25 protein-coding genes and 1 pseudogene (2 of these 26 running past the window's edge) are annotated in these 57,671 nt (G+C 44.1%); 23 read left to right on the top strand and 3 right to left on the bottom strand.

Annotated features, from left to right (window positions below; translation table 11 throughout):
- The 9 genes from HP567_RS28790 to HP567_RS28750 form a co-directional block, all read left to right on the top strand.
- A protein-coding gene (locus HP567_RS28790; RefSeq protein WP_370648058.1) for an alcohol dehydrogenase catalytic domain-containing protein crosses the window boundary here: on the top strand, window positions 1-260 show its 3' portion. The gene continues 214 nt to the left of window position 1, outside the view; only the last 260 of its 474 coding nucleotides appear in the window; the start codon falls outside the window, past its left edge; the stop codon is at window positions 258-260.
- A 246-nt stretch (window positions 261-506) separates the two neighbouring features.
- A complete protein-coding gene (locus HP567_RS28785) occupies window positions 507-1,424 on the top strand; it encodes a COX15/CtaA family protein (RefSeq protein WP_173611078.1) in 918 nt (305 codons plus the stop codon).
- Window positions 1,425-1,768: 344 nt separating this feature from the next.
- The gene (locus tag HP567_RS28780; protein WP_173611079.1) at window positions 1,769-2,965 is read left to right on the top strand and encodes an MFS transporter; all 1,197 of its coding nucleotides are present in this window, start codon (window positions 1,769-1,771) and stop codon (window positions 2,963-2,965) included.
- Between the two features lie 39 nt (window positions 2,966-3,004).
- Window positions 3,005-3,358: a hypothetical protein gene (locus tag HP567_RS28775; RefSeq protein ID WP_173611080.1), complete on the top strand. Its 354-nt coding sequence runs from the start codon at window positions 3,005-3,007 to the stop codon at window positions 3,356-3,358.
- Between the two features lie 66 nt (window positions 3,359-3,424).
- Window positions 3,425-4,480 carry a cytochrome-c peroxidase gene (locus tag HP567_RS28770; protein ID WP_173611081.1) on the top strand — a complete coding sequence of 352 codons (1,056 nt, stop codon included), beginning with the start codon at window positions 3,425-3,427 and terminating at the stop codon, window positions 4,478-4,480.
- Between the two features lie 306 nt (window positions 4,481-4,786).
- Window positions 4,787-5,449 carry a helix-turn-helix transcriptional regulator gene (locus tag HP567_RS28765; protein ID WP_229088178.1) on the top strand — a complete coding sequence of 221 codons (663 nt, stop codon included), beginning with the start codon at window positions 4,787-4,789 and terminating at the stop codon, window positions 5,447-5,449.
- 909 nt (window positions 5,450-6,358) lie between these two features.
- Window positions 6,359-6,928 (top strand): hypothetical protein, encoded by a 570-nt coding sequence (locus HP567_RS28760; protein WP_173611082.1) that lies wholly within the window; start codon window positions 6,359-6,361, stop codon window positions 6,926-6,928.
- Between the two features lie 776 nt (window positions 6,929-7,704).
- Window positions 7,705-10,497: a TrlF family AAA-like ATPase gene (locus tag HP567_RS28755; protein WP_173611083.1), complete on the top strand. Its 2,793-nt coding sequence runs from the start codon at window positions 7,705-7,707 to the stop codon at window positions 10,495-10,497.
- Window positions 10,498-10,843: 346 nt separating this feature from the next.
- Window positions 10,844-11,488 carry a hypothetical protein gene (locus tag HP567_RS28750; protein WP_173611084.1) on the top strand — a complete coding sequence of 215 codons (645 nt, stop codon included), beginning with the start codon at window positions 10,844-10,846 and terminating at the stop codon, window positions 11,486-11,488.
- Window positions 11,489-11,637: 149 nt separating this feature from the next.
- Here the strand turns inward: HP567_RS28750 and HP567_RS28745 are convergent, their stop codons facing one another.
- Window positions 11,638-12,261: a DUF2306 domain-containing protein gene (locus tag HP567_RS28745; protein WP_173611085.1), complete on the bottom strand. Its 624-nt coding sequence runs from the start codon at window positions 12,259-12,261 to the stop codon at window positions 11,638-11,640.
- A 433-nt stretch (window positions 12,262-12,694) separates the two neighbouring features.
- Window positions 12,695-14,173, bottom strand: a complete 1,479-nt coding sequence (locus HP567_RS28740; RefSeq protein ID WP_173611086.1) for a hypothetical protein — start codon at window positions 14,171-14,173, stop codon at window positions 12,695-12,697.
- A gap of 725 nt (window positions 14,174-14,898) precedes the next feature.
- Here HP567_RS28740 and brnQ point away from each other — a divergent pair.
- From brnQ to HP567_RS28720, 4 genes and pseudogenes are all read left to right on the top strand, one after another.
- Window positions 14,899-16,245, top strand: a complete 1,347-nt coding sequence (gene brnQ / locus HP567_RS28735; protein WP_173611087.1) for a branched-chain amino acid transport system II carrier protein — start codon at window positions 14,899-14,901, stop codon at window positions 16,243-16,245.
- Window positions 16,246-16,448: 203 nt separating this feature from the next.
- A pseudogene (locus HP567_RS28730) lies at window positions 16,449-16,676 on the top strand (2OG-Fe(II) oxygenase); the annotation flags it as partial.
- A 277-nt stretch (window positions 16,677-16,953) separates the two neighbouring features.
- Window positions 16,954-18,546: a sensor domain-containing diguanylate cyclase gene (locus HP567_RS28725; RefSeq protein ID WP_173611088.1), complete on the top strand. Its 1,593-nt coding sequence runs from the start codon at window positions 16,954-16,956 to the stop codon at window positions 18,544-18,546.
- Between the two features lie 202 nt (window positions 18,547-18,748).
- Entirely contained in the window at window positions 18,749-21,055 is a 2,307-nt protein-coding gene (locus tag HP567_RS28720) for a S9 family peptidase (RefSeq protein ID WP_173611089.1), read from the top strand.
- A 67-nt stretch (window positions 21,056-21,122) separates the two neighbouring features.
- Here HP567_RS28720 and HP567_RS28715 read toward each other — a convergent pair whose 3' ends face one another.
- Window positions 21,123-22,196: an RDD family protein gene (locus HP567_RS28715; RefSeq protein WP_173611090.1), complete on the bottom strand. Its 1,074-nt coding sequence runs from the start codon at window positions 22,194-22,196 to the stop codon at window positions 21,123-21,125.
- 137 nt (window positions 22,197-22,333) lie between these two features.
- On the opposite strand from HP567_RS28715, the gene HP567_RS28710 reads away from it, so the two are divergent.
- From HP567_RS28710 to HP567_RS28660, 10 genes are all read left to right on the top strand, one after another.
- Window positions 22,334-23,452: a hypothetical protein gene (locus HP567_RS28710; RefSeq protein ID WP_173611091.1), complete on the top strand. Its 1,119-nt coding sequence runs from the start codon at window positions 22,334-22,336 to the stop codon at window positions 23,450-23,452.
- A gap of 242 nt (window positions 23,453-23,694) precedes the next feature.
- Complete coding sequence (locus tag HP567_RS29915; RefSeq protein ID WP_173611092.1) at window positions 23,695-26,265, top strand: LuxR C-terminal-related transcriptional regulator; 2,571 nt, start codon at window positions 23,695-23,697, stop codon at window positions 26,263-26,265.
- Window positions 26,266-26,575: 310 nt separating this feature from the next.
- Window positions 26,576-27,256, top strand: a complete 681-nt coding sequence (locus tag HP567_RS28695; RefSeq protein WP_172142293.1) for a response regulator transcription factor — start codon at window positions 26,576-26,578, stop codon at window positions 27,254-27,256.
- On the top strand, window positions 27,253-29,037 hold the full coding sequence (locus HP567_RS28690; protein WP_173611093.1) for a sensor histidine kinase: 1,785 nt from the start codon (window positions 27,253-27,255) through the stop codon (window positions 29,035-29,037). The genes HP567_RS28695 and HP567_RS28690 overlap by 4 nt, the downstream gene beginning before the upstream one ends.
- The gene (locus HP567_RS28685) at window positions 29,018-29,545 is read left to right on the top strand and encodes a hypothetical protein (protein ID WP_173611094.1); all 528 of its coding nucleotides are present in this window, start codon (window positions 29,018-29,020) and stop codon (window positions 29,543-29,545) included. The genes HP567_RS28690 and HP567_RS28685 overlap by 20 nt, the downstream gene beginning before the upstream one ends.
- Window positions 29,546-29,770: 225 nt before the next feature.
- Window positions 29,771-34,735 (top strand): Ig-like domain-containing protein, encoded by a 4,965-nt coding sequence (locus HP567_RS28680; RefSeq protein ID WP_173611095.1) that lies wholly within the window; start codon window positions 29,771-29,773, stop codon window positions 34,733-34,735.
- A 904-nt stretch (window positions 34,736-35,639) separates the two neighbouring features.
- Complete coding sequence (locus HP567_RS28675; RefSeq protein WP_173611096.1) at window positions 35,640-42,755, top strand: amino acid adenylation domain-containing protein; 7,116 nt, start codon at window positions 35,640-35,642, stop codon at window positions 42,753-42,755.
- Window positions 42,756-42,765: 10 nt separating this feature from the next.
- Entirely contained in the window at window positions 42,766-52,308 is a 9,543-nt protein-coding gene (locus HP567_RS28670; protein WP_173611097.1) for a non-ribosomal peptide synthetase, read from the top strand.
- 79 nt (window positions 52,309-52,387) lie between these two features.
- Complete coding sequence (locus HP567_RS28665; RefSeq protein ID WP_173611098.1) at window positions 52,388-54,379, top strand: condensation domain-containing protein; 1,992 nt, start codon at window positions 52,388-52,390, stop codon at window positions 54,377-54,379.
- Window positions 54,380-54,397: 18 nt separating this feature from the next.
- Window positions 54,398-57,671: the 5' end (the start) of a non-ribosomal peptide synthetase gene (locus HP567_RS28660; protein WP_173611099.1), read on the top strand. Its footprint extends 5,489 nt past the window's final position; 3,274 of the gene's 8,763 nt are visible here — the first part of the coding sequence; its start codon is at window positions 54,398-54,400; its stop codon lies beyond the right edge, outside the window.

Raw genomic sequence — 57,671 nt, 5'->3', positions numbered from 1 at the left:
CAATATGTATGGATTATAATCTACTGAATATTGATGGGGGGAATTGGGGCCAAGGGAAAAAGATGCATGAGGTAATCGAAGGTGATGGAGTGCAGCGGCGGTTCATACCTCAATTTGTGGAGTATTTCAAAAAAGACCTGTTTCCGTTTGATAAACTAGCAGAGCTTTATGATTTTCAAGAAATCAATCAGACTTCCGGAGATTCCAATACTGTACCCACGATGAAACTAGTACTTATGAACAGAGAAACAACGAAATAATGAATCTGTTTACAAGGCGAGTGGGTCAATAATTGCCCATTGTGATGCTGACCTTGCAAACAACGTATTCTATTGCAGTAAGCACCAGCCAGTCACCCAAACAATAGCTTTTGATTCGGAGCGGGGAGTTGTGGGCTATTGGTGTATTTCTGCATGGTCTTTTACGCCAGTTTAATAACGAAGATAAGACTGAGTTATTAAGTTCTAAGCAACAAGTTGAGACTAAAAAAGTAGGTGTTTCCTAATATGAAAACGCGTAGATGGTTGAGAAGATTTACCTTCTTGAGCATGTATGGAATGCTTCTGATATTAATTATGGGGGCTCTGGTCACCAAAACTGAGTCGGGGCGAGGCTGTGGAGATGATTGGCCTTTATGTAATGGAAAATTCGTTCCGGCTTACACGATCGAATCTTTCATTGAATACAGTCATCGTTTCGTATCAGGTGTTGTAGGTATAATCTTACTCACTACGCTGATCCTAGTCTTCCGGTATAGTGGGCGAAAAGACGCAAAATGGTTTGTAAGTTTGGCGATGTTCTGTACTATTCTTCAGGCCATTTTGGGAGCAATGGCGGTTATTTGGCCGCAGTCCTCGGCTGTTCTGGCCCTTCATTTTGGAATATCCTTGGTTACTTTTGCCTTAACGTTACTGCTTTCCATGATATATATGCGATTCGGGCTGAAACTATCGGAAACAAGACCATATTTATCAAGGCGAGTCAAATGGGCTATTTGGCTCATCACAGTTTATAGCTATGGAGTTGTCTATTTAGGTGCTTTCGTTCGACATTCAAATTCGGGTGGCGGATGTACAGACTGGCCATTGTGTAATGGACAAGTCATTCCTGAGCTATCCGGAGCTACACTCATCGTGTTCATCCATCGATTTGGTGCGATTTTGATGATGTTATTTGTACTTTGGCTCTTTTTCACCATTAGAAAGAAAGTGGGGAAAAGGGACAATTTATATCAAGCGGGTAAATGGATGTTGATCTATGCTTTACTGCAAATAGTTAGTGGCGGTTTTATGACCTTGATGATGGGACAGGACTGGTATTTGCTTGCAAGCATGTTGCACACCATACTCATCTCTTGTTTATTTGGAATCTTATGCTACTTGTGTGTTCTTACTCTGCCGGGAAGGAAAAAAGCCACTAAGTAATGGCATTCTTGAACTTTCTAATAAGTGTGGGTGCTTAGGAGAACTGGAGCATTAGAGGACGGTCATATTTAGTAGTGAAACGTATTCGATCATAGAAGAACGATTCTACAACTTTAGACGAGATAAAGACCAACGTCTGTTGGTCTTATCGTGTTGGTCAAGTTCATTTGATATACCAATGAGTAACTCCGCTCTGATGATAGGAAAAGACACAGTGAAAATAGCAAGATGAATAACTAAAGGTATATCAACTAGTGAAGTCAACTACACATTTGAAAGTAAGGAACCATGTAGTAAAGCAAATATAAGAAATATAAGAAATAAAAGTGAAGGAAGAGTACAGCATGGACAACGATAGATTATTATGGAGTCGGAATTTCGTAACGATTAGTTTAAGTAATTTTTTTCTATTTATGACCTTCTATATTTTAGCTGTAACTCTGCCGCAATTCGTATTGGAAGAGCTGCAAGGAAGTACAGAAGGCATCGGACTTGTCACCACTTTTTTTATTATCGCATCGGTTATTGCTAGGCCATTAACCGGGAAGTGGCTGAACGAAATAAACAAACGAACTTTAGTGATAATTTCTTTACTCGTCTTTGCGGTTTGTAGTTTGTTGTATGTGTTCATCGAGAATTACACAGTCCTATTAATTGTGCGATTTGTTCATGGTTTTGCTTATGGAATTGCGGCAACGTCTACTTCCGCCATTTGTTTGGACATAATCCCTAAACATCGGAAAGGAGAGGGGGTAGGGTATTTTAGCTTGTTTATGAGCCTTGCGATGGTAATAGGACCGTTTGTAGGTTTATGGATCACAACGCACGTTAGCTATCGTGTTATGTTCATTACGGTCACTGTATTTTCTCTATTGGCTTTTTTGTGTGGGATGGTCACGAGGTCCCCAAAACACGATGAACGATCAACACCTAATGAACTTGAAAAAGGGATCAGACGTTACTTTGAGACAGCAGCACTTCCTATAGCGATGGCAGGATTTATACTTGCTTTCTCTTATGGTGCGTTATCTACATTTATCTCCGTATACGCTAAATCACTTGAGTTGGAAGGGGTTGCAAGTTACTTTTTTATCGTTTTCGCTGCGATGATCCTTGTATCTCGCCCTTTTACTGGGAGATTATACGATCAAAAAGGAGCAAATGTCCTTGTTTATCCAGGTATGATCCTTTTTATTATCGGAATGATTGGTTTAAGCCAAGCTTTCTCTGCACCAGTTTTTCTTATTGCAGGAGGGATTATTGGTCTTGGTTTCGGAGTACTATTTCCTAGCTTTCAAACGATTGCGATACAAGCTTCAGCTACCCATCGCAGTGGACTTGCAACCAGTACGTATTTCGTGTTTTTTGACCTTGGCTATGGAATCGGCTCCTATTTACTCGGAATTCTTGGGGCAATGACTAGTTATCATACCATGTACCTGATTGGTGGAATTATAGAGATTTTAGCCCTTGTGATCTATTATCTCTTCCATCATCGGAAACAAAAGAAAATGATTAAAATGGATCACTATATAAATTAACAGGGTGTATTTTTAGAGTTATTTGAGGGAGTGTTAAGAATGGCACCTATTAAATCTCAGATTGCAAAAGGTCTGATCACTCTAGCTATCACAGCAGTAATTCCCTTTACATTCGCAAACAGCAGTTTTGCGTGTGGCGAATTATCATTTAAAGATGGACAGTACTCGCAAGTTACCAGTATTAGTTCCGTCAAATACCAAGAAGGAACAGGAAGGTTCTTCTTTATTACAAAAGGGGAAAACAATTTCTGGGTTCTCGATATCAAGGAAGAAGCATTTACCAAGAAGAGGATGGATTATTACAACAAAATGTATACTGGCCAAAAATTACGTATTAATTTCAAAGTCTCTAAAAATGACATTGGTGAAATCACTTATCAACTTTTAAAGTAATGAACCATTCTTGTCTTAGTTTTACTAGTAAATTTATTGATTTAAATTGGGTTAGGGGAAAGTACGATGAAAAAAGTGTTTGTCTCATTACTTGCAGTACTTTCTATTACAGGAGCATGTAGTAACCATGAGGATGCAGCTGCCCCAAAGGATCGGAAAAACGGTGAAGCTGTTAAAGTAGAAGTAATTGATAAGGAGCTTAAAGTTCAATTTGGAGCCCTTGGCGAGGTGCCAGTGCCAGAGGATAATCCGATGACAGAAGGAAAAATAGAATTAGGGAAAATGCTTTATTTTGACCCGCGTTTATCAGGTAATAATGTCCAAAGTTGTATTTCCTGTCATGCTCCTGGAGCCGGTTTTGGAGATGGGATGGAGAAATTTATCGGCTTTGAAGGCGTTCATGGTTCTAGAAATAGTCAAACAATTATTAACGCGGGGTATTATGAGGAGTATTTCTGGGATGGTCGAGCAAAAAGCTTAGAGGAGCAGGCTTTGGGTCCAATTCAGTCTAAAGTTGAAATGAATCAAAACATAGATGAATTGGTGATGGAGTTAAATAATGTTCCGACCTACGTTGAGGAATTTAATAAAGTGTTTAATGATAAAATATCCGCGGACAATATAGCAAAAGCAATAGCGACATTTGAAAGGACAATCGTAATAACTGATACAGCGTTTGACCGTTATCTTCAAGGGGAAGAGAATGCTATCAGTTTAGAGGCTAGGGATGGAATGCGGCTTTTCGCTGGAAAAGCAGGCTGTATTTCCTGCCATGCAGGACCGCTTTTATCTGATAGTAGATTTCATAACTTAGGCATAAATGGTGATGAGGGACGTTTTACAGTGTCAGGCAATGAAGCGGACAAAGGAAGGTTCAGAACGCCGGCGTTAAGAGGTGTTGCCCATACAGCCCCATTTATGCACGATGGCAGCATGGAGACATTAAAGGATGTTGTCCAGTTTTATAATGTTGGCGGAGGGAGTCATTCAAATAAAAGTAAGTTAATGAAACGACTACATTTAACAGATCGTGAAGTGGATGCACTCGTAGCCTTTTTAGAAAGCTTAGGTGGGGAGCCACCACAAGTAGAGGCACCTAAAGACCTTAAGTACTTGAATTAAAAGATAGACGGTTACCACCGATGGTAACCGTTTTTCAATATTGAAAGAACTCTTCGTACATAAAACAGATATCTTTCTAAGTCTTAAGTTGTAGATATAGCACAGCAAGTTGGTCTTTTGTTGTAGCGCATGATCATTCAAAGTGCCGATGGAGTAAGTTTGTTCTAGTGATAAGTTTATGGTTATAGATAAGCGAATTTAATTTCAAAGATGGTGTTCGCTTTTCCGTTGTGGAAAATGAAATGCCTGTGGGATTACATAAAAACTTCGACGGGGAGGGAGGGCTACCACAAGTAGGAGGTATTGGTGGTAGTCGAGTTTTTTATGAGTATGAATAAGCGAGTATCGACACGCGATCATATCCTTTTGTTACTAAAAACTAATGGTCAAATGAGCACAAAACAGCTGCAACAGAAGCTTGGGTTGTCGAAAATGGCTGTTCACAGACAGATGATTAATTTAGAAAGGGATGGGTTCGTTCAATACATACTCGGACGTCATCAACTAGGCAGACCCATGCACTATTATTCGTTGACACAGGTTGGACAGAAGCAGTTTCCTAGTGATGATGGAAAATTAGCAGTGGAGTTACTAATTCATTTCATGATCGATGAAGGTGAAGAGAGGCTCAAAGCCTATTTTACAAGACAACAAGCTCGCTTTATTGATAAAAACATAACAAATATGCAGGGAAAAGAACTGCCCAAAAGAATAGCTGAGCTTGCTCGTATTCAGGAAAACAATGGCTTCATGGCGGAATGGGAACAGCAGGATAAAGAAATATATATTATTAAACAGCATAATTGTCCGTACTTACAAATTGCTAATCGCTTCGATATCTTGTGTGAAACTGAACTCAATGGCTATCGGGCTTTACTGAAAGCTGATGTGGAACGAACAGAATGCGTGGCAAGAGGTTCTGGACATTGCATTTATGTTGTTCGTCCTGCTCAGGAGTTGACCGAATGAGGGCAGTGAGAATAAGTCATAATATTGGGACCACGAACCAGTGGAATTATCAGTCGCTACAAGTATGAGAAAATCAAGCCGGTACTGCTGAAGGTGATATCTGGAGGCCTTATTTATTTTCTGGAAAAACGATGTCGATGGTAAAGTCGTTTTGTCAGTTTAAAAAAGCTTGTTGGACTTTCTAATAACCATACTCTGGTCAAGAGGGTAGACAAGTCACTTTATATTTGAATTGGTGTCACCATCTTGTAAGTTTATTGATTGAACCAAAAACTTGCCGAAAGTTCTTTTTTGAACCAAAAGCTTGCCTAAAGAACATATAATTAAGATCTTTTCATCAATGGAAAGCTAAAGGTTGTAAAGAATGACGTATTTATCTAATGAATTATTCTAGCAAAACACTATAAGATAGCGCTTTGGCAAGCTTTTGGTTCAAACACTGGCAAACTTATGATTCAAGTCACAGATGAGGGTGGTTTTTTTGTTTACAGGGATTCATTAAGTGTAAGAAAAAATGAAATTCGATTAGGTCGTTTATTACAAAATATTAGAGTGATAATTATTTATTTAACAAAGATTCAGCGTAACTTCCTTTTGTTTTCCTGTATAATTTTAGGTGGGTGTATAATGCTGATTATCCTAGAGTATCAACACAGTTACAGCAATTCAAATATGAGACATTAAGGGATTTTAGTAGAAGATTACAATAAGTATAAAAGATTTAATTACGGACTTTTTAGAAAAAAATTTTATAAGCTTGCAACGGATAAATTGTTCGATCGATATGCGGGATCGCCATGGAGAAAGGTAATCATTAATACTGCTAATAATTCAAATTTGATCCTAATGTTTAACTCTATTGAGGAGATGGAGTTTCATTCAATAAATGAGTAGAAAGAGATGGTTTCAATGCAACAACAATTAATAACTTGGATTCAAGCAATTTTTAGTGGGATAGGCGTGTTCCTGTTAAGTGGGTTATTTAAACAGGGGATCGGCCCTTTAGCTTTTTTCATGGCATCAAGAGAAGAAAACCTATTTATCGGAAAAACTTTACGTTTTATTCAAAGAATAGTGAGGGAAATAATACTAGTTGGAATTTCACTTGTATACTTTACTGGAATGTTTAATGTAGATATAAAAAAACAACCAATTTTAAAGGAGTTTCCTTATGTATCAGACATATTTTACCGAGTAATCTTTTCAATACCAACGTATGTAGTGTTGGTGGTATGTTTAAGTTTGTTTTTGTTTTTTATTTTCAATACAAAATTTAGAAATACAATATTCAAAAAGTCTAAGCCAGAAAAGAGACAAGGTAAGAAGAAAGAGAGCGCTTATTTTAAAGGAACTTTTCTAGTTATAAGTGTATATATTGGATTGGTTTCTATTCTGTGTGGCCAGTTGTTAAATTTATTGTTAATAGCGTATATTGGGGGGAATCATATAGATCTTAACATTCTTCACATTATTCGCTAATGTGAATGCATACCCGCTCTTTTTACTAGTTGGTGTAGTGTATAGAATATTACTTATTCCTATATTCAAAGTCTATTCATTAATTGTCCAAATTAAAACACTAGCAACTATTACATTAGTAAATAACGAAAAGCTAGAAAATAAATTAATTCTTAGACCGAGTATTGATGGGTGTATCCTAATAGCAGAACATGAGTATAGTGATGAGAGAATAATGTTGCCGAAGCGTAACATTTTATATACTGAATTTAGAAATATCAGGATTGTATTTGGTGAAGAAATAGTGAGTAAAAAGAATAAAAATTCCAACGTCATTCTTCTAAACGATACCATATGAAGTTTATTGTCTCTAATTTTATTTAGTGAATTTAGCCAGATAATTTAAATACCTAATAACCAGTGAGACGCTACCATTCCATCGCCCATGTGGCATGACTAGCGCTCAACTTTAGTGGGATACGCCGGAGGCTCCCGCCTGGAGCCGAAGGAAGAAGATGAATCAGGCTAGGTAACGGGTTTGTAGTCACTCCGCTCGGAGATGCTCATGTACGCTGTTTTCGGACGGGGGTTCGAATCCCTTCGCCTCTATACATACCCACATTTTTAGAGAGTATATAACTTCTGCCGCTTGCCGGATTAAGTATATGCTCTTTTGGCGCTCCTTAAAATAATGATAGGAAATAATGAGTGTTTTTTGGGGGGATCTGGAGGGTATTGAGGAAGTATGTCGAAACTACAAGTGGAAAATAGGACATTTGTAATGGGGTTGATACAAAATGATACATTTTGGAGGTTCCCGTTGGTGTAGATGGGATTTACATATTCATACTCCAGAATCAATTCTTAATATGCAATTTAGTTTCGAGAATAGCGAAGATTGTAAGAGATATAATAATAATATTTGGGATAAATACATTGACGAATTAGAAGCAAAAGGCGAAAAAGAGAATATTTCTGTAGTTGGAATTACTGATTACTGTTCCGTCGATGGATATGAAAAAATTATAGATTATAAACAAAGAGGCAGAGTACAAAATTTTGACTTAATACTTGCTAATGTTGAGTTTAGAATATTACCAGTAACCTCAAAAGATAAAGCGATCAATTTACATTGTATATTTTCGGATGAACTAACTGTTGCGGAGATAAAAAGGTTTCTAAATGAACTAAACTATGATTATCGAAATAGAAAGTATAAATGTAACAAAGAGGAACTAATTGAGTTAGGTAGGGCGTATAATCCGGATATAACAAGTGATAAAGAATGCTATAAAGAGGGAGTAAATCAATTTAAAGTTGATGTAGAGAATCTAAAAGAAGTAATAAACAAGGATGAACGATATAAAGAGAAGGTTTTTATTGTAATCAGTAATAATTCCCAGGATGGAGCTTCTGGTCTTCGAGATAATTCAACTGGTTCAACTCGACAAGAATTGTATAGAAATGCAGACTTTATTTTTTCAGGAAACGAAAAGTGCAGAAATTACTTTCTAGGGAAAAGTTCTGATACCATTGAAAATATCATAAGAAAATGTGGTTCATTAAAAGCTTGTATCCACGGATCAGATGCGCATGATTTTGAAAAGTTATTCAATCCAGATATGGACAGATTTTGTTGGATCAAAGCAGAACCCACTTTTAATGGGCTCAGACAGATATTGTTTGAACCTGAATCACGAGTGAAAATTCAAAAAGAAGAGCCTGAGGCTCAAAAAAATATTTATTCTATAAAGAGAATTAGCATACCATCGACAAATATTAATCAGGAACTATCTATAAGAAATGTAGAATTACAGCTAAATAAAAACCTTGTTGCGATAATTGGTGGAAAAGGCTCAGGAAAAACCGCAATAATAGATATCATTGCTAACTGTTATCAAGAACACGATAGGAGTAGACAGTACAACAATAAAGGTAAGGCAACAAAAAACAACGAAGATAAAAACTCGTTTGTACAAAGAATTGAAAAAGAATGTCCAAATTTGGAAGTTGAACTCGAGTATATTGATAAACACTCAACCTTTAATAAAAAGATAACGGATAATATTTTCTTCCAACATGGTGTAATCCGCTATTTGCCACAAGGTAAAATTGAAGAGGTTGCGGGTAATACAGAATTACTGCATAAAATAATCCAGCAGTTAATTTTCACCAACATACAAGGAAAAAACAATAACGAGTATACAGCATATAAAAATAATGAGGAAAAAATAGTGGATATTAATAATGGAATTATTAGTATCTTAGGGGAAATTAGAGTTTTATTAAAGGAATCTTCTTCAGAAATTTTATTAGAGCATGAAAGGCAATTAGAAATTAAAAAAGGGGAATTGAAAGACAAAGAAACAAAGTTAACTATATTTAGTGGTCAGCTTTCTGAGGAAGAAGAAAAGGTAGCAACAGAAGCAACTGAAAAGTTAAAAGACTTTGATATGGAATATGAAAATACGATAGATTATGCTGAAAAATGTTTCAGTACTTTAGAACATATTAAAGAATGGGAAAACTTGATTAATGCTGAAATCTGTGAATTAAATCAGGCATACTTTGATTCAAATTTAAAACAGATCCCAAATATAGAGTTTAGTAATCTCATAGAGTTGATAAATTATAATTTAAGTTATGCTTCAATGAGGAAGGAGTACTTTAATGAAGAAAAAATTAAATATTCTGAGGTCATAAAACAGTTTAGTGGAAAGCAGAGCGAGAGAGCAAGTCTGTTGAAGGACAGAGATAATATTAAAAAAGCTATTCATGAGATAGAGGAAAAAATATCAGAGTTACATAGGAAGAAAAGAGAATATATTTCAAAAGTTAAAGAATTATTTGCGAAATATGAAGAACTAATGCTTTACTACAAAAGTCAAAAAAACTCGTATGATAGAATAATTGAATTATTCAAATCCATCGATACAGAAATTCTTAGCAGCATTTCTTTTAAAGCTGAAGTATATTTTAATGAAAACTTATTTATAGAACTATCTGAGGATGTATTCGATGGTCGAAAGATACCAGATGACTTCCTTGAAAAAACAATTAAAAGTATTAAAGATTTCCTAGATGATGGGGATTCTTTTAATTATTATCAAGATAAAAAAACAAAAGAGTATCTTAGAAGAAATAAGGATTTACCTGACTATTACAGATGGTTAACACAGGATTATTTCCGTCTAGATACTAAAGTTTACTTTAATGGGACAGAACTATCGAAATTAAGCGTAGGTCAAAAAGGGGCAGTTATTTTAAAGTTGTATTTGGCAGATGGAGACTACCCAATTATACTTGATCAGCCAGAAGATAATTTAGATAATAGATTTATTTCTAACGAATTAATAGCAGCTTTTCGTAAAGCAAAAGAGAAGAGACAAATTATTATAGCGACACACAATGCAAACCTTGTCGTTAATGCAGATGCTGAACAGATTGTTGTTGCGGATTTTATTAATAACAGTATAGCGTATACCTCAGGGTCAATTGAAAACAATCACATAAGGAAGGAAGTAGCTAGTTTGCTTGAAGGTGGAGAAGAGGCATTTAAACAAAGGGAGAACAAATATGGGTTTCAATAAAGTCAATAGAACTAATATATCTTGGATTTGAGTGACTACGACCCGACTCCACCAAATACATAAATGGAAGCCACATGATTTGGGTGGCTTCCATTTATGTATTTATAGGGAATTGCTCTCTATATTGCAGTTTGATATAGCAAGCGTTTTAGTGATCCAGTCCAAGTATATTGAACTAAACCTAATGCTATTCAAGTCTCGCTGGGCGCATTGATGTGAGAAACTTTGCACAGCTATGAGAAGCGTTCCATAAACCCCACTAAAGACTCCTCGCCCAATTTTTGAGTGCAGGTTCTCTCTCTTATGCTAAACTAAAAGAATAATCCCAAATCAAAGGAGCACCACCATGTCTTCCACTCTACGCAACCTACTAACCATGCTCCTCCTCGGAGCCGCAGGTGGCATCACAATCTCCTTCCTAGACATAGAACCTACCCCAATCGTATGGATCACTTTTTTCATAATCGCTTTCGTCCTTCTCATGGGCAAAGACCTGTACATTTTTAAATTCACCACCAATATGAATACAGTTGAAAGCTACGTCAAACATTCAAAACAACCTTACTACCGTTTTTTGTACGCCTATCTACACGACAACGAGGCGGAAGCCGAGAAAGAACTAGCAAAAATCACATCCGATAAACTTCGCGCCTACATCACCATAGTGGTAGAACTCCATCGCGGCAACTACGATCTGGTAGAAAAAGCACTCGGCAAGATTAATTCAATCGAGCATCGACACTATTACTCCGCACATTTAGCACTACTAAAAAACAACCAAGATGCCTACATCCAACACCGCTCCTCGATCAAAAGCCGTATCTACCAGTTGTTACTTAATGCTGAAGTGGCCTATCATCAAGGAAACATGGCAGAAGCAGAACAATACGGTCAACTAGCTATTGCCGAATCCAAGGGCGTACAGAAGTATTTGCTGATCAAGACACTAGAAAAAAGCAAATGCAGTCTGCATCGAAACTCTTACTTCTAGGTTACTTTCCTCGTTAGTTTGCTGATTCCTGGGTGAAAAGCCATGTCTGACGGATACCGATCTACAAAAAGGACTGTCCCGATTCAACGATCGAGACAGTCCTTCTTTGCGCTACCACTCCATCACTCATGTGGCGTGACTCAGCAACTCTATTTCCTCAATATAACCCACTCGACAATAACAAAATTAAGAATAAGCCCAGCCCAAATGTTTACATTCAATACCTCTGCAATGACAGTTTCGATCCCATGCGGAAGAGAAAAACCGTGCAGTATAAAATACAGAAGGAGTAATACTGGCACCAACAGACGCGCGCTTACGGCAACCAGTGTCATTCCAAAACTGCGAATCATCCATTTTCGGTGTTCCTCATATTGTCTGTTGATGGCGGTACGGTACCCTTTCCAGCAAGTGAAAAGCCAAGCCAAAGATAAAATCAGGAAGCTCGCTGCCTTCATGAAATTTTCTGCATAAAAGATACTCGCTAAAGAGAGGAATCCGCTGATAAACACACTGTACACATAAACTCTCCCAAGAAAACGATGTATCCTTGGGTTCTTCAGGCGAATTCGATCGACAAACTGGAAAAAGCCAGTGAGAAGAGCAATGAAAGCAGACACGATATGAGCAACTAATAAAGGATACTGAACAGTGCCGGGAATAATCGTGATTCGACTGTTTGCAGAATCAAAGGTTAAATAAGGAAACATAAATGGAACGATAACCACTAGAGATACAAGAAATAATACCCACCAAATTTTTGGGAGTCTCATGCCTTCTTCCTCCCTACATTATGAGCATGTTTTAATGTGGTGAGAGAGCCCCAGAAGAGAAACAAGGCAATAACCGGGTGAAGCGCAGAGAGGAGTCCTAAGTGAGAGGAATAAATAACGGTAAGGAACTGCGCAACGATCATGAGGTATAATCCGAGACAAATCCAACGTAGATGTACGGGCAGCTTTCCAAGGAAAGAGAGAACCAAATAAGGGGGAAGGGGGATCTTTTTATTCATCTCAAGCATGCAAAAACCGCTCCCATCTGAATCATTTGTCTTACCCCCATCCTAAACGCAAGTTCAAAACAAACCCTAAACGATTTCTAAAAAAAGGATAAAATCTGAATGCCATCGCGGGATATGTATACGTTACATAAAAAAACAAAGACCAGCATAGGAAATATCGCCGGTCTTTGACTCATCGTCAGCTATTAATTGGGCTCTAATACAAAGTAATAGGGTTTGGAAAGAAGATTGTGCAAATGGTCGCGTACTTCCACGTTAGGCAATCGGTTTAATGCTTCGCTAATTTCTCGTTTCATGTCCGCGTACTGGCTTTCATGCTGCTCTGCCGGGCCCTCTTTTTGTTTCTCCTCGTGAATGACTCTAGCTAAACGATTTGCTATCTGAAATAGCTCTTGATTGGTCTCACCGTGACCAGATTCATCGGTGCTTGCCAAATATCCGCGCATTTCTGCCAAACGAGACAGGGTATCACGCCAGTTCCAAACTTGAATATTCTTTTCCCTCGTCTGCGAGCATATCTCATCGAACGGATTTTTCGATAACAGATCCTCTAATGTCCCCCATGAATCTGGCCGCATAGATTCTTCGAGTTTTTGCAGACAGTACGCATCAGGAGAGAGTAACTCTACCACTTCACGAAACGCTGGAATCGAGTTTCGTCGATAGCTTTTGATTCCCCACAAGCTATGTACCTGCAATGCCGTAGCAAATGACTTGCAGTGAGTATCGAGCTCTTCTAATCGTTCCTCATCTAGTTTATGACTAGCAAGAATCCTCGCTTTTACCTCATTATCAGGGATGTTTTCATCAGCTTCGCCTAATTGCATACTTCTTTTGATGTACGTTCGAACCGTGTCTTTTGGTATAGCCCTATCTTCTTGAGCACCAAGAATTCCAAAGCGATAAGAGATAAATTCCTCGAAACCTTTACTGCTTCCGAATCCATCATCGATGGCATGCAAATCTGGTTGGACTTCCATCATTTCAGCGAGCACTTGTTCCTCAAGTCCGTAAATGCATGCCTCGATATGTGTCCAGTAGCTTCTACATTCATCTACGCTCCCTAGCACACGTTGATAGACGTCATGGAAGAAGAGGATATGAGCAATTTCGTGGAAGTAATTTTGAAAAGGAAACTTGATGTGCGTTCCCTCCAAATACGATCCTGCATTTTGATAAATCCGTCCATGCTCCGGTCGGAATAATGTGGGTAGCGTCGAATGTAAATCTAAGTATAATCCAATCCCCTCATTGTAACTATGTGCCCAAACAGCTAAATAGGTTGGGCTTAACAACAAAGCGATGGAGTGATTGGTAATTTGAACGGGCAAGTTGAAATAGCCGCCGTTTATTTGAGGCTGTAAGCTCAACCAGGTCATCCCAACTGCTAGAGCCTGGTATAAAGGGAATTCACCTTCCGCAGATGCATCTCTACAATAATGTTGAAATTGACGTATAGTGCTTACAATTCCATCGTTCTTAAATCCGTAATTACCCTCGAATCGCTCAAGTCCCTCAACAAAATCCTCTGTTGATACCGTTAAAAATACGTTAATTCCATCCACCCAAAGATCGGAACCGATCTCTGATTCTAGCCATGCATCTGCGTCCTCGGCAAGCTCTCTCAACTGATGATATCTTTCCAACAAATGCGCTTGACTCATTATCTGCACCATCCCGTCATGTTTGCTTACTGCATGGAAAGCGAGAACTTTCTACAAAAAATTCAAGAGCACACGAGGTGCTCTTGAACAATTGATTACTTTTTACACGCAAGTGTCATAATTGGATGGAAAAGCAATTTCATTTCTTGAACGTTTTGATTGTTAGAAAGTTGTGCTTTCACTACCTTTTTCATGGGCAATCCCGTCCTTCCTAACTTTTATCATTTTATGGAAAGCATGCATGCCTTTTGGCTCTCTTACAAGCAAACATCAACAACTACGCGCCATTTCAACGCTTTCATTTCTTGCACTTGTTTATTCTTGTTTACTGCTACTTTTACGACTTTTTTCATGTGTTTACACCTCCTTTCTAGGTGATGGAACTAATAGGTTTGAATGTAATTATAAGGAAAATTGCCAATGTATTTCAAGTTAAGAAAAATAAATATTTTCTGAAATATTTTTAAAGTTTTTGGTGCTTTCCAGGGAAGGTACTTCCAGATGCGATATATGGGTGCTTGTAGTAAACTGTATCAGGGATGTAAATTTGGTTTTTTGACAACTCGGAGTGTCTTTCTCTTGCGAGCGGTGCTTTGAGTTATCATGTGTTTGAAAAGAATGTTTATTTGGAGTATAGTATCAGAATGAATAAATGAGGGTTGGGTTAGCAGCCATCTGCATGAGCATGTAAGAATGAGAGATAGAGAATAATTAGGAGGATTGTTGTGTCACAGAAAGCACCAGTTTCTTTTGTAGTTACGATCGGATTCATGTTATTTGCTTTGTTTTTTGGAGCGGGTAATTTAATTTTTCCACCAATGCTTGGCCAATTAGCAGGAACAAATGTATGGATAGCCAATGCAGGTTTTTTGGTTACAGGGGTTGGGTTGCCTTTGCTAGCAATCACAGCCTTTGTTTATTCGGGAGTAGACGACTTGCGCTCCTTAGCCAGTCGCGTGCATCCCGTATTCGGAATGGTATTCACCGTTGTTCTGTATCTAGCAATCGGTCCGTTTTTTGCGATACCTAGATCAGGCAATGTATCGTTTGATATTGGGATAAAGCCTTTCCTATCAGAACAGGCAGGTTCGGCACCGCTGATTCTATTTACCATCGTGTTTTTCACAATTGCCTGCTTCTTATCGCTCAATCCTATGAAAATTATCCATGTAGTCGGAAAAATCTTAACTCCGATTAAATTAACATTTATCGGAATTATTGCAGTAACGGCTATTCTTTATCCAATTGGAGCCCTTCAAGCCCCGCAAGCAGATTACACATCCCATGTATTTTTCAAGGGTTTTCAAGAAGGGTATTTAACATTGGATGCGCTTGTCGCTTTTGTTTTTGGAATGATCATTGTGAATGCGATTAAAGAAAAAGGGGTTACTGCCAAAAAACAAGTTTTGGCTACGTGTGCTAAAGCAACAATGATAGCCGGTTTACTTCTCGCTCTTTTCTATACCGCACTTTCCTTTATGGGTGCCTCTAGTGTAGAAAAGTTGGGCCACTTAGAAAATGGCGCTGAGGTTTTGGCGAAAGTTTCGAATTACTACTTTGGTTCTTATGGTGCCATTTTATTGGGATTAATGATTACAGTGGCATGCTTGACTACAAGCGTTGGGCTTATTACAGCCTGCTCTTCGTTTTTTCATTCCTTGTTTCCAAAGATCTCTTACAAAAAATTCGCGGTTATTTTGTCTGTTTTCAGTACACTCGTTGCCAATATTGGATTAACGCAACTCATTAAGGTTTCCGTTCCGATCTTAATGACGATGTATCCGATTGCGATCTCGTTACTCTTCATGACGTTTCTGCACAAAGCATTCAAGGGCCGGCCAGAAGTGTATCAAGGAAGTTTACTTTTGACTTTTCTGATTAGTCTGTTTGATGGCTTAAAGGCTGCTGGACTCGAAAACAGTTTTGCCCATCATTTTTTTACTCAGTACCTTCCAATGTATGACGTAGGTTTGGGCTGGGTGCTGCCTTCTCTAATAGGTGGGGTTTGCGGATACATGATCAGTGTTTTCCGGAAGAATTTGTACCACGTTCAAAAACAAAAAGAGGCATGAGAATAGCTTTTCACAGATGCTACTTAGCCAGAGTATTTACAAACCCGTCCCTTCCCATATAGGAGACGGGTTTTGTTCATAATGAAGGTGCTTTTTCTATAGTTAAAAATGTTTGTGCTTTTCAAAAGTTTGTTGATTGGATTTACCCATTTTATGGTATTCTATTTTTTGCGACGGATGTCATATATATGGGGTGCATAGGGATGATAGGGCACACGACAGGGAAAGAAAGGACGATATTTGACCATACCGGAAATAGGATCAAGACAGAAGATGGAGAGATTCGAATTCTTGCCAAATATGAGGAACCGCTGGTTGTCGTGTTAGGAAATGTGCTTAGTGATCACGAATGCGATGAGCTAATCGAACATTCTCGAGAACGATTGCGACGCTCAAAAATAGGCGAAGATCGTTCAGTCAATTCTATTCGAGGAATCAGGAATTAAACGAGTTCACTTTGCATGCAGGTGCACAAGTGATCCATGGGGAAAAGTGGGTTGCAACGATGTGGATGAGAAGACAAAGCTTTCGGGTCTCCTAGATAATGTTGTAATACAAACCACCACCTGACAAAGGTGGATTTTTTATGTCCCCAAGCCAAGATCGTTGCTTGAACTTTCTTGTATACTTGAAATGAATATTATCAAGTGTTAGACTATTTTTTATTTATTGCCTAACTGCTATATGCCAAATACAAGGGGGCATCCAATGCCTGTCTTACTAAAAAGAGCAAACCGCCCGAAAAAGATTAGTCTAGTGACACTTTTAACAGGACTAGTCTCTTTATCCGTTGTCTTGACTGTTACTATCCTCCTTATCTCATTCTATCAATCCAAAAAACAGGCACTGATTAACACGACTTTGACCTTAAATCATACGAGTGCAATCAAAATGAGTCATACCCTAGATGCTTTGATTAAATCCATGCGCAGTAGCTTACAGTATTCGGCAAGCACCTTTTCCAATCGGAACGAGATGAATGCGGATGAGGTATATTCCAAGCTTGAGTTGATCCGTCGTACAAACAACTATTTTAATTCGGTTACCGTGGTAGATGAAACGGGGCGTGTTCAAAGTGTGTCTCCCGGATCTATTGGTACAGTAGGAAGCTATGTTAAAACGGAAACGGCGAAAACGGCATTAGCTTTAAAAAAGCCATACATTTCCAAACCTTACGTAACATCAAGTACGAAGCGACTCATTGTATTGATGAGCGAACCCATATTTGATAAAGATGGGATTTACCGGGGGCTTATCGGGGGAACGATTTATCTTCACGAGGATAACATTTTGAATACGATCTTTGGAAGTAATCCAACAGACGAACTAGGTTCCTCTTTTTACATCGTAGGATCTGATGGTCATTTGTTGTTCCACCGTGATCCAAACCGGATCGGAGAGGATATCAGTGCCAATCCAGCCGTACGCAAGCTGATTCAAGGGAAAAGCGGCTATGAACAGATCGTCAACTTGAGGGGACAGACGGTATTAGCCGCGTACGTAAAGGTTCCGGCGAATGACTGGGGTGTCGTTGTCGTGTCACCTATCAGTGTTGTTCAAGAACAATTAAATCGTGATATTCAATCCGTGTTGTTGTATACGTTGCCCCCCTTTTTATTATTAATGTTAGTTGTGATCGGGCTTGCCCGCAAAGTGGCGAAACCTTTCGTATCCTTGGCCAATCTTGTGAGTAAGGCCGGGAGAGAAGAGGTGGAACTCTCTGAGGGTAGCCAGCATTGGAATCGGGAGGCCGAGCTGTTATCTCGTGCCATTCACTTTGCCTTGAGCGATATCAAAAAGCAGACGGAGCAATTGGCCCATGATGCTCGAACAGATCCTTTGACAGGGCTAACGAACCGAAGGACGCTCGAGGAAACCATGCAAAAATGGATGGTGGAGCAAATCCCTTTTTCTATTATGATGATGGACCTTGATCGATTTAAAGCTATTAATGACACATATGGCCATCCGGCTGGAGATGAAGTATTGAGGCATTTTGCGAAAATCATTTCTTCCTCAATTCGGCCTGACGATGTCAGCTGTCGCTTTGGGGGTGAAGAATTTGTTGTCCTTGTTTCCCATGCTGGCTTGGAGGAGGCCTATCAGGTGGCCGAACGAATACGCCAAGCCTTAGAAACAAGCACAAACCCAATCGGACAGCGGCTAACCGTGTCACTAGGCATTGCGCACTATCCTTCTCATGCTGTTACTGCTGAAGATCTGCTACATGTAGCAGACGAGGCTATGTACAAGGCGAAGAGATCAGGTAGAAATCAAACGATGATAGCGGAAGCGGAGTAATCTATGTTAGAGCGAAGAGGCGAGAGATCGCCTCTTTCTTTTTGAAAATAAATTACGTGTCAGGTGCTAAAAAAGCAAATTCGGAGATATATTATCCCGCTTTTTACATATGCATGTAGCAAATGGATAAATAAGGAAAAATTTTGTTCAAAAATGTGAAGCACATGATTCTTGTATCTCACTTTGAAAGAGGGGGATTGACATGGAGAATGTTGTCACATGGGAACAGTATGAGAGGGCAAAACGCTTGCATCCCACCAATTATTACGACGCCGTATTCAATGCTTTTGTCAGGCCGCGGTGGATTAGCGGGAGTCAGTTCTGGTACATCCGTGAAATACGTCTGGAAAAGGGTACTGGGAGGCAATATGTGATCGTGGATGCTGAACAGAATACGAGTCAGCCAGCATTCGATCACGAACGACTAGCTGTCTGTTTGTCAGATAGTGCAGGCAAAACGTATGATGCAGAAACATTGCCACTTGGGGAACTTATGTTTACCCAGAGTGGATCGGCATTCCAGTTTGAGGTGGGCGGTACTGTTTGGAGCTGTGATTTACAGGAATACAACTGCAAGCCCTTACATCATTTTAAAAAGCCGTCGATGGATGAACTGCCGTCTCCAGATGGAAAATGGGTGGCGTTCGTATATGATCACAACTTGTATGTTCGCTCACTCGAAACCGGAAGGCGTATCAGGCTAACCCATGACGGCAAGGCATACTATGATTACGGAACCCAACCTGAATGTCGGCTCTCGACAGTGGCGGAGCGATTGAATGGCAGTAAGTCTCCTCCAGTGGTGATTTGGTCACCCGATTCCAAGATGCTGCTGACCCACCGTCTTGACCAAAGAAAGGTACGTGAGATGCACCTGATCCAATCTGTTCCGAAAGGGGAAGGAGTCAGACCGGTACTGCACTCGTACCGTTATCCACTCGTTGGCGATCAACACGTACCTTTGGCTGAGCTGGTCATCTGTCATCTGGAAAGGCGAACCACAGTCCGGATTGAAAGCGAGCCTTTACTGGCATGTCCAGTCTCACCCCTCACTCCGGGGATGCAAATGGCTGGATGGTCATCCGACAGTAAACAGATCTATATCACCCGGATGTCCCGTGATGCCCGCTCTGTCGATTTTTCCGTAGCGGATGCTTGCTCCGGTGAGGTTTGCACGTTACTGCGGGAAGAAAGCGATACGTTTTTGAACCAAGACCTGCATAATCTCGGAGCTTCCAATCCGAATATTCGATTATTGGCCGACGGTTCGTTCATCTGGCATTCAGAGCGTGATGGATGGAGCCACCTCTACCATTGTGATGGCAAAACGGGAGAGATTCGCAATCCGATCACATCGGGTCCCTGGACGGTACGTAGGCTGATGGCAGTGGACGAGCAGCAGGGATGGGTGTATATCACCGGAGGAGGGCTAGAAGAGGGGCGCGATCCTTACTATCAACATCTGTATCGTGTTCGCCTGGATGGAACTGGTCTGTCGTTGCTGACGCCAGAGGATGCAGAGCATGATGTTGTGTTTTCTCCCACTATGAAGTATTTCGTCGATACGTTTTCGCGAGTTGATTTACCGCCTGTTACTGTCCTCCGTTCGGTAGATGGTAGCTTGATTCGCGAATTGGAGTACGCTGATGTGGAAATGCTGCTCGAGATGGGGTACCAATTTCCAGAAAGGATTACCGTCAAAGCACGAGACGGCGTTACCGATCTTTATGGGGTGATGCTGCGCCCATTCCCGTTTGATCCTTCCCGCAAATATCCGGTTGTCGATTACATTTACGGGGGACCACAGATCATCAATACACCAAAAGCTTTCGCACTCGATCCCGGCCGAAGCCATGACCCGCTGGGGGGTGGGCAATCATTGGCGCAATTGGGCTTTGTCGTATTGATCCTGGATGGAATGGGAACACCTTATCGTTCGAAAGCGTTCCATGACATCTCAGACGGAAAATTGGAGGAAGCAGGAGGCTTACTTGACCATGTAACAGCGGTTAGGGAATTGGCAGAGCGCTACCCATTTGTGGATGTTGACCGGGTAGGTATCTGGGGATCGTCAGGGGGAGGTTACGCTTCGACAAGGGCCATGCTCTCATTTCCTGACTGTTACAAGGTTGCTGTTTCCGCGAGTGGGAATCATGATCAACGGCTGTATATAGCAGCATGGGCAGAACGTTATCAAGGGCTGTATGATCCAGTCTTGTACAGAGATCAAGACAATGCTCGTCTAGCAGCGAATCTGGTAGGAAAGCTCTTGTTGGTGAGTGGGGATATGGATGAAAATGTGCATCCTTCCCAAACAATTCGGATGGCGGATGCATTGATTAAAGCGGATAAAGATTTTGACATGTTGATTTTGCCCAACCGACATCACGGATTTTCTTTGGAACCGTACTTTATCCGCAGAAAATGGGAGTATTTTGTACGGCACTTGATGAGAGCAGAACCTCCATGGGGGAATCAGGTAGCCAACAAAAAGGCCAGTGAGGAATAAAAACTGAAAAATGTTTCTGATTACCGGGAAGAAGCCACCTGATGAAGGTGGCTTCTGTGTTCTGTCGCTATTTTACCTCGCGAAAACTTGCACTGACCTTTTGCAGTTCTTGCTTGAGGGACTCGAACCTTTTTTCTTCTGTCCAAGCCATGATTTGATGAAAATGCGTAGGCGTTTCGACCAATGTCACAATATAAGCGACCTTAATGCCGTCTACTTCGCCTTTGGCATTGAATTGGGTGGCCACCTGATTGTCGACTACCGTACGAATCTGTTTATCAATGGATACATTTTCTACTGCCTCTTGAAGGTTCGCTTCAATGGCTTGGGCATAATCTTGAAGTGTGAATGAACTATCTAGATCCTGTTTCGATTCTGACAGGACCAATACATACTTTTCGCTAAAACGATTGGAGATTTCTATATCTGCTTCATCGTGAAGGGTGGAATCCTTGCTCCAATCCGAAGGGGCTGTTATTTGAAACTTTTTATCCTTGCTATAGAAAATTTCTTCGGAAGGCGTTCTTGAAGCGAGACTGATTATCCCAAAAATCATGCCAATGATGGATAAAACGGCTACGATGGAAAAGACAACAGCGAGTACGGTTGTTTGCTTTTTGCTGACGTTGTTCAGATCCTTCACTTTCACGACGTATGTATTCGCTGCCAGATCGCCTAACCGTTGTCTTTTGTCGGAAGCCAACACACAGATACCGGCCGGCAACCCGCCTAGAAGAAATACATTTGCTTCGAATAGACGAATGAGGGAACGGATAAATGATTTCCATAACCCCGGTGGCCGTCCTTCCTCATTGACAGCAATGATGCGGAACGTAAATTTTCCGATCGTATATCCGGTAAGTCCTTCTAACAGTACATAATAAGAACATAGGATAATGGCGGCTAGGATGAAGAAATAGAGACTGTTGGCGTCTTTGGTGATGGAAACCCCAAGCGAGAGAAAGCCGGTTAGAAAACAAGCGAGAAGAATATAATCAAGAACATGGGCTCCCCATCTCGTGAAAAAAATCGTCGCCCTGTCATACGATTTCGATAAATCTCCCATGTTTTTTGGTGGCTCTTGCTGGGCGAGAGGAGAAAACTCTGTCGGTACCGATGATGATGGTGGTTGTTGCTCCAATTTTGTGCACCTCCTGAAGAAATGTAAACATGTTACATTTAACCATTTTGAAAATTGTATTGTCAATTGTTGACGGTTAGAATGGAAAAAGATGAGCAAGGTGTGGCTATCCCATTCCAGGGAGAGGAGAATCGCATATGGAAATCAACCAAATACCCGAGCAATTGCCATTGATCAAACATGCCAAAGACCTCTGGGGCTCTTTTGCATACAGCAAATGTAAGGATGCATACGGTTATGACAAAAACGGGCTGAAAAGATACGCCTTGATCGTTCAGCTTCAATACGATCAGACTGTGACGGAAGCAGACAAGGAGCTCCTGTACTATTTGATGAGCCAAGAGATTGAGATGCATAAGTCTCATCCGTATCAGGGATTTTATGAATCGATGGACATCGTGGCTTATTTGTTGGCGAAATGCAAGGATGTTACCCATATCCCACTTTTTGAACGGGCAAAATTAAGCAATTTTGATACCTACTATGGTTTTGATACCGAGTATATCATTTCGGCGGGGATTGAAGAGGCGATCGCGTATATCGAAGAGAACGATCTGTGCCGAACCAGCTCTTTCTTTCAGGATAAGAGAGAGGAGCTGGCAACGATGTATACGCCTGAACATATGGAGCGATGGTTTCAATCCAAGGCGAGGAATTACCCAGCCAATCTCGAGGATGAGTCCTTGATTACATTAATGGACAGAGCCTGCGATTTCGGTAACATGGCAGAAGCCAGAAAATTACTGGAGAAGCTAGAGGAGCAGCTCGGCTCTGACAAAAAGAATTATTCTCTGCTGTATCATCAGGCAAAACAATTGGAAGAGTACGACAAGGCACTTCACTATCTCATACAAGATCTCCCGGAACAGAAAGATTCGTTTAACAAGGTATTCCTTTGGCTAAAAATGGCCGAAATCCATTTGCTCAAGCAGGATTGGGTCCAGGCTTTTGCGAGCGTCAAGCAGTGCGAACCAGAGCTCAAACTCTTTTCTTCCTGGAGGAGTGCCGGTTTGGGCAGAAGCTTGAGCGAGACCTTGTTGGATATCAGCTTGAAGGCAAAGGATAGTAACGAGACTTTGGCTAGAGAAGCGTACCGCTGGGCTGATCAGATGTTGAAATCGACAAACAACTACAGCAGTAATGTTTTGAGAAAGGCGCACCAGTGTGCCAAGGTGCTGCAACTCAAACAGGATAAAAGGCTGTACAGTAAAAAAGTCGCGATAGAAGCCAGACGAATCAACAGAATGATTAGATGACGCAAAGGAAACCCGACATCTGCGATAGTTGGGTTTTTCTCTGTTTGGATGCAACGTTCATAAAAAAAATACCCACGCAGGGATCACTTTGCTGTATCTTTAATCTGAGCAATATTTCCTATCATAATATGATCTCTTTTTCCCCCGTTAGCCAACCTCATCGCGCTTCCGGTCATCGATAGAAAGGCTACTTTCCATGTTTCCTTCATGAATGTCATTTTACTTCTAGGCAGGAGATGCGTATGGATTTATTAACGTACAGTCCACTTATTGCAACCAAACTTCATGTTCCGAAGTATGGTTCGGACTTGTTACTTCGGCGTCAGATATTGAAAGAAATCGATGAAGCGGGCGCCGCAAGATTGATTCTCGTGTGCGCACCAGCCGGCTTCGGTAAAACGACAGCAGTCAGTCAATGGACGCAAAATTCCGGCAAACCGACCGGTTGGATCTCCCTGGATGAATCAGATAATGATCCCGTGCGCTTTTGGCGATATTTTGCCAGAGCAATTGATATGGCACAGGAAGGCTCGGGCAAAGAATCTTCCTCGGTGCTTCACCCACAGTACACGGCTTCTGCTGAGCAGTTGATGTCTGTGCTGCTCGAGGAAATTGCGGGGTTTGATCGTGACTTTTATCTGGTATTGGACGATTACCACCTCATAAAGGAGCCTTCCATCCATGAAGGATTGCAGACACTGATCCAGCATGCTTCCTTGTATATGCATGTCGTCCTGATTACGCGGGAGGAACCTCCTTTTGCCCTACACCGTCTACGTGTCCGGAAACAGTTGAAGCAACTGGGCTCAGACACTCTTCGGTTCAATGAGGAGGAGTGCCGGCGCTTATTCCGCGAGCAACTGGGTCTGAGTTTGTCAGAACAAGCCATTGGCTTGCTGAGCAAACGAACGGAGGGATGGGTGGCCGGTTTGCAGTTAGCAGCCTTGTCTATGCAAGGAAAACCAGAAGCATCAAAGGTCATTCATCAATTTTCCGGTAATGACAAGTATGTCGGGGACTATTTGACGGAAGAAGTATTGAAAAGACTTCCAGAAAAGGTGCAGATGTTTTTGTTGAAAACGTCCATACTGCCGCGTCTGACAGGAGATCTATGTGCAGCCGTTACCGGAGAGCCGGACGCTCACGACATCCTTCGTATGCTGGAGAGGACGAATTCATTTGTTATCGCACTTGATGGCGTAAATGAGTGGTATCGTTATCACCATTTGTTCGCAGAACTTCTGCTTTCCCACGTAAGGAAAACATATAACGAACTGCTTCCTGCCCTACATATCTCTGCAAGCTGTTGGTTTGAAAGTCACGGGTGGATCATGGAGGCGACTGAGCATGCGTTTCTCGGAAAAGATTGGAACCGGGCGAGCCGTTTAATCGTCACACATGCGCCGTGGATGTTGAAACAGTACGAAAATATTACACTGCGCAGATGGATGAAATACTTTGATGCGTCCTGGTTGGAAAGCAACCCCGAGCTGTGCATTGCTTTTGCCTGGCTGCATGCTGTGTCCAATGAAATTGATCAGGCGGAAATCCTCCTTCAATTGGCTGACGAAGCAACACGGATGAATCATGGGAGCTATGACGACTGCCGAGTAGAAATGTGTGTGCTTCGGGGTTATATCGAAGTGATGCGGGGAAATGTAGACCTTTCCCTCAAATATATGGAAGAATCGGTTCACATGAAGCCTAAATTCAGCCGCTACTTCATCGTCGGCATTGAACTGAATTCGGATGAGCCATACGTCCTGCGCAGTCGTGTGGCCTTGAGCGGGTATTTGTCCAACGTGAATGAATACTATCCAAAACTAAGGGCGATCTGGAAGCACAGTGGTCTTGGTATATTGGCCTATGGTTCTATTGTTTTGGGTGAGCTTTATTATGAGCAAAATGATTTTGAGCAGCTGAAATATTTCGTACCGCGTGCGATACAATTAGGCACAATCTCTTTGAACTTTGGTGTATTGGTACCGGTTTATCTGACTTTGGCTCGATGGAGAAAAGCAGAGCATCGTAGCCAGGAGATGTGGCTAGCCATGGAGGAAATCACTTCGCTATGCCGCCAGCATGATGCGCCTCCTCATTGGATGGCTTTTGTAGAAACGTTCCGCGTCCGATTATGGATCGAAGAAAATCGACGGGAAGAAATAGAAAAATGGGCCGAGCCCTATACCAAAATGAATGTAGATATTATCGCTTCCCGGCATGAATTTGAGAGAATGACGTTGGCCCGGGTATACATCTATTTAAAAAACGACAGTGCAGCCATCATGCTGCTAACCAGCTTAAAGCACGAGGCGGAAATAAAGGATCGGCTCGGGAGTCGGATTGAAGCCTTTCTTCTGCTCAGTCAAGCTTACATGATCCAAAAACAGCAGCATGAAGCGATAGAGTGTATGCGCATGGCGGTGACGTTAGCCGCGCCAGAAGGCTATGTCCGCACTTTTTTGGATGAAGGTCCCGGTGTTGCCAAAATGCTTTATTCGCTCTATAAAAGCAAAAACGTATCCAAGCAAGAGATGGTTTATCTTTCGATGCTGCTCAAAAGCGTGGAGAAGGAATTTCCTACGCTTGATATTCAAATCCGGGTATCCCCTTCCTTGGAAAAATTGACGGAAAGAGAGTCGGAAGTACTGGCACTGATTGGTGAAGGGTTGTCCAACTCGGAGATTGCGGACAAGCTGCATCTCACACTAGGGACGGTAAAAGGGCATGTGCATCAGATTTTTAGCAAGCTCCAGGTAAAAAATCGTGCACAAGCAATCGTCAGATTAAGAGAAAGTGAGCTCGATCATTAGAATCCCCCCGCCGATACGGAGGCCACTGAAAAAGTCCACTCTTTCAAGACCAACAAAATAACGAAAGAAAAACGAGTCTATAGAATCAATTCTAAGGCTCGTTTTGTATGTTTTCAGTGGCCTAAGTCATTTGTTTTCTTTGGAAATCCATCTCATGTACACACAACGGTCACATCAGCCATCTATACTCATCTTGTAAAACCAAGGTTGGCGGTCATGGAATGGTGACGGTGAGAAACGGATTCGTATGTTTCACGATAAATTGGTAATCTATGCAATAAATGCACAACCACGAGTAAGGAGTGCGGAAATGAAACGGAAAGTGTTACTCGTAGAGGACGACGAGCTCATACGTGAATTTGTATCGGATTATTTTAAAAAAGAAGCTTGGGAAGTGTACGAAGCGCAGCACGGTAAAATGGCGATGGAGCTTTTCGCTCTGCACTCTGTCGATTTAGTTGTGTTAGATATCATGATGCCCGAGATGGATGGCTGGTCGGTGTGCAGAAAAATCCGCCAACAATCCGACATTCCCATCATGATCATTACAGCAAGAGTAGACGACGATGACCAGTTGATGGGTTTTGAGCTTGGCGCAGACGAATATGTCACCAAACCGTTTAGCCCAAAAGTATTAGTGGCCCGTGCCAAAGCTCTGATGAAAAGAGCAGAGGGGAGCATCGGGAGGGGAGATGATATCGCTCAGTTTGGAGCATTGACGGTAAACAAACGAGCTCACACTGTCACGATTGCCGGCGTCCCGGTTTCATTGACACCAAAAGAGTATGAGCTGCTTCTGTTCTTCATCAAGCATGAAGGGACGGTCTTGTCCCGAGATAGCATATTGAATGGGGTTTGGGGGATGGACTACTTTGGCGACCATCGCACCGTTGATACCCATGTGAAAAAACTGCGGGCCAAGTTGGATACAGAGCAGCATCTGATTCAGACGATGATCCGTTTTGGATATAAGTTTGAGGCAAAGCGATGAAACGAGTTCGACTAAACGTTGTGACAAAATTATTTGCCGCCACTTTTGTTTTTGTCTTTTTGCTCTACGCTTTGATATTGATAGGGGAAAAATTTTTCTTTGAGCGCTTTTATCTAAATGCGAAAGTAAGCGAGCTCTCGCAAGCAATGGCATCTTTCCCAGATGAGTACGCCAAACTCCCTCCCGACAAGCACAAGCTGGATAAGCTGGTGGGTACATTGATGAATCGCACAGATGCCAGCATCGCGATCGTAGATGAGCAGCTCAGGCAATTGAATCTCGACCCCTATTTTCTGGAAATGAAAGTAGCAAATAAAAATCAAGTGATTACCTTACCGCTAAAAGAAATGAAAAGCACCGATCTTCCTGAAGGACTCCATGTTGGAGACACGATTACCATCGACGGAATCTATATGGATGAGAAGAATACGATCATGAAGCCGATACGGATTGCGAGGCAAAGTCCATCCACAAATGTGACCGAAAATGGACTAACCCGGGTTACGGCAGTTATTTCTGAACTCATGCTGCCTAGTCAGCAGCGGGCACATAACCCTTTTTATCAGGATTCTCTCGTAGCTGATCAAATCGGACCATGGCTGACGCAGCAATCCGACGAGATTACACAGATGAAAAGCGGATCATTCATCCAGCGGAAGTGGACTGATCCGTGGAGTGGTGTAAACTATGCCATCGTGATTCATCGATTCTCCGATCAGGGCGGGGCGAATTACATACTGGCGGTGACGACGTTGCAACCAGTGAGCGATGCGGTAAGTATGCTGACCAGCTATTCCCTATACGCGACGCCAGTCATCCTCGTCATCTTACTGCTGCTGTCCTTTGTCTTTTCGAAGATCATCACGCAACCATTAGTTACGTTGAGTCATTCCGCTTCACGTATGGCTAATCTGGACTTCACAGAACTTGCTTCGATTCATTCGCGGGATGAATTCGGTGAGCTCTCTCGCCATCTGAATACGTTAGCGGGTAAGCTGGATCAGACATTAAAAGATCTGAAAAGTGCCAATGTCACTCTTCGCGAGGATTTAGAGCATAAGGAAAAAATGGAGCAGCTTCGCAAAGAATTGATTGCAAACATCTCTCATGAACTCAAGACCCCGCTTGGCATTGTGAAGGGCTTTGCGGAAGGATTAAAAGATGATGTCGCACATGAAAAGCGGGAGCGATACATGGACGTCATTTTAAGCGAAGTCGACAAGATGAACGAGCTCATTATGGATATGCTGGAGTTGTCCAAATTCGAAGCCAAAGCCATTTTGCTTCGTAGACAATCTTTTCCCGTATCGGAAATAATAGATCGCGTAGCCGCTTCCTTTCAACTACAGCTGGCAAACAAGCAGGTACGACTACGGCTCGCCTTACCTGAAGAGATCAACGTATGGGCAGATCCAAGACGTATCGAGCAAGTGATTGTGAATTTGCTCGGCAATGCGGTCCGGCACGCCAATCCATCAAGTGAGATTCGAATTACCGGGGTTCGCGAGCGGGAGTGCATCCGGTTTCGAATCGAAAATGAAGGAGCGCACATCCCAGACGACCAACTAACGCGGATATGGGAGCAATTTTATCGAGTAGATAGCTCTCGCTGGCGGAAAACTGGCGGCACGGGTCTCGGATTAGCGATCTGTAAACACATCCTCGATCTGCATGGTAGTGATTATGATGCGGAAAATACCGTGAATGGAGTCGCTTTTTCCTTCACGTTGGTTGAAAATGAAAACAAAGGTGGAAATGACAATGAATTTGAAAAAGAATAATATGAAAAACTTACTGGCTGTATTGGTTCTATCACTCGTTACTAGTGCTTGTGGCACACCGGTTCCTTCAGAATCGACTGGTCAAGTGCCGCAGCAAGTTCCTCAGGAAAACAAAGAAAACACGGAGAAACAACCGGAGAAAGTTGCACAAGACATTGCCGCAGAACAGCAGGAAAAAGAAATTCTCGTCGTGGTCGACCAGGAACCGAAACCCATCGAGGGGAATAGCTTCGATTTCTTTATTGAAAAGCTTCCTGCCGGCTATTCGTTAGCTAGCATGCAGTGGAAGTCTGAGAAAACTGACATCGTAAGCACTACAGAGCAAGCGATCAAAAACGACACAGAAGGTATCTCTGGTGGGAATGGCTTTTACATCAGTGGCAATGGACAGTTCACCGGTTTCTTTTACAAGGATGAGTTGAAAGGGGAAAAGGGGAAATTGATCTTGGTCTTTCAAAATGAGCAAGGCAATAAAAAGACATGGGAGAAGGAGCTAATCCTTAAATAACGCCCGCTAAATTGGAACCCCATTTTTGGGGGTTCTTTTTGTTTGCAACAGTACGGTGGGTTTTTTTATTGAAAAAAATCAATCACGAAAAGACATAACTTTAGTTAGTATTTTTTGCAAAAGACTGTTGTTACCATATTTTTGTTTCACCCAGATGTTTTGCTGGGGGAATGTGTCGACAGTAGGGGGAGTTGAAATGAAGAAGGAAGGAGGACAACGTTATTGATGAAAAGAATGATGGCTCGTTTGTTGGTATTTACTTTGCTGTTTGCAATTGTCCAACCTATGCTTATTCAAGAAAAAGCCAACGCAGCGGAACTTCTAGAGATTGGAGTAGAGGCAGACAAGTTCGTGGATGCGTTTGGTGCCTATCCTGATGGCTTGGATTATCAGGGTGTTCCCAATACGCTGATCGTCGGCTATGCGCGAGACTCTGGTGGGGATTATGGGGCTGCGAATGCTGCTCTACGTTTTGACCTGAGCGGCGTGAAAAGTGAGAGGAAAATTCAGTCTGCTGTTCTGAAAATTTATGTGCATAAGGTAGAAGCAACAGGCGGAGATATGCCTTTCATTGATCTATGGGGCTCGTTTGATGACAATTGGAACGATGATTTTGCGACTGTGCTACCTTCGTATCAGGAAAGAATCATAACAAATGAGTTTATTCCTACTAATTTCACAGGGTGGAAATCGTTTGATGTAACCAGCTTTGTCATGAGTAATATTCCAGACAAAAAAGCTACCTTTGTTTTAAGAGGAAGACAAACAGCACCACCTGTTCCTGTCTTGTATCAGCCTCAAATCATTTTCTACGACAAAAGAAATGTTAGCTATGCTTCACAGCTAGAAATCACGTATGCTCTTAACACTCCACCAACCGATATCCTCTTATCGTCCAATTCGATTCCCGAAAACAATCAAATAGGAGCGGTAGTTGGTACGCTTTCGGCAGTAGATCCTGATCAAGGAGACACCGCTTCGTTCCATATTCAAAACCCTACGGTGCCATTTACTGTTGACGGAAATCAACTGAAGGCGACAGAAACGTTTGATTTTGAAACGAGCTCGACTTACGCTGTACCGATCACCGCAACAGACTCGGCTGGCAATATATTCACCAAGGTGATGAACATCCAAGTGACGGATGTAGATGAACCACCAACGACAGCAACGGTTACCATCAATGGTGGTGCTGCGTTTACGAATTCACCAAATGTGACGCTCACCATGGCCCATGATGATCCTGACGCAGCCCAGCCCGAATATCGTTTGACGAACGTGGAAGGCGGTCCTTGGAGCGAATGGAAGTCGTTTGCGACACCTGTAATGTGGACCTTTACGACAAACGAAGGGACCAAAACGATCTTCATGGAGCTGCGTGACGGAACAGGAACTGTCCTGAAAGCGCAGGATAGCATTGTGCTGGATATAACACCTCCGGCAGGGACTATCGAGATTAATAATGGGAACGTAGCCACTTCATCAGAAAAGGTGGAGCTTACCATTCTGGGAAGTGATGCGAACGGCCCTGTAGAAGTGATGTTGTCGAATGATAACAGCTTTACAGGTAGCTGGATACCTGTTCCTGTCAACAACAAGCTGGAATGGAACTTGGCTAGCGGAGATGGGCAAAAAACGGTCTACGCGAAGTTCCGTGATGGTGCAGGGAATATGTATTATACATCTGGTACCATCGTGTTGGACAAAACGCCACCTGTTGTGACAGGGGTAGCGAATGGCAGCTTCTACACGGCAGATGTCACACCTGTCTTCGACGACGGCACAGCAACATTGAATGGTGCTCCTTTTGTCAGCGGCACAAAGGTGAGTGTGGAGGGCAAGTATACGCTGGTAGTGACGGATACAGCGGGGAATACGACTACGGTAACCTTTACCCTGGATAAAACCGCGCCGACTGGAACACTTGCGATCAATAACGGAGCCACTCATACGAATAACCAAGATGTCATTTTGCAAATCGATGCCACTGACGTTTCCAGCAGGGTGAAAATGAAGCTGTCCAACGATAACATCAGCTGGAGTGCGCTAGAGGATGTGGCGACCGCCAAGTCTTGGAAGCTAACAAATGGGGATGGACAGAAAACGGTCTATCTACAGTTGATCGACGAAGCTGGCAACACTCATGATTTACAGACAACAATTACACTCGATACGGTTGCGCCTGTAGTCACAGGGGTAGAGAACAACAAGCTGTACAATCAGAGTGTGACGATCAGCTTCAACGAAGGAAAGGCGACCTTGAACGGAAAGACGATAGCTGACGGAGAAATCGTCAATGACGATGGCGCTTATACGCTGATTGTCACGGATGAAGCGGGCAATACAGCAATGCTTGCATTTTCGATTGATCAAACGAAGCCGTCGGGCAGTCTCAAGATCAATGGTGACGCCGATTATACCAATACACTTACAACCACATTACAAATTGCCGTTACCGATTTCAGCAATGAACTACAGATGCGCTTTTCCCATGATACGAGCGATCCAGCCAATTGGACTGCTTGGGAAACGCTGACCACAACAAAGGCGTGGAACTTGCTGACGGGGGACGGAACCAAGTCGGTTTCCATGGAAGTAAAGGACAAAGCAGGGAATATAGCCAGCTTTACCGATGAGATCACACTCGATATGACCAGCCCTACGGGGGCTTTTGAGATCAATCAAGGTCAATCGTATACCAACACGAGCAAGGTTACGTTGAGTGTGGAGTCGGCTGATACTCATGGTGTGGAAATGCGCTTGTCGAATGACAACCTGACGTGGAGCGATTGGAAAACAGCGCCGACAAAAGGCGACGTTCCATGGGAACTAAGCGGTGGTGATGGAACCAAAACGGTCTATCTCGAGCTGAGAGATCCGGCAGGAAACCAAGTGGCCCTTCAAAAGCAAATCACGCTGGATTCCACTGGACCAGTCGTCACAGGAGTCGCCCAGGACGGTGTCTATGCGAGCGACGTAACGATTACCTTCAGCGAGGGAACAGCATTCCTGAACGGCAATCCGTTTACGAGCGGTTCGGTCGTCACTGCGGAAGGATCGTATGAGTTGGTCGTCACAGATGATGCGCAAAATCGCACGACGATTCGTTTCACGCTGGATAAAACACCACCGGCTGGAACGCTCAGCATTGATAACGGAGCCGAATTTGCGAAAACAGAAGACGTTACACTGCAACTCACTGCGTCGGGAAATCCAGGCGACATCGAAATGGCGATCGCTAACGCCGATGACAATTCGGGTACGTGGGAGCGTTTTGCGGAGTCAAAAGCATGGAAGCTGGCTGATGGCAGTACAAACGGCACCAAAACGGTCTATGTCAAGCTGCGGGACAAAGCGGGAAATGTCACAAAGCTAAGTGATACGATTGAACTTGATGTGGTGGCGCCGACTGGAACCGTCACGATTAATAACGGAGACAATTCCACCAAGTCACGTGATGTTACGCTCTCCATCACAGCGAACGACAGTACGAGTGATGTACAAATCCGCTTTGCCAATGGTGACAACGACTGGAGCAATTGGGAGGCAGTAACTGCGACCAAAGCATGGCAGTTGAAGTCCGGTGATGGAACCAAGACGGTCGAAATGCAGATCGCAGACAGGGCAGGGCACATCACAACCGTGTCCGATACGATTGAGCTGGATGCAGATGCGCCCGTTGTTTCTGGAGTCGAGGATAAAGGCATTTACAAAGATGACGTGACAATCACATTCAACGAAGGAACCGCGACGTTGAACGGTGCCCCGTTTGCAAGTGGCGACCGGGTAACAAGTGAAGGCAAGCATGAACTGCGGGTCCTCGATGCTTCTGGAAACGAAACCAAGATCACGTTTACTTTGGATAAAACCGCACCGACAGGAACATTCGTCATCAACAATGATGATCGTCTAACCAGCTCCACCAGCGTGAGACTGCATGTTACTGCTTCGGACAACTTGGGAGATGTCGAGATGCGTATCTCCAATGACCAAGGCAAGTGGAGCAGCTGGGAAAAGGTGACGGGAACAGTACCGTGGAGCTTAACGTATGGCAATGGGATGAAAAAAGTTTTGATCCAGCTTCGCGACCAGGCAGGAAACACCGTCGAACTGGATGATTCCATTGAGCTATACGTGCCAAATGTGCCGAATCCACCAACAGGAGAGCCGGTCACCGGAGTTGAGCTGGAGGAAGAGGAGTTAACGCTGCGTGTTGGTGATACAGAAAGCCTTCGAGCTACTGTAAAACCAACAAATGCTACCAACAAACGAGTCAAGTGGGAAAGCAGCGACTCTGAGATCGTCGAGGTAAATGAGGAAGGCAAGATCAAGGCTGTAGCTCCTGGAACTGCGACGATTACAGTGACGACTGTGGACGGGAACAAAACCGATTCGGTGGAGGTCACCGTTAAGGGAATACCTACCTTCCAGTTGGAAACAAACGAACCGTCCTTCTGGATGAAGCCGAGAGTAACCACAACCTTACGAGTTTATAAGGTAGAAGGCAAAAAACGCAAGGATATCACGAGAGACAAAAATGTTGAATACGACACGGAAAACGGGTTGGTTACCGTCAAGCAGGGTCGCATTACGGCGGGCAAAGAAGAGGGAGAAGACATCGTTACCGTTCGCTATATGGGCGAGGAACTGGAGATTCCGGTGACGGTTTCTAAGAAAACGATTCGTTCGTTGACGACTTCCTTCAAGGATTTGGTGCTGGAGATCGATGAGGAGAAGCAGCTAACGCTGACAGCCGTCTTCAATGACAAGAACACGGAAGAGGTGACAGAGAAAGCGACTTGGTCCTCTAGCGACGATGAGGTCATCGAAGTAACAAAAGAGGGAAAAGTGACAGCGCTGGCTGAAGGGAAGGCTGTCATTACTGCAAAATACGGCGGTAAAAAGGTAACCAATCGCGTGCTCGTCGTAGAGGAAAAGAAAGTGAAAGATTTGCGAGTATCGCGCTCTTCGCTAAGCTTGAAGGCAGACAATACTGGAGAGATCGTCCTGTATGCGGTCTATGAAAATAGATACGAGGAGATCGTCACCAAAGATGCCGAATGGACAGTGGAAGATCCTGAGATTGCGACTGTAGAAAATGGTGTCGTGACCGCACTGGAATCTGGTAAAACGACCATTACAGTGGAATACGGCGGCGAGACCATTACGATTCACATTACAGTCAGGTAAATAAAAAGGGGCTGTTCGATCTACCGTGGAGGGCAGCCCCTTTTCCATTCTGTTTTAAAAGGTGAAGAAAGATGGAAAATGCACTCATTGCTTTTGCAAGTAGCATCCTGATTGGGGCAATTTTTTTCGGGATCTTATGGTGGGAAGGCTCGTGGTTCAGTCTTCGATTTACGAAGTGGTACTTTGGTATATTATTTGCAGTCTCGATAGTAGTAGGAGGGTATACCCTTTTTCAAGGTTAATGGAAAAATAGACATGTTCAGCCTTCTCAGGTATCGATGAATTTCTACACCAGCCTACCCGAGAAGGTAAACATGTCTATTTTTGTTTTATAATAAACCAATGGATACGCTATGATTTGACATAAAATTCAGATATGGTATAATGTACCTAATTGGTAATCTATTACATTTTATACTTTGATTAGGAAATAGTTCCGAAAATTTCCCTCTTCCTAGTAGAATCTGAAGCTGCCTTTCCACGATTCGAAGGAACAATTTGCCATTCAATTGCAATACTGTCCTGCATAGGTGTTTCATACTCAACAGTATTCCAAACACTACTCCACTTTTTCACGAATTCATAGCAATTCGATTCACTTACCTTCCCGTTCACATCTCGTTTGTAGCCGCTTTGAACATGCCCAATAAAATTAGGAAACAACATGTTTGTTTGGTCAACTATTCTGACCTTTTTTGACGCTGCTTACTTGCTTCACCTTAACGAATCGGGTGTCCGGTCTTTATCATGGACGATTCGCTGAGTCAACGCCTACTTTGTAAAGGAGGGGGAGGCTTACCGACCAATATCCATTTTTAAAGTCTGATCAAGCAGAGCGGGTGAGGAACTTCACCATTTTAGAGGGTTCCCCCTTCATTATCAAGCTCAAAAAGGGAGGATAATCATGACCATGAAAGATCATGTGAAGCATTGGCTTTCAGAATTGGCAGAAGAGGCTCCATTGCTGCAGCTTCCGTTTGATGTCCCGAGACTGAATAATGCTCGTTATGCGGAAGAAACGCAATCGATTGATCTGTCAAAAACGGCGGGGGAACAAGCGAGATTACTTTGCATGCAAGAAGAGACTGACATGTTTACACTACTCTTAGCTGCATACCATAGCTATCTTTACAGATATACGGGGCAAAACGACATTCGGATTGGTGCGATAGCAGGTGATAGCTCTGCTTATTTTACAAGTCGAGTAATTGTTGGTGGAACGTCGAATTTTAAGCAGCTGTTGAACGAGGTCAAAGATAATGTGTTGGAGGAGGAGCTTGCTAGCAACTCCGAAACTACGAAATTATTTCATACCTTTTTAAGAGTGGGAAAAGCCGGGGATAAGGATAACAGACTTTTTGTCGACTCCCAAATAGCAAATGTAGAGCTGCGTGTTGATGTCGAAGAGGCCGAGGGCATGCGCATAACATTCACATATAATTCCTTCTTGTTTACACAACAAACGATACGACGAATGATCGAGAACTTTTGCAACTGGATTGAACAAGCAATCACTGATGTCGAAACGCCTATCGATTTGTTGAGACTGATAGCCAAATCCCAAGAGAGAGAATTGGTAGACGACTGGTGCAGGAATGACGAACCCACGAATGTTCCTGATACAATCATGACTGCCTTTAGTTTCCAGGCCAATCGCAATCCCGATGCCATCGCGCTCGTTTTTAAGCAAGAGAAGATGACCTATAGGGAATTGGATATCCGCTCAAATCAACTAGCGAATTACCTCCGGAAGATTGGGGTAACGACTGAAGGATTGGTGGGGATATGCCAAGAGCGTTCCATAGAAATGATCGTGAGCATATTAGGTGTGTTGAAAGCAGGAGGCGCTTATGTACCGATCGATCCTGCTTATCCTGTTCAAAGACTCCACTATGTTATGGAAGATGCAGCTTTACAAGTAGTGATTGTGGATGAAGCGTCCGCAACAAAAGTGCCTGACGGAATAAAAGGGGTAAAATTGTTGGATTATTGCGAAAATTTTTCGAATGAAAGCACGGAGCCCCCTGCAATTGAAGTAACCGGCCACAATCTTGCTTATGTCATCTATACCTCCGGTTCGACAGGAAATCCCAAGGGGGTAATGATTGAGCATCATTCCGTTATGAATTTTCTTCAAACGCTGGAGAGTCGCAGTCCTCTTTTACATACGGACAGGCTTTTGCAAAAAACGTCTGTTTCCTTTGATGCTTCTGTTTGGGAACTCTTTTGGTGGATGTTAAAAGGTGCTAGCCTGTACATTCTCCCGAGTAGCGATGAGAAGGACCCCGCCTTGCTTGTGAAAGCAGTCGAGACGCATCGAATTACCCATCTTGAGTTTGTTCCGTCAATGTTGAAAGCCGTATTGGATTATATAGAAAATCAGGGTTCTTCTTCTGCATTATCCTCTTTGAAATACGTCACAGTTGGAGGGGAAGTGCTTCCGCCTCATGTTGTTGCGAAAAGTATCGATCTATTGACGATTCCTTATGGTACAAGCTTATACAACACGTATGGGCCGACTGAGACGACAGTCGAGGTGGCCAGCTTCCCATGCCATTCAGATGATAAGCACACGCAAATACCCATTGGAAAACCGAATGCGAATACACAGTTATACGTGTTGAACGACCGTTTGCAAATTCAACCTGTCGGAGTTGCTGGAGAACTGTATGTCGGCGGATCAGGCGTAGCAAGAGGTTACTTGAACCGCCCTGAATTGACAAAGGAACGCTTCATTTCCAACCCGTTTTGTCCAGGATCAGACTCGCGTTTGTATCGAACGGGAGACTTGGTTCGGTACTTGGCCGACGGAAACTTGGAGTATATCGGGCGAAATGACAGCCAGGTAAAAGTGAGAGGGTACAGAATTGAGCTGGAGGAAATTGAAGTTACGTTAGGCAATCATTCGACTGTGGAACAAGCAATCATTGTGGCGAAAAAAGACGCCTATGAAAATAACAAGCTGATCGCTTATGTGGTCGGGTCTGGAACGATAACAGAATGGCGTGATTATCTGAAAGCTCAGCTTCCAGAGTTCATGGTTCCAGCGTATTTTGTGAAAATGGATGTTTTCCCGCTTACACCCAGCGGAAAAATTGATCGTAAATCACTGCCAGAGGTAGGCAATAGTCGCCCGCATGTTTCGACGGAATATGTAAAACCGGAAACTGAATGGGAAACGAAGCTCTTGGATATTTGGAAGGATTTGTTCGGATACGATGAGATTGGAGTCGAGGATCATTTCTTTGAATTAGGTGGACATTCGTTGTTGGGGACTCAAATGATTGCGAGAATCCGTGCTCTTTTCAAGAAAGAGATTCCGTTGTCTGCTCTGTTTGCCTATCCGACGATTCGGAGCATCGTACCGATCATAGCTAACGCAGATGAGGTAAATGCAGTGGATGCATTCCCTGCCATCAAAAGGGTATCACGAGATCGAGAATTGCCGCTTTCTTATTCACAAGAAAGAGTGTGGTTTTTAGAGCAGTTAAGTTCCAATAACTTGGCTTATATTTTTCAAGCCACAATGGAAGTCCGTGGGAGGCTGGAGCTCCCTATTCTCAATAAGTGTTTTACGGAGATTGTGCGCAGACATGAAATATTCCGAACCGTTTTTCATGAGAAAAATGGACAACCGTATCAGGTGATCTATGAACCATTCGATGTGGAATTGCCTGTTATCGATGTTTCGCACTTACCTGAGAGTGATCGTGCTGCAAAAGTTCAAAGACTGATTCAAATGGAGATCAAAAAGCCGATTGATATCTCGCAGCTACCATTGGCGCGCTGGATTGTTTACAAGATTTCTGAGTGGGAATCTGTCATTTTGTTTGTGGAGCATCATCTGATTCATGATGGATGGTCATTCCGCAAATTTTTAAAAGAGCTGTTTACGCTGTACAGTGCCTATCTTGAAAATAAACCGTCCCCATTGGCTGAATTGCCGATTCAATTTGCAGACTATTGCGTATGGCAAAATGAGCTGTTTAAGCGCGGCAAGGAAAACAAGCAGCTAACGTACTGGAAGAATCTACTGGAAGGAGCCAATGGGGTTCTGGAACTGCCCACTGATCGGCCACGACCAGTCAATCAAACCTTTAACGGGAATATGTTCACCCAATTAATACCGGAAGAGCTGTATCTTCAACTGCGTGATTACTGCATGAAAACAAACACGACCCTCTTTATGGTCATGATGGCTGCGTTTCAAACCTTGCTCCATCGTTATTCCAGCCAAGAAGACATTATTGTAGGTTCGGGTATCGCGAATCGGCGTTGGAAAGACACGGAAGAATTGATCGGGATGTTTGTTAACAATATTGTGATCCGTCAGCAATTTACCGACACTATGACGTTCCGGGATGTATTGCAAGACGTGAAGAGGTCAGCCTTGGAAGCGTACGAGAATCAAGAGATTCCTTTTGATCAAGTAGTCGATGCGTTGAAACTGAAGCGTGATCAAAGTCGCAACCCTCTATTCCAAGTCATGTTTAGTTTCCAGGATGCAAAAGTCACTCATTTGCCTGTATCCAATCTGAATATTCAACTCACCGAAGGCATTAGCAACGGATCGGCCAAATTCGATATCAACGTCGTGGTGACGAATCACGAGGAGCTCTCTTCTTCCCTTTTAACAAAGGATGAATACGGAAGTATCAGCCTTGACTGGGAATACAATACGGATTTGTATGACGAATCTACCATGCGCCGCATGTTTGCGCATTATATTGAATTGCTGAAAAGCGTTCTTACGCACAGTGACCGGACGCTGCATTCCATGCCTATGCTGACCGCTTCTGAGCAGAATCAAATCCTCCAAGAGTGGAATGACACGGAAGTTGCGTTTGAGGATCAGAAAACGCTCCATCAAATCTTCGAGGAGCAAGCTGCACGGACGCCAGAGCGAATGGCGGTTGTATTCGGCAACGAACAATGGACCTACAGGCAAATAAACAACCGGGCAAACTTCCTGGCAAGCAAATTGCGAAATCTGGGAGTGAAGCCGGATACATTAGTAGGGTTAATGAGTGAGCGTTCTCCCGACATGATGATTGGTATTCTTGCCATTCTAAAAGCGGGTGGAGCGTATATGCCGATGGACACAGCGGCTCCGAAAGAAAGGCTGTCCTACATTCTCCGGGATAGCGATACGAAGGTCGTCGTCATGCAGGAGAAATTCAAGACAGCGATTGATTTCAATGGACCTGTCCTGTTATTGGAAGAGAATAGGCCAGATCAGGATGTAGAATACGATAATCTTGAGTCGGTTGCCCATTCGAAAAATTTGGCGTACGTCATCTATACCTCAGGTTCGACGGGAGCACCAAAAGGAGTCATGATCGAACATTGCTCGGTTGTCAATCGGATGAACTGGATGGTCCATCGCTACCCTATGAACGAGCATGACACCATTTTGCAAAAAACGCCCTATTGTTTTGATGTTTCCGTAACGGAATTAGTCCTGTGGTTTTTCACTGGCAGCAAACTCTGTTTCCTCGCTCCCCATGCAGAGAAAGATCCGGAGCTTATCGTCAAAACGGTAGCCCGGCACCAAGTAACCTATATTCATTTTGTTCCTTCTATGCTCAGCATCTTTTTAGATCATTTGGAAAACGTTGATTGCGCAGAGGAAATCAAAACTTTACAGCGAGTTTATACAACCGGGGAAGCTCTGAGTACGGAACAGGTTCAACGTTTTCATCGATTAATCGGGCAACGGAACCATACGACGCTTATTAATCTGTATGGTCCTACGGAAACGACAATTGAAGTGACCTACTATGATTGCCAGGCCGATAGCAAGGTAATCCCCATCGGTAAGCCTATGGATAATATTCAAGCGTATATCCTCAATAAGGAAGGCGACCTGCAGCCAATAGGCGTGATGGGCGAATTGGTTATTGGGGGCATTGGACTTGCACGAGGGTATATCGGAAGGCCCGAGTTAACAGTTGAACGTTTTGTCCCGAATTCTTTTGGCAATCGATCTGAAAGGCTATACAAGACAGGTGACTACGCGCGGTGGATGCCAGACGGCAATATTGAGTACATCGGGCGTATGGATAATCAAGTGAAAATTCGCGGTTATCGGATTGAATTAGGTGAAATCGAAGCGGTTATGAGGAAGCAGCAGGGGGCAGGAGAAGTTGCCATCATTGCCCATGAATATGAGCCGGGGGATAAACGATTAATCGCTTATTACAGTGGGGCATCAGAGGTCGAGACATTAAAAAGCCATTTACAAAAACAATTACCGCCTTATATGATTCCTTCTTATTTTGTACGGGTGGAGGAAATGCCGCTTACATCGAGTGGCAAATTGGATCGTAAAGCATTGCCACTGCCTGAGATCCATAGGGTAAGCCATCACTACACAGCGCCACGAAACTCAACAGAAGAATTGCTCGCACTCATCTGGAGTGAAATTTTAAGAGTAAATCAAATTGGGGTATTTGATTCGTTCTTTGAATTGGGCGGGCATTCCCTGTTGGCAACACAGGTTGTATCGCGCATACGAGCGGTGTTTGGTCAACATTTACCCCTCCGAGCGATCTTTGATTGCCCGACCATTGAGGGCTTGGCGAAGCGGCTAACCGAATTGCGTCAAGGCGAGAAAATGGTTCAATTGCCTGCTCTCGTGCAAGTGGATAGAACGGAACCGATCCCGTTATCTTTTGCGCAGCACCGGTTGTGGTTTTTTGACCAACTGGAGCCCGGAAGCAACGTCTATAACATTCCCTATGTATGGCGCTTAAGCGGTTCATGGGATGTTGCCGGCTTAGAAAAAGGATTGAACCAATTGATTGAACGTCATGAAATGCTTCGTACCGTATTCGCAAAACAAAATGGCGTCCCTGTACAGCTCGTTAAGCCGCATCAACCAAGAGCACTGCCTGTCGTGGATGTAAGCAGTCTATCTGCGGATGAAAGAGAGAAGCAGGTCCAGCATTATATTCAACGGAGTGCTGATCGCGTATTTGACTTGAGTCAAGGGCCGTTGATTGAAGCCGAGCTGATTAAGCAGGATGAATCGGAGTATATACTGCTTTGTACGGTCCACCATATTGTGTTCGATGGCTGGTCAGAGGATATCTTGCTGGACGAGTGGATGGCGTTTTATGAAGAAGCAATCGGCGGAACACCTGCCAATCTGCCACCGCTATCCATTCAATACGGAGACTTTGCAGTATGGCAAAGACAATGGTTATCGGATGAGACGATGAAAGAGCAAGTGGCGTATTGGGAAAAGGAATTTGCAGATGAGCTTACGGTGCTTCAGTTGCCGTTCGATCGTCCACGACCAGCCATTCAAACGTATGCAGGGGATATGCAGCATATCGATTTGGCCCCTTCATTACTAGAAAAACTAAAAGCTTTCAGCAAACAAGAGGGTGCTTCTCTGTTTATGACATTGCTGGCTGCCTATCAGGGCTTTCTCTCTCGCTATACCGGACAAACAGACATTTTGGTAGGAAGCCCGGTCGCGAATCGCACTCGAAAAGAAATGGAAGGGGTAATCGGGTGCTTTGTAAACACGCTGGTTTACAGAGTAAACGTCGAAGACAATCCAAGCTTCAGGCAATTGGTCGCCCAAGTCAAAGAAAAAACGTTGCGCGGGCAAGAAAATCAGGATGTGCCCTTTGAAAAAATCGTAGAGGTCCTTCAGCCGGAGCGAAATGCCAGTTACTCCCCTGTCTTTCAAACAATTTTTACAATGCAGACCCATCTGAGAAACGTAAAGCAATGGCCAAATCGAACCATTGAGCCAGTGAAAAGCACCATCAAGGTTGCCAAATTTGATTTGTCCATTTCCATAGAAGTGAATTCAGAGCACTCGTTGACGATTTCATTTGGCTACAATACAGACTTATTTCATCCGTCCAGCATAGAACGAATGATCGGACATTTTGTGAATTGGCTCGAACAAGTGATGGCATATCCTGAGGAGTCTATAGAAGGCTTGCGACTGATTTCAGAAGAGGAAGAAAAGCAACTGCTGGAAATGTGGAGTAATCATTAGGAGGTGCTGTATGCAAGATTCCATTACCGCATTATTGGAAGAACAAGTGGAACTTCATCCTGATGCCATTGCATTGGTATACAAAGATGCAACCCTTACCTACAAGGAGCTTAACAGCAGAGCGAATCAATTGGCGCATTATTTAAAATCGTGCGGGGTTGGAGCAGATAGCCGAGTAGGCTTGTACATGGATCGCTCGTTTGAAATGATCATCAGTATGATCGCTATTTTAAAGGCAGGCGGGGCCTATGTCCCGCTTGACCCTGCCTACCCCGAGCAACGATTGCTTTATATGCTGCAAGATGCAAGCATTTCGATTGTGCTGACACAAGAAAGCTTGGTGCCCAGACTGCCGGACGGATTGAAAATCGTTTGTCCCGATCTGGACGCTAGCAAGATCAGCAAGGAATCAGATGCGAATGTAAGAGAGAGCACGAATTCGGAAAGCCTAGCCTATTTGATGTATACATCCGGTTCGACAGGAAATCCGAAAGGGGTGCTCATCCCGCATCGAGGGGTGATTCGACTTACGAAGCATGCTTCTTACGTAACCCTCACATCGGACGAAACCATGCTGCAACTCGCCTCGATCTCTTTTGATGCGGCGACCTTCGAAATCTGGGGGAGCTTGCTAAATGGCGCGAAATTGGTGATTTATCCATTTCACGGTCTGTCTCTGGAAGAGTTGGGACAAGTCCTGCGTAACGAAAAAATCAGTACGCTATGGCTAACCGCAGGCGTTTTCCATCAAATGATCGATTACCGGATTGAAGACTTAAGGGGAGTGCGTCAATTGCTGACGGGCGGCGACATCGTGTCTGCCAAGCATGCGCAACGAGCCTTGGACATGTTACCGGATACACTGGTGATTAATGGATATGGCCCGACAGAAAACACGACATTTACTTGCTTTTATCACATTACACAGAAGAGCGAGATTCAACATTCCGTTCCGATCGGTCGACCCATCAATGATACCGAGGTCTTTATCCTGAACGATAAGCAAAAGCTCGTTCCTGTTGGTCTTGTGGGCGAATTATATGTGGGGGGAAAGGGACTCGCTTTCGGGTACTGGAATCGGCCGGAGTTGAATCAAGAGAAATTTATTCCGCATCCCTTTCAACAAGACCCCGAGGCTCGGTTATACAGGACGGGCGACCTGGTGAAATTTGTGCCAGGGCGAGGAATCGAATTTATCGGGCGAAAAGATAATCAAGTAAAAATAAGAGGAAACCGGATTGAGCTCGGGGAGATTGTAGCTGTCCTCAGTCAGCATGAGGGCGTAAGAGACGCTGTCGTCCTTGTACATGAATATGGAGCGGATGATAAACGGCTGATTGCTTATATCACCGGGGACGGGGATGTCGAAGAATGGAAGCGGTATGCGAGTGAACAATTGCCGCCTTTCATGGTCCCTTCCTATTTTGTGAAAATGGACGCTTTTCCGCTTACAGCCAACGGGAAGGTAGACCGTCAAGCATTGCCGTTGCCTGAAATGCGTACGACGAAGGATGAGTTTGTCGCGCCACGTACGGATACAGAGAAGCGGATCGCAGAGATTTGGCGTGAAATTTTAAAGGTGGAGCGCCTTAGCATCCATGACTCTTTTTTCGATTTGGGCGGACATTCGCTGCTTGCGACGCAGGTCATATCCCGCTTGCAGGATGCCTTCCAACTGTCTGTCCCGTTGCGCATCTTGTTTGATTGCCCGACGATCGCAGGCCTGGATGCCAAAATTACGGAGCTTGACCGGGATGGCAAAAGAGAATGGATACCAGTTATTGCTAGAGTCTCTCATCGAGACAAGCTGCCGTTATCGCATGCCCAGCAGCGTCTATGGTTTTTGCATCAATTGGAACCGGAGAGTACGGCTTATAATGTCCCTCACATGTGGCGTTTAACAGGAAAATGGGATGTGCATGCGCTGGAAACGGGATGGAATGCGTTACTTCAACGCCATGACATCTTACGCACTGTGTTTTCGAATGAAGGGGGGCAACCTTTCCAGGTCATTGAACCCCATGTGTATCGAACGTTGCCCGTGATTGATCTACGAGATCGATCTGCTGACGAAAAAGAAGAGCAAATCCACGACTATATCGAACAGGAAGCAGACAAAAGGTTTGATCTACAACAAGGACCTTTGATTCAAGCCAAATTAATCGTCGTTGAAGAGGATCAGTTCCTTTTGCTGTGCACGATGCATCATATCATTACGGATGGCTGGTCAGAGGATATCTTATTGGAAGAATGGCTGGCCTTTTACGAAGAAGCAGTAAGTGGAACACGTGCGGAGCTGCCAGAATTGCCGATTCAATATGCGGATTTCGCCGTATGGCAGCGCGAATGGCTGACGGATGAGGTAATGGGCCAACAACTGGATTATTGGAAAGCGGAGTTGTCCGGGGAGCTTCCTGTCTTGCATTTGCCGATCGACCGCCCAAGACCAAGCATTCAAACTTATGCCGGAAGTATGCATAAGATTGTGCTGGCATCCGAACTGCTTGAGAATCTGAAAGCGCTCAGTCGGCAAGAGAATACGACTTTATTCATGACCCTGCTAGCCGCTTACCAAGGCTTTTTATCCAGATATACCGGACAAACTGATATTTTGGTAGGTAGCCCGATAGCAAACCGAAATGTAACGGAAATCGAAGGCTTGATTGGTTTTTTCGTCAATACGCTCGTCTACCGGGCAAACCTCCAAGACAATCCAACGTTTAAGCAATTGCTTGCCCAAGTAAAAGAAAAAGCGCTTCTAGCACAGGAGTACCAGGATGTCCCGTTTGAAAAAATTGTAGAAATGCTGCAACTGGAACGCAATACGAGCTACTCTCCGGTATTTCAGACGGTATTCACATGGGCAGAAATGGGAGCGGATGTTTATCGTACGTCCGGTGGACAATTAGAAAAAATGCCGGTTCAGATCAATGTGGCGAAATTTGATCTTCAGTTATCCATGGGTGAGTCCGAGGCTGGCCTTGTGATGAACATGATCTACAACACGGATTTATTTGATCCATCCACGATTGAAAAAATGGCAGACCGCTTCGGGCATTGGTTGCAAGAGCTTGTAAACGCACCAGATGTGCCGATGGCCTTGCTGGAATTGTTGAGCGAGGAAGAACGTCACAAACTCTTGCTGGAATGGAATCAGACGGAGGCTACCGTCTCCACGCAAGATTCCATCCCTACAATATTTGAAGAACAAGTCGAGCTTCATCCTGACGCCACTGCATTCGTATACAAAGGCAATAGCCTATCCTATAGAGAGCTTAACAGCAGAGCGAATCAATTGGCGCATTATTTAAAATCGCGCGGGGTTGGAGCAGATAGCCGAGTAGGCTTGTACATGGATCGCTCGTTTGAAATGATCATCAGTATGATCGCTATTTTAAAGGCAGGCGGTGCCTATGTTCCCCTCGACCCTGCCTACCCTGATCAACGATTGCTTTATATGCTGCAAGATGCAAGTATTTCGATTGTGCTGACACAAGAAAGCTTGGTGCCCAGACTGCCGGACGGATTGAAAATCGTTTGTCCCGATCTGGACGCTAGCAAGATCAGCAAGGAATCAGATGCAAATCTGGGCGAGAGTATGACTTCGGAAAGCCTTGCCTATTTGATGTATACATCCGGTTCGACAGGAAATCCGAAAGGGGTGCTCATCCCGCATCGAGGGGTCATCCGGCTTACGAAGCATGCTTCTTATGTATCACTCACACCGGAAGAAACCATGCTGCAACTCGCCTCGATCTCCTTTGATGCGGCGACCTTCGAAATCTGGGGGAGCTTGCTAAATGGCGCGAAATTGGTGATTTATCCATATCACAGTCTGTCTCTGGAAGAGTTGGGACAGGTGCTGCGTGACGAGAAAATCAGCACGCTATGGCTAACCGCAGGTGTTTTTCATCAAATGATCGATTACCGGATCGAAGATTTAAAAGGGGTACGTCAATTATTGGCTGGTGGCGACATCGTGTCCGCCAAGCATGCGAAACGTGCCTTGGATATGTTACCAGATACTTTGGTGATTAACGGGTATGGCCCGACAGAAAACACGACATTTACTTGCTTTTATCACATTACACAAAAGAGCGAGATTCAACATTCTGTTCCGATTGGTCGACCCATCAATGATACCGAGGTCTTTATCCTAAACGATAAGCAAAAGCTCGTTCCTGTTGGTCTTGTGGGCGAATTATATGTGGGAGGCAAGGGACTAGCTATCGGATACTGGAATCGACCAGAGATGAACCAAGAGAAATTTATTCCACACCCATTTCAAAAGGACCCCGAAGCGAGATTATACAGGACGGGCGACCTGGTGAAATATGTGCCGGGGCGAGGAATCGAGTTTATCGGGCGAAAAGATAATCAAGTAAAAATAAGAGGAAACCGGATCGAGCTCGGTGAGATTGTAGCTGTCCTCAGTCAGCATGAGGGCGTAAGAGACGCCGTCGTCCTTGTACATGAATATGGAGCGGATGATAAACGGCTGATTGCTTATCTCGCGGGAGACGGGGAGGTCGATGAATGGAAGCGGTATGCGAGTGAACAATTGCCGTCTTTCATGGTCCCTACCTATTTTGTGAAAATGGACGTTTTCCCACTTACAGCTAACGGGAAGGTGGACCGTCAAGCATTGCCGTTGCCAGAAATGCGTACGACGAAGGATGAGTTTGTCGCACCACGTACGGATACGGAGAAGCGGATCGCGGAGATTTGGCGTGAAGTTTTAAAAACGGAAACGGAACGATTGAGCATCCACGATTCCTTTTTCGATTTGGGCGGACACTCGTTGCTAGCGACGCAGGTCATATCCCGCTTGCAGGAAGCATTCCAGTTGTCTATCCCGTTGCGCATCTTGTTTGAATGCCCGACAATCGCAAGCCTGGGTGCCAAAATCATGGAGTTGGGCCGGGATGGCAAAAGAGAACGGACACCAGCTATTGTGAAAGCCTCGTATCGGGAAAAGTTGCCGTTATCGCATGCCCAGCAGCGTCTATGGTTTTTGCATCAATTAGAGCCGGAGAGTACGGCGTACAACGTTCCACACATGTGGCGCTTAACTGGGCAGTGGAATGTGCATGCACTGGAGAAAGGGTGGAATGCGCTTCTTCAACGCCATGACATCTTGCGCACTGTGTTTGCGAATGAAGGGGGCCAACCTTTTCAGATCATTGAACCGCATGTGTATCGAACATTGCCCGTGATTGATCTACGAGATCGATCTGCCGCCGAAAAAGAAGTGCAAATTCACGACTTTATCATGCAGGAAACAGACAGAAGGTTTGATCTACAGCGGGGACCTTTGATTCAAGCCAAGTTAATCGTCGTTGAGGAGGATCAGTTCCTTTTGCTGTGCACGATGCATCACGTCATAACTGATGGTTGGTCAGAGGATATCTTATCGGAAGAATGGCTGGCCTTTTACGAGGAAGCAGAGAGCGGGGTACGTGCGGAACTGGCAGAATTGCCGATTCAATACGCGGATTTCGCGGTATGGCAGCGCGAATGGCTGACGGATGAGGTGATGGGGCAACAACTCGACTATTGGAAAGCGGAGTTGTCAGGGGAGCTTCCTGTCTTGCAGTTGCCAATCGATCGACCAAGACCAAGCATTCAAACCTATGCCGGAAATATGCACAAGATGGTGCTGGCAACTGAACTGCTTGAAAAGCTGAAAGCGTTCAGTCGGCAAGAGAATACCACTTTATTTATGACCCTGTTGGCCGCTTACCAAGGCTTTTTATCCAGATATACCGGACAAACTGATATTTTGGTGGGCAGCCCCATAGCGAACCGAAATGTAAAGGAAATCGAAGGCTTGATTGGCTTTTTCGTCAATACGCTCGTCTACCGGGCGAACCTCCAAGATAATCTAACGTTTAAGCAATTGCTTGCCCAAGTAAAAGAAAAAGCGCTACAGGCACAGGAGTACCAGGATGTCCCGTTTGAAAAAATCGTCGAAATACTACAACTGGAACGCAATACCAGCTACTCCCCGGTATTTCAGACGGTGTTCACTTGGGCAGAAATGAAAGCGGATGTCTATCATTCGTCCAGTGGTCAATTAGAGAAAATGCCGGTTCAGATCAATGTGGCGAAATTTGATCTTCAGTTATCCATGGGTGAGTCTGAGGACGGTCTCGTAATGAACATGATCTACAACACGGATTTATTTGATCCATCCACGATTGAAAAAATGACAGACCACTTCGCGAATTGGTTGCAAGAGCTTGTGAACGCACCGGACGTGCCGATGGCTTTGCTCGAATTGTTGAGCGAGGAGGAACGTCACAAAATTCTCGTGGAGTGGAATGATACAGCAGTCGCCATTCCGGAGAATACATGCCTGCATGATTTGTTTATCGAACAAGCAAAAAAGACACCAGAACTCATCGCAGCAGAATACGGGAGTGAAACAATAACCTATCGAGAATTGGATAGACGTTCTAACCAGTTGGCGCACTACTTGATGATGCTGGGTGTTGGACCCAATACGCCTGTCGGGATCTGTATGAATCGCTCTATTGAGCTTGTCATCTCGATCCTCGGCATCGTAAAGGCTGGCGGAGCATTTCTCCCTCTGGATACAGAGATGCCGCAAGCGAGGATGGCGAAACTGTTGGAAAGCTCCCAAACCAACATATGTCTATCTGAGCCGGAGTTCATGCACCTGTTTGGACAAGCCACTCATGTCAGATGTATAGATTCTCATGCGGAAAAAGACAAAATAGCAAGCATGCCAGAGGGATTGCCGGAGCAAACCGTAAAACCGACAGATTTGGTTTCGATTTATTACACGTCAGGTTCGACGGGTAACCCGAAAGGCGTGGAAAACCTCCACTTTGGTTGGGTAAATCGCATGTTATGGATGCAGCGACAACATGGCTTGGAGCAGGGTGAGTCTGTTCTGCAAAAAACAACCTTAACATTTGATGATGCAGCTGTTGAGTTTTTTTGGCCATTGTCTGTAGGGGGACGGATATCACTCTTGGAACCATGGCTGCATCGGGACCCTGAGGCGATTATCCAGGCTGCCATTCACTATCAGGTTGCGTGCATTCAATTTGTACCGAGCATGCTCAATATGTTTGTGGACGCCCTTACCCCGGAGGATGCAGCCAACTTGCACAAATTAAAAAATGTCATCTCCAGTGGTGAGGCGCTCTTACCCGAAACAGTAGGCAGGTTCTTTAAAAAGCTCAATGCCAAACTCCATAATACGTGGGGGGCCACAGAAGTATCGATTGACTCCACCATTTACACATGCTCGCCAATGGACGCGCTGGAAAAGGATTGTGTGAGTGTAGGCAAGCCGATTGATAACAACAGAGTTTATGTGCTTGACCACAATATGAAGGCTGTCCCAATTGGCGTCATTGGCGACCTTTATATTGGTGGCCTTGGATTGGCCAGAGGCTATCTGCATAATAGCGAGAAAACCCAGGAAGTATTTATGGAGAATCCGTTTGTACCAGGAGAAAGAATATATCGAACCGGCGACAAGGGATACTTCCTGCCTTCGGGCAACATTAAATTCGTAGGCAGACAAGATAATCAAATCAAGATTAGAGGCATGCGGGTGGAATTGGGTGAAATTGAATCCACATTAAGCAGGCATCCGTCCATTCGTGAAGCAGCCGTTATTTCTGTTAAAAACGACAGGTCAGCTACCGAATTGGCCGCATATATCGTGGGGGACGGGGATGTAAACGAATGGCGGGCATTCCTGAAGGAGCACTTGCCTGCTTATATGATTCCAACTTATTTCATGAGGTTGGACAGCATTCCCAAAACGACGAGTGGGAAAATTGACCGAAATAGACTGGAGTTACCATCGGTTAAATCAAGCGATTTCTCGATCATCGGGCCACGCACGATACCTGAGGAGCTTATCCACTGCATCTGGTGCGATATATTGCAGGTGAATCAGATTTCGATCAAAGACTCATTCTTTGATAGAGGTGGACATTCCTTATTGGCTACGCAAGTCATTTCCCGCATGCGGACCGTTTTTGGGATGGACATTCCATTGCGCACGATATTTGAGTTTCCAACCATTGAAGCGATTGCTGCCCGTATATCTGAGATCAAGCAAGGCAGCGAGACGAATACACGCATCCATGAAGTGTCGCGAGTGGAAAATCAGACAGATGTCTCCTTATTCGAAGTATCCCACGGGCAGAGAAGACAATGGTTCCATGCAAAATTCAGTGACCAAGAAGCAGTAGGAGGTGTTTACCTCTTTGAAGTAGCGGGTCCCGTTGACAGTCATTCTATGCACAGGGCTATGGCCCTCATGTTTGAACGTCACAGGATCATGCGCACGACGATTATAGAAAACGAAGGGCAATTGTATCAAAAAGTGCATGACGACCTTGAGGTGGAGAATGCGTTTGTAGATTTGTCTGCATTATCTGTGACGGAAGGCGAGCAGCGCATCAAAACCGATTTGCAATCCGCCCTGTACAAGCCATTCGATTTTTCAAGAGAGTCTTTCTTCCGGATGACTTTGTACCGAATGACACCGTCGAAGCATTTCCTCATCTTGAGTGCTCATCATATTGGATTTGATGGCTGGTCGTTAGATGTGTTTATCAATGATCTCGCGGACATGTATCAACAAGTAGAGAGCGGCGTGCAAAAGGAGTTTTCCAAACCATTGGATTATATGGATTACACCTTGTGGCAACAAACACGCTTGCAAAATGGAGAACTGAACCGACAACGGGACTATTGGTTAAAACAGCTGCAACAAAATGTAGATGCGCCGTTCATACCGCGAGAGACACAGTCGTTTACACACGGCAACCGAATTTCAAATGTAGCCTCGCTTCCCATTGAGCAAGAGACGGGCCAATCGCTTTTAGAATTGACCCGAATGGCTGGTGGTACCGTCTATACGAGCTTGCTTGCGGCGATCAACATTTGGCTGTCACTTCTCACGGATCAAACAATCATTACTGTCGGATCGACCTTATCTGGCCGTACGCAGACGGACCTTGAAGGAATTATTGGTCCGCTAATCAATCCGGTCGCCATGCGTACAGACTTGTCTGGCAACCCGACCGTACTGGAAATGATGAACAAAACAAGAGAAACCGCATATGGTGCGTACGAGAATCAAGAGTATCCGTACAATTTGGTCGTAGAGGATCAACATACTGCCACAGGCGATAAGAAGAATTTGTATTCCATTGTTTTTATTGGACAACACGTATCGAGCAATCCGCCTGAATCAGCTGAAATTACCTTTACGGAATGTCCGTTACGTCGTTTTCTGGATGAAGCGATTATCCAAACGTACGAAGGCAGTCACTTCGTTCAAGATGATCAATTGGATATGATGTTATTTTTGTCCACGCGTCAAGACCAACTGACGTTAACGGCACATTACAACACGGAAGCATTCAGCGAGAATGCCATGGATACGTTACTGGATCAGCTAAAGCATGTCATCTGCCAAATGATCGACAATCCAATGCAGCGCTTGTCTCAAATAAACCTGGTTGAAGAATATGATTTCAATGAACTTTTCAGCTAACTAGATGATGGCTGTTGGGGCATGCTGGTGAGAGCCGCATGCCCAACCATTACGCAACTGCGTATCGGGGAGATTACGAATGATGGATAAAACTTTTGTCAAAACCATCCCTCTGTCTGAGGCTCAAAAAGATTACTATCTACACGATTTGGTCTATCCAATGAGTCCTTATTATCAGGAGCAGTATCTGTTCCAATTCGAAAGTCGATTGGATGTATCGGTTACAATCCGTGCTCTTTATGAGATCGTGAAACGCCACGAAATCTATCGTTCCATTTTTGTTTTGGAAGACGAGCCCATTCAAAAAGTATATAGCGAGCCCGTATTGGATTTTGAACATGTGTCTTCCGCTACCTGGGACGACACGAGGATTAGAGAGTATTTTCATCAGGAATTCAGCAAACCTTTTACGCTAGAAGAGGGGCCGTTATTCAGTTGCAGATTGCTGGATTATAAAGAAAGCGGCAGTATTTTAAGCTTCAAGTTTCACCATATCTGCTTTGATGGGTGGAGTGTCTCGCTCACGCTCGATGAATTTACGATGATCTACCAACTACTGATAACGGGCAATGATCACGAGTTGCAACCACAAATACACCAATACGCAGACTTTGTGGAGTGGGAACAGAATTACATAGACAGCCAAGAAGGCGAAGCTGCGAGAGATTTTTGGAAAAAGAAATTGGGCGGGACTCTTGAGAGGTTAGAAGTACCAGCAGATAAAAAACGTCCTGGTACCCCTTCATTTAAAGGGGGGATATCATTCTTTACGTTTACCCGCGAACTCCGGGATGAGTTGATTGCTTATCATAAACAGAATCAATACCCTACAGATGTCATTTATTTATCTCTTTTTAGTGCTTTTCTTTATCGGATAGCTGGGCAAGACGACATCATTGTTGGCGTACCGAGGTACGGCAGACCGAAAAGAGAGTTTCATACGATCATGGGACCGTGTATGGTGATGCTTCCCCTGCGAATCAAAATTCCAAAGAACAGCTCGCTTCGTGAGTTGGCCAAGCTAATACATGAAGAGTTGTCTATATGTTCACAGTATCAAAACTATCCCATTTCTTTGATTGCAGCTGAGTTGCAATATGAGCGCGATAAAAAATATGCGTCCTTTTTTTCAACGGCTTTCGTCCATCAAAAAGCGATTAAGCAAAATGCAGCCATTATGCTGGGAAATGCCCAAAATACGTTTGATAGCAATGGTCTTACCGTAAGCACCTATCCGATTGGCAAAGATGTATCCCAGTATGATTTATGCTTGGTCGTTGAAAAGGACAACCATCATGACATATTGGCAGGATTCGAATACAATGCGGATATTTTGGAGGAAGAAACCATTGCCAAATGGATTGCCGACTTTGAACGCACCAGTCTGTCTCTTTTGAAAAATGATTGCGAAACCATCCCTGTATATGGTTTGCCTTCCCTCAAGATATTGCCGGAGGACGTCACCCCGTTCTCTACCGCCTCCATAAAGTTCGAGCAAGAAACGTTTGAATGGCCATGCTTGCAGAAGAATGGGATCTCTCAACTGGTTGAAGCTTGGGGTACGTCTTCCTATGCGATATTCATGACCGCATTTCTCGTACTTTTGTATGCAGAAACCGAGAAGGAGGATTTGGCTTTGGCATTTCGTGCGGGGTGGGACGAGTGCGAGGATGTCCCAAGCGCCTTGCTTTTACGAGCGGATCTGTCAGGCAATCCACTATTTGGCGATTTGGTTTTGCAAGTACAAAGCAAGTTAAAAGAAGCCCATTATCATCAAGTGTCCTTTCCTATACCTCATGAGCCCCAACTCTTATTTGAAATGAGTGACAACGACTATCCCTCCACGATTGATTTTCAATTCCGCATCCATGAAACTATCGATCACATAAATGGTGCCATTACCTATCATGCGAATGTATTCAAGAGAGAGACTGTGCAACGGATTTGCACCCAATATGAATACTTGTTGGAAAATGTGACAGCCGAGCCGCATCAAAGAATCCGCGAGATTGTCAGTCATCTGAACAGTCAATTCCTGACCAGTGATGATTTTGAACAATTATTTCTGTAGCGAAAGAGGTGCACTGGCTTGAAGCATTTAACAAAAGAGAACGTACAAGAAGTCATAGAGCTTTCCATGGTGCAAAAGCAATTATTACGCCCTGACAAGATGACAACCATGCGCTATCTCATCGAGCACCGTCTCGAACTGGAAAGCGTTCAAGAAACGTGGAAGGAATTAGTCAGCCAGACGCCGGTGATGCGAACGGTTTTCCGCCAGCTCAAAAACAAACAGGTACAAGTCGTATTGAAGGAGCTCCCCCTACCGATTGATTGGCAGGATGTACGGGAATTATCTCCTGAAAAGCAAGAGCAAGTATATCTCTCAACGCTTGCATCCCATCAGGAGCCCATTTTGTATGAGGAGGGGCCATTAATCCGGGTATCGATTTTGCAGATGGACGCCAATCAATCCGTCCTTATCTGGACCCATCATGCATTATGTATGGACGATGCCAGTCGTGAGCTACTTGTAGCGGAATGGCTGAAACGGGTACGGGGTACTCAGTCATCTGTTGACCAGCGGGCCTCATTCAAAGAGTACATTGCTTGGGAGTCAAGCCAAGATGGCTCCAAAGTCAAAAGCTTTTGGACAAAGAAATTCGAGGGCTATGAAAGCGCGCCTCTGTTTGTTCCGGTACAAGGGGCACAGAAGGAAGCAAGTCTTCCGATCAGTTGCGACGCTGTTCTTTCCGAAGCGTTAACCACGTCCATCAAAAGGATGGCATTCGAGCAGCGAGTATCCATAGAGGCAATCTTTCAGGCGGCTTGGTTCCTCTTGGAGAATATGTACAGTGGCGAGGACAGGCTGGTCATAGGCGTTACCGTCTCTGGCAGACCCGAAACATGGAAAGAGGCGAATACCATTATTGGGCCACTGGCTCATAGCTTGCCTGTCTTCCTGACCGTGCATGCGAATCAAAAAGTGCGTGATGTCGTAAAGGAAGTCCAGGAAAGCTGGGAACAACTACAGCAACATGATATGGCTACACTAGACATGATCCGTAACTATGCAGGTGTGCGGGAAGCTGATCCTATATTTGGAACGACACTAACCATACGGAATAGTGCAGAAGATCATCAGGAATCTGCCATGATTTATCGCGGTGGTCTCCAAAGAGTGGAGATAGTTGTAACGGTCGGGCAGCTGATGAAGATACATTTGTTCCATGAGAATGCGTCTTCCAAGAGCGATCTGGAACGACTGCAGTCCCATTACATCCATATGCTCGAGCAGATTTGCCGAGAGGTAGACAAGAGCATCAGCGATCTGGACATCGTGACGGATGAAGAACAAGAGCTCATGACAAAGGTAATGGGCAATTTTGCGAAGTCGAATCGCAGCATGGAGCAATTTGCCCAGCAAGTGATAGAAGAGCAGGTCAAGCGCAATCCTGACGCTATTGCTGCTATCGATCGGAAGCAATCCATCACCTACCGGGAATTGAATGAGGGTTCGAACCGATTGGCGCATTGGCTCAGAATACAAGGATTTGACCGAAATGATCTTGCTTGCCTATTTGCAGAGAGAAGCATCGACATGCTGATTGGCATTCTAGCTGTGCTAAAAGCAGGAGGGGCCTATGTCCCGCTTGATACGGCTCATCCCGACCAACGGCTCCTTACGATTGTTGATAACAGCAAGGCGAAGGTCCTACTGACCGAGTCGCGTTTCCAATCGCGCAGCATGACCTTGGCAGACAGAGTGGAGCACAAGCCAGTCGTGTTTTGCCTGAATAAAGGGGACGGGTCAAGCGCGGACATCTCTTCTTTGCAAGCGTCGGATACATCGAATCCAGACATCATCAATGCGCATGCTGATTTGGCAAACGTCTTTTTTACCTCAGGCTCCACGGGTATGCCAAAAGGGGCAATGATCGAGCATAGCGGCATGTTGAATCATCTTTACGCCAAAATGGATGTCCTTGGACTGAATTCAGACAGCATCGTAGTGCAGAATGCCTCCCATTGCTTTGATATATCGGTGTGGCAGTTCCTCGCTCCCTTGATGGCAGGTGGAAAGCTTGTGATTTACGACAACGAGACGGCTGCTGATCCGGATGCATTGCTCCAAGCCTTGAATCGAGACGGTGTCACCGTGATTCAGATGGTACCAGCGATGATTGAAGCATTGCACAATGCTGCCCTGACTCTTCCACAGGAACAGCATGCTTTGCCTCAATTGCAATACATGATCTCGACCGGTGAGGGATTGCCAGTAACACTGTGCAGAAAGTGGCAAGACCTGTATCCCGATGTGATCGTAGTAAATACGTATGGAGCTACGGAGTGTTCGGATGATACGATGCATGAAATCATGGATCGTTCGTATGCGCATGATGATTATCCTTATGTGGCCTTGGGAAGCTCGATCGCCAATATGAAGCACTATGTGCTGGACAAATGGATGCGCCCCGTTCCGGTTGGTTGTGTCGGGGAAATCTACATTTCTGGAACGGGTGTAGGGCGGGGGTATCTCCATGATGCTGAACGCACGGAGCTAGCCTTTTCAGAAAATCCATTTTTGCGGGGCAGAACAGAACGGTTATATAAGACAGGCGATTTGGGACGTTATTTGCCAAATGGGAGACTCGTATTTGTTACGCGTGCTGATTTTCAGGTAAAAGTACGCGGATATCGCATCGAGCTTGGCGAGATAGAAAACGCCCTTTTACGTCACACGCTGGTGAGGCAGTGTGTAGCGGTAACACGAGAAGATGAACATGGGCAGAACCGAATTGTTTGCTATGTGGTCATGCATGAACAGCAGAGTGAACAGGAGCTGCAAGCCTATCTTGGAACGTTCTTGCCGGAGTATATGATTCCAGAGCGAATCGTCATTCTGGATGCGATGCCACTGAATCGCAACGGAAAAGTAGACAAAAAAGCATTGCCAGAGACAGACGTGGTTCAAAAGAAGCCGGGAGCATTCATTGCTCCGCGCAATGAGCTGGAACGAAGCTTGGCAGCTATCTGGCGTACTGTGCTAAACGTAGAGGACATCGGGATCGACGATGACTTTTTCCAGCTTGGCGGGCACTCTATGAAAACCATTCAGGTTCGCTTGCGCATGAAAAGAGAGATGGGCATAGAAGTTACCATCAAGGACTTATTCGAGCATCGAACCATTCGCGAATTATCCTCCCTGTTTTATACCGAGGCGACGCTGTCCACAGGTAAGCTCCATACACAACAGGATCGATCAACGATACCCAAGGCAACAGAGCAAGCGTATTACCCGGTGTCACATGCGCAGAGGAGACTGTTTTTCATTCAGCAGCTAGAGCCTGAGAACACCGCTT

Source organism: Brevibacillus sp. M2.1A, from assembly GCF_013284355.2.
Lineage (GTDB): Bacteria > Bacillota > Bacilli > Brevibacillales > Brevibacillaceae > Brevibacillus.
This window is presented reverse-complemented; position numbering and strand designations above follow the sequence as displayed.

Bases quoted from the DNA above. Each gene is read 5' to 3' on its own strand.
- HP567_RS28785 (WP_173611078.1), top strand. From the start codon at position 507: ATGAAAACGCGTAGATGGTTGAGAAGATTTACCTTCTTGAGCATGTAT.
- HP567_RS28780 (WP_173611079.1), top strand. From the start codon at position 1,769: ATGGACAACGATAGATTATTATGGAGTCGGAATTTCGTAACGATTAGT.
- HP567_RS28775 (WP_173611080.1), top strand. From the start codon at position 3,005: ATGGCACCTATTAAATCTCAGATTGCAAAAGGTCTGATCACTCTAGCT.
- HP567_RS28770 (WP_173611081.1), top strand. From the start codon at position 3,425: ATGAAAAAAGTGTTTGTCTCATTACTTGCAGTACTTTCTATTACAGGA.
- HP567_RS28760 (WP_173611082.1), top strand. From the start codon at position 6,359: ATGCAACAACAATTAATAACTTGGATTCAAGCAATTTTTAGTGGGATA.
- HP567_RS28755 (WP_173611083.1), top strand. From the start codon at position 7,705: ATGATACATTTTGGAGGTTCCCGTTGGTGTAGATGGGATTTACATATT.
- HP567_RS28750 (WP_173611084.1), top strand. From the start codon at position 10,844: ATGTCTTCCACTCTACGCAACCTACTAACCATGCTCCTCCTCGGAGCC.
- HP567_RS28745 (WP_173611085.1), bottom strand. From the start codon at position 12,261: ATGAGACTCCCAAAAATTTGGTGGGTATTATTTCTTGTATCTCTAGTG.
- HP567_RS28740 (WP_173611086.1), bottom strand. From the start codon at position 14,173: ATGAGTCAAGCGCATTTGTTGGAAAGATATCATCAGTTGAGAGAGCTT.
- HP567_RS28725 (WP_173611088.1), top strand. From the start codon at position 16,954: ATGCCTGTCTTACTAAAAAGAGCAAACCGCCCGAAAAAGATTAGTCTA.
- HP567_RS28720 (WP_173611089.1), top strand. From the start codon at position 18,749: ATGGAGAATGTTGTCACATGGGAACAGTATGAGAGGGCAAAACGCTTG.
- HP567_RS28710 (WP_173611091.1), top strand. From the start codon at position 22,334: ATGGAAATCAACCAAATACCCGAGCAATTGCCATTGATCAAACATGCC.
- HP567_RS29915 (WP_173611092.1), top strand. From the start codon at position 23,695: ATGGATTTATTAACGTACAGTCCACTTATTGCAACCAAACTTCATGTT.
- HP567_RS28695 (WP_172142293.1), top strand. From the start codon at position 26,576: ATGAAACGGAAAGTGTTACTCGTAGAGGACGACGAGCTCATACGTGAA.
- HP567_RS28690 (WP_173611093.1), top strand. From the start codon at position 27,253: ATGAAACGAGTTCGACTAAACGTTGTGACAAAATTATTTGCCGCCACT.
- HP567_RS28685 (WP_173611094.1), top strand. From the start codon at position 29,018: ATGAATTTGAAAAAGAATAATATGAAAAACTTACTGGCTGTATTGGTT.
- HP567_RS28680 (WP_173611095.1), top strand. From the start codon at position 29,771: ATGAAAAGAATGATGGCTCGTTTGTTGGTATTTACTTTGCTGTTTGCA.
- HP567_RS28675 (WP_173611096.1), top strand. From the start codon at position 35,640: ATGACCATGAAAGATCATGTGAAGCATTGGCTTTCAGAATTGGCAGAA.
- HP567_RS28670 (WP_173611097.1), top strand. From the start codon at position 42,766: ATGCAAGATTCCATTACCGCATTATTGGAAGAACAAGTGGAACTTCAT.
- HP567_RS28665 (WP_173611098.1), top strand. From the start codon at position 52,388: ATGATGGATAAAACTTTTGTCAAAACCATCCCTCTGTCTGAGGCTCAA.